The organism is Vagococcus fluvialis (genome assembly GCF_048815235.1).
GTDB lineage: Bacteria > Bacillota > Bacilli > Lactobacillales > Vagococcaceae > Vagococcus.
Map to the genome: position 1 here is coordinate 1 of NZ_JBMEAO010000002.1, position 57,671 is coordinate 57,671.

General features: G+C 32.6%; 44 protein-coding genes, 1 tRNA gene and 1 pseudogene (1 of these 46 running past the window's edge). 33 read left to right on the forward strand and 13 right to left on the reverse strand.

All coding sequences use genetic code 11. The annotated features are described in order from the left end of the window. Positions 1-180: 180 nt before the first annotated feature. From ACODH8_RS01285 to ACODH8_RS01295, 3 genes are read right to left on the reverse strand one after another with little or no spacing between them, the layout of a single operon-like run. Positions 181-912 carry a hypothetical protein gene (locus ACODH8_RS01285; RefSeq protein ID WP_332525851.1) on the reverse strand — a complete coding sequence of 244 codons (732 nt, stop codon included), beginning with the start codon at positions 910-912 and terminating at the stop codon, positions 181-183. Between the two features lie 9 nt (positions 913-921). After that, the gene (locus ACODH8_RS01290; protein WP_420517459.1) at positions 922-1,770 is read right to left on the reverse strand and encodes an ATP-binding cassette domain-containing protein; all 849 of its coding nucleotides are present in this window, start codon (positions 1,768-1,770) and stop codon (positions 922-924) included. Beyond that, the gene (locus tag ACODH8_RS01295) at positions 1,767-2,135 is read right to left on the reverse strand and encodes a GntR family transcriptional regulator (protein ID WP_332525853.1); all 369 of its coding nucleotides are present in this window, start codon (positions 2,133-2,135) and stop codon (positions 1,767-1,769) included. The genes ACODH8_RS01290 and ACODH8_RS01295 overlap by 4 nt, the downstream gene beginning before the upstream one ends. Positions 2,136-2,281: 146 nt before the next feature. On the opposite strand from ACODH8_RS01295, the gene rapZ reads away from it, so the two are divergent. The 8 genes from rapZ to ACODH8_RS01335 all read left to right on the forward strand — a co-directional run bounded on the left by rapZ (position 2,282) and on the right by ACODH8_RS01335 (position 11,814). Continuing rightward, a complete protein-coding gene (rapZ, locus tag ACODH8_RS01300; protein WP_332525854.1) occupies positions 2,282-3,178 on the forward strand; it encodes an RNase adapter RapZ in 897 nt (298 codons plus the stop codon). Then, a complete protein-coding gene (locus ACODH8_RS01305; protein WP_332525855.1) occupies positions 3,175-4,167 on the forward strand; it encodes a YvcK family protein in 993 nt (330 codons plus the stop codon). Before rapZ ends, ACODH8_RS01305 begins: the two co-directional genes overlap by 4 nt. A gap of 18 nt (positions 4,168-4,185) precedes the next feature. After that, a complete protein-coding gene (gene whiA / locus ACODH8_RS01310) occupies positions 4,186-5,106 on the forward strand; it encodes a DNA-binding protein WhiA (RefSeq protein WP_332525856.1) in 921 nt (306 codons plus the stop codon). Positions 5,107-5,245: 139 nt separating this feature from the next. Beyond that, complete coding sequence (locus tag ACODH8_RS01315; RefSeq protein ID WP_332525857.1) at positions 5,246-7,030, forward strand: sigma-54-dependent Fis family transcriptional regulator; 1,785 nt, start codon at positions 5,246-5,248, stop codon at positions 7,028-7,030. Positions 7,031-7,230: 200 nt separating this feature from the next. Continuing rightward, the gene (lpdA, locus tag ACODH8_RS01320; RefSeq protein ID WP_420504413.1) at positions 7,231-8,568 is read left to right on the forward strand and encodes a dihydrolipoyl dehydrogenase; all 1,338 of its coding nucleotides are present in this window, start codon (positions 7,231-7,233) and stop codon (positions 8,566-8,568) included. Between the two features lie 13 nt (positions 8,569-8,581). Further along, on the forward strand, positions 8,582-9,547 hold the full coding sequence (locus ACODH8_RS01325) for a thiamine pyrophosphate-dependent dehydrogenase E1 component subunit alpha (protein WP_420504412.1): 966 nt from the start codon (positions 8,582-8,584) through the stop codon (positions 9,545-9,547). A gap of 28 nt (positions 9,548-9,575) precedes the next feature. Continuing rightward, positions 9,576-10,598, forward strand: coding sequence for an alpha-ketoacid dehydrogenase subunit beta (locus ACODH8_RS01330; RefSeq protein WP_420517460.1), 1,023 nt, complete (start codon positions 9,576-9,578; stop codon positions 10,596-10,598). Positions 10,599-10,614: 16 nt separating this feature from the next. Beyond that, positions 10,615-11,814, forward strand: coding sequence for a dihydrolipoamide acetyltransferase family protein (locus tag ACODH8_RS01335; protein WP_420517461.1), 1,200 nt, complete (start codon positions 10,615-10,617; stop codon positions 11,812-11,814). Positions 11,815-11,921: 107 nt separating this feature from the next. Here ACODH8_RS01335 and ACODH8_RS01340 read toward each other — a convergent pair whose 3' ends face one another. The 3 genes from ACODH8_RS01340 to ACODH8_RS01350 all read right to left on the reverse strand — a co-directional run bounded on the left by ACODH8_RS01340 (position 11,922) and on the right by ACODH8_RS01350 (position 13,330). Beyond that, entirely contained in the window at positions 11,922-12,437 is a 516-nt protein-coding gene (locus ACODH8_RS01340) for a thioredoxin domain-containing protein (protein WP_332525862.1), read from the reverse strand. Positions 12,438-12,449: 12 nt separating this feature from the next. Further along, positions 12,450-13,043 carry an ATP-dependent Clp endopeptidase proteolytic subunit ClpP gene (gene clpP / locus ACODH8_RS01345; RefSeq protein WP_332525863.1) on the reverse strand — a complete coding sequence of 198 codons (594 nt, stop codon included), beginning with the start codon at positions 13,041-13,043 and terminating at the stop codon, positions 12,450-12,452. 215 nt (positions 13,044-13,258) lie between these two features. Further along, positions 13,259-13,330, reverse strand: a tRNA-Arg gene (locus tag ACODH8_RS01350). Positions 13,331-13,398: 68 nt separating this feature from the next. Between ACODH8_RS01350 and rpoN the strand changes: the two genes are divergently transcribed. The 10 genes from rpoN (at position 13,399) to ACODH8_RS01400 (ending at position 28,630) form a co-directional block, all read left to right on the forward strand. Further along, the gene (gene rpoN / locus ACODH8_RS01355) at positions 13,399-14,733 is read left to right on the forward strand and encodes an RNA polymerase factor sigma-54 (protein WP_332525864.1); all 1,335 of its coding nucleotides are present in this window, start codon (positions 13,399-13,401) and stop codon (positions 14,731-14,733) included. Positions 14,734-14,914: 181 nt separating this feature from the next. Next, positions 14,915-15,952, forward strand: a complete 1,038-nt coding sequence (locus tag ACODH8_RS01360; RefSeq protein WP_332525865.1) for a sugar-binding transcriptional regulator — start codon at positions 14,915-14,917, stop codon at positions 15,950-15,952. A gap of 44 nt (positions 15,953-15,996) precedes the next feature. Beyond that, entirely contained in the window at positions 15,997-17,001 is a 1,005-nt protein-coding gene (gene gap / locus ACODH8_RS01365) for a type I glyceraldehyde-3-phosphate dehydrogenase (protein WP_332525866.1), read from the forward strand. 87 nt (positions 17,002-17,088) lie between these two features. Further along, positions 17,089-18,276 carry a phosphoglycerate kinase gene (locus ACODH8_RS01370; RefSeq protein WP_332525867.1) on the forward strand — a complete coding sequence of 396 codons (1,188 nt, stop codon included), beginning with the start codon at positions 17,089-17,091 and terminating at the stop codon, positions 18,274-18,276. A gap of 20 nt (positions 18,277-18,296) precedes the next feature. Then, complete coding sequence (gene tpiA, locus ACODH8_RS01375; protein WP_332525868.1) at positions 18,297-19,052, forward strand: triose-phosphate isomerase; 756 nt, start codon at positions 18,297-18,299, stop codon at positions 19,050-19,052. Position 19,053: 1 nt separating this feature from the next. Continuing rightward, positions 19,054-20,580, forward strand: a complete 1,527-nt coding sequence (gene gpmI / locus ACODH8_RS01380) for a 2,3-bisphosphoglycerate-independent phosphoglycerate mutase (protein WP_332525869.1) — start codon at positions 19,054-19,056, stop codon at positions 20,578-20,580. A gap of 101 nt (positions 20,581-20,681) precedes the next feature. After that, positions 20,682-21,977, forward strand: a complete 1,296-nt coding sequence (gene eno / locus ACODH8_RS01385; RefSeq protein ID WP_420517462.1) for a phosphopyruvate hydratase — start codon at positions 20,682-20,684, stop codon at positions 21,975-21,977. 223 nt (positions 21,978-22,200) lie between these two features. Next, the gene (locus ACODH8_RS01390) at positions 22,201-23,136 is read left to right on the forward strand and encodes a tyrosine-type recombinase/integrase (RefSeq protein ID WP_406718787.1); all 936 of its coding nucleotides are present in this window, start codon (positions 22,201-22,203) and stop codon (positions 23,134-23,136) included. Between the two features lie 83 nt (positions 23,137-23,219). After that, positions 23,220-27,881 (forward strand): DEAD/DEAH box helicase, encoded by a 4,662-nt coding sequence (locus tag ACODH8_RS01395; RefSeq protein WP_420517463.1) that lies wholly within the window; start codon positions 23,220-23,222, stop codon positions 27,879-27,881. A 176-nt stretch (positions 27,882-28,057) separates the two neighbouring features. After that, positions 28,058-28,630, forward strand: coding sequence for a tyrosine-type recombinase/integrase (locus ACODH8_RS01400; protein ID WP_420517464.1), 573 nt, complete (start codon positions 28,058-28,060; stop codon positions 28,628-28,630). 51 nt (positions 28,631-28,681) lie between these two features. On the opposite strand, the gene ACODH8_RS01405 is transcribed toward ACODH8_RS01400, so the two are convergent. Then, positions 28,682-29,590: a hypothetical protein gene (locus tag ACODH8_RS01405; RefSeq protein ID WP_420517465.1), complete on the reverse strand. Its 909-nt coding sequence runs from the start codon at positions 29,588-29,590 to the stop codon at positions 28,682-28,684. Positions 29,591-30,007: 417 nt separating this feature from the next. Here ACODH8_RS01405 and ACODH8_RS01410 point away from each other — a divergent pair, with 417 nt between their 5' ends. The 3 genes from ACODH8_RS01410 (at position 30,008) to ACODH8_RS01420 (ending at position 33,517) form a co-directional block, all read left to right on the forward strand. After that, on the forward strand, positions 30,008-30,580 hold the full coding sequence (locus tag ACODH8_RS01410) for a recombinase family protein (protein ID WP_406718803.1): 573 nt from the start codon (positions 30,008-30,010) through the stop codon (positions 30,578-30,580). A 211-nt stretch (positions 30,581-30,791) separates the two neighbouring features. Beyond that, positions 30,792-31,010, forward strand: a complete 219-nt coding sequence (locus tag ACODH8_RS01415; protein ID WP_406718804.1) for a preprotein translocase, SecE subunit domain protein — start codon at positions 30,792-30,794, stop codon at positions 31,008-31,010. 26 nt (positions 31,011-31,036) lie between these two features. Next, a complete protein-coding gene (locus tag ACODH8_RS01420; protein ID WP_406718806.1) occupies positions 31,037-33,517 on the forward strand; it encodes a MucBP domain-containing protein in 2,481 nt (826 codons plus the stop codon). 279 nt (positions 33,518-33,796) lie between these two features. On the opposite strand, the gene ACODH8_RS01425 is transcribed toward ACODH8_RS01420, so the two are convergent. Beyond that, complete coding sequence (locus ACODH8_RS01425) at positions 33,797-34,336, reverse strand: hypothetical protein (protein ID WP_406718807.1); 540 nt, start codon at positions 34,334-34,336, stop codon at positions 33,797-33,799. Between the two features lie 944 nt (positions 34,337-35,280). Between ACODH8_RS01425 and ACODH8_RS01430 the strand changes: the two genes are divergently transcribed. From ACODH8_RS01430 to ACODH8_RS01480, 11 genes and pseudogenes are all read left to right on the forward strand, one after another. After that, a complete protein-coding gene (locus ACODH8_RS01430; RefSeq protein ID WP_406718809.1) occupies positions 35,281-37,188 on the forward strand; it encodes a hypothetical protein in 1,908 nt (635 codons plus the stop codon). 336 nt (positions 37,189-37,524) lie between these two features. Continuing rightward, positions 37,525-37,884 carry a hypothetical protein gene (locus ACODH8_RS01435; RefSeq protein ID WP_406718810.1) on the forward strand — a complete coding sequence of 120 codons (360 nt, stop codon included), beginning with the start codon at positions 37,525-37,527 and terminating at the stop codon, positions 37,882-37,884. 272 nt (positions 37,885-38,156) lie between these two features. Continuing rightward, positions 38,157-38,279: pseudogene (locus tag ACODH8_RS01440) on the forward strand (hypothetical protein); the annotation flags it as partial. Positions 38,280-38,799: 520 nt separating this feature from the next. Then, entirely contained in the window at positions 38,800-43,698 is a 4,899-nt protein-coding gene (locus tag ACODH8_RS01445) for an LPXTG cell wall anchor domain-containing protein (RefSeq protein WP_420517466.1), read from the forward strand. A 178-nt stretch (positions 43,699-43,876) separates the two neighbouring features. Next, positions 43,877-44,527: a carbonic anhydrase family protein gene (locus ACODH8_RS01450; RefSeq protein ID WP_332465597.1), complete on the forward strand. Its 651-nt coding sequence runs from the start codon at positions 43,877-43,879 to the stop codon at positions 44,525-44,527. A gap of 126 nt (positions 44,528-44,653) precedes the next feature. Then, the gene (locus ACODH8_RS01455) at positions 44,654-45,847 is read left to right on the forward strand and encodes an acetate kinase (RefSeq protein WP_332465596.1); all 1,194 of its coding nucleotides are present in this window, start codon (positions 44,654-44,656) and stop codon (positions 45,845-45,847) included. A gap of 164 nt (positions 45,848-46,011) precedes the next feature. After that, the gene (locus ACODH8_RS01460) at positions 46,012-47,565 is read left to right on the forward strand and encodes a PTS transporter subunit EIIC (protein WP_332465595.1); all 1,554 of its coding nucleotides are present in this window, start codon (positions 46,012-46,014) and stop codon (positions 47,563-47,565) included. 32 nt (positions 47,566-47,597) lie between these two features. Then, complete coding sequence (locus ACODH8_RS01465; protein WP_332465594.1) at positions 47,598-48,968, forward strand: adenylosuccinate lyase family protein; 1,371 nt, start codon at positions 47,598-47,600, stop codon at positions 48,966-48,968. Between the two features lie 78 nt (positions 48,969-49,046). Then, positions 49,047-49,790, forward strand: a complete 744-nt coding sequence (locus ACODH8_RS01470; protein WP_332465593.1) for a MurR/RpiR family transcriptional regulator — start codon at positions 49,047-49,049, stop codon at positions 49,788-49,790. Positions 49,791-49,812: 22 nt separating this feature from the next. Beyond that, positions 49,813-50,304, forward strand: coding sequence for a PTS glucose transporter subunit IIA (locus ACODH8_RS01475; protein ID WP_332465592.1), 492 nt, complete (start codon positions 49,813-49,815; stop codon positions 50,302-50,304). Positions 50,305-50,431: 127 nt separating this feature from the next. Continuing rightward, on the forward strand, positions 50,432-51,433 hold the full coding sequence (locus ACODH8_RS01480) for a LacI family DNA-binding transcriptional regulator (protein ID WP_332465591.1): 1,002 nt from the start codon (positions 50,432-50,434) through the stop codon (positions 51,431-51,433). A gap of 40 nt (positions 51,434-51,473) precedes the next feature. Here ACODH8_RS01480 and ACODH8_RS01485 read toward each other — a convergent pair whose 3' ends face one another. The 3 genes from ACODH8_RS01485 to ACODH8_RS01495 all read right to left on the reverse strand — a co-directional run bounded on the left by ACODH8_RS01485 (position 51,474) and on the right by ACODH8_RS01495 (position 55,002). Then, the gene (locus ACODH8_RS01485) at positions 51,474-52,052 is read right to left on the reverse strand and encodes a hypothetical protein (RefSeq protein ID WP_332465590.1); all 579 of its coding nucleotides are present in this window, start codon (positions 52,050-52,052) and stop codon (positions 51,474-51,476) included. 75 nt (positions 52,053-52,127) lie between these two features. Then, positions 52,128-53,468: a M20 family metallopeptidase gene (locus tag ACODH8_RS01490; RefSeq protein WP_332465589.1), complete on the reverse strand. Its 1,341-nt coding sequence runs from the start codon at positions 53,466-53,468 to the stop codon at positions 52,128-52,130. 25 nt (positions 53,469-53,493) lie between these two features. After that, a complete protein-coding gene (locus ACODH8_RS01495) occupies positions 53,494-55,002 on the reverse strand; it encodes a YfcC family protein (RefSeq protein ID WP_420504382.1) in 1,509 nt (502 codons plus the stop codon). A gap of 313 nt (positions 55,003-55,315) precedes the next feature. On the opposite strand from ACODH8_RS01495, the gene ACODH8_RS01500 reads away from it, so the two are divergent. Next, positions 55,316-56,434 carry an ankyrin repeat domain-containing protein gene (locus ACODH8_RS01500; RefSeq protein WP_332465588.1) on the forward strand — a complete coding sequence of 373 codons (1,119 nt, stop codon included), beginning with the start codon at positions 55,316-55,318 and terminating at the stop codon, positions 56,432-56,434. A 30-nt stretch (positions 56,435-56,464) separates the two neighbouring features. Here the strand turns inward: ACODH8_RS01500 and ACODH8_RS01505 are convergent, their stop codons facing one another. Then, positions 56,465-56,821: a potassium channel family protein gene (locus ACODH8_RS01505; RefSeq protein ID WP_332465587.1), complete on the reverse strand. Its 357-nt coding sequence runs from the start codon at positions 56,819-56,821 to the stop codon at positions 56,465-56,467. Between the two features lie 90 nt (positions 56,822-56,911). After that, a protein-coding gene (locus tag ACODH8_RS01510; RefSeq protein WP_332465586.1) for an alpha/beta hydrolase crosses the window boundary here: on the reverse strand, positions 56,912-57,671 show its 3' portion. It continues 74 nt past the right edge of the window; 760 of the gene's 834 nt are visible here — the last part of the coding sequence; the start codon falls outside the window, past its right edge; it ends in the stop codon at positions 56,912-56,914.

The window sequence follows — 57,671 nt, forward strand, 5'->3', positions numbered from 1 at the left end:
AGGAATAACTAACATCACTATTTAGATATTCTCGGACAACTTTATGCTTAAATTTATAGTTATACTTTGTCATAAAAATACACCCCTAAAGTTAGATTTTTTGGTCTAACTTTAGGGGTGCACTACAATTAGTATTGTTAACTGTAAAAGTTAACAATACCTATATATCAGTCTTTTTAATTAGTCATTGATTCGTCTAATTTCTCGTTTGTGATTCATTAAGAATGTAATGATAGATAAAGTAAGAATTGAGATTGTTAAGGTTAAAGAAATAGGTAAAATGTTAAAACCTTCAGAAGTGATACCAAGAATGGTTTTAAAGAAATTAAGAACACTTATTCTAAAAGAATTACCGCCTAACTGAAGTATCAATCCAAAAATAATTGGAATAATAACAAGAGTAGCAAGTATTACCATTTTTTTATAACCAGTAACACGATCATTAAAGATTCCAACAACTGAAGCTAAGGAAGCTGCAAAAAAGAAAAATAGAAAAAGAAAAAGAAAACCACTCCAGTAATTATTACCACTATAAAGATCAGATAGAAATAATGTGATTCTGAAATTTTGTGTCAACAGATTATTAGTGATTAGTTTAAAAACAATTAATATACCTGCTAAGAGCGCTGAAATAGTGGCATTAGATATAAGGTAACTTAAATAAATATTATTTCGGGACATACCATTTTGAATAAACAATTTGAAATCCGAACCAACTCCAAACAAGGCGATGATAAAGATAAACACAAAAGAAGCAAATAAAGCATCTGAATTTACTTGTGTGTTTGTTCCTGCTATTAGCATACCAACTAAGGGAAAAACTATTGCAAATAGACAGAAATAGCCAAAGAAAAAGCCAAGTGATTTAAATTGATATTTTAATCGATACGTAAAAGCTGTTGATAGTTTCATAAGAATGACCTACTTTCTTTTTGTTAATTGAACAAAATAATTTTGTAAATTTAAATGATTGATAGATATAGTGTCAGGTATATCAGTAGGAAGCTCACCAGAAACATAAAGAGTGATATAATCACCAAGTTCATCACATCCTAAAATATTTAAGTTACTTGAAAAAGTGTTGATAATTCCTTTTGGCCCTGATATAACAAAGTTTTTTTGAAGTAAAGACTCTGTATCACTAGCTATTTTAACTTGGCCTTTGTCAATAATGATAATTTCTTCAAGTAACGTAGTAATCTCTTCAATTAAATGAGTAGAAATAATGAAAGAACGTGGGCGATCTTCGTATGCTTGAATTAAAAAAGTGTAAAATAAATCTCTATGAGTAGCATCTAGTCCTAGCACAGGTTCATCTAAAAAGACATAATCACAAGGAACACAAAGAGCAACGATTAATTTTGCGATACTACGATAACCAGTAGATAATTTTTTGAAAGTTTGCTTTAAATTAAGCTCAAACTCTACTGACATCTTGTTTGCCAATTCCCAATCAAAAGACCCATAAAAGCTTTCTGAGATATGAAACATCTCTTTAATTTTCATGTTTGATGGAAATAAATTATCTTCACTCATTAAATAAACATGTGTTAATAACGATTCATTATCTAAAATAGACTCACCACCAAAAGTTACTTTTCCAGAAGTAGGAATACTACGATTATTAATAATATTTAGTAAAGTACTTTTACCAGCACCGTTTCGTCCAAGTAAACCATAAATCTTATTAGGTTCAAAAATCAGATTGATATTGTTTAAGGCATTTTTATCTTTATATGTTTTAGTCAGTTGATTAATTTCTAAGTTCATGCTTGATACCCTCTTTCTAAAATTTCTTTTAGTTCTTCCAAGTTTATCTCTAATTTTTTTGCTTCTTCTATTAGTTGATTAACATCTTTGTTTAAAAATTCTTCTTTTCTAATCATTCGAACTTTCTCCTTTGCTCCTTTTAAAACAAACATCCCAATTCCTCTTTTTTTCTCAATCAATTCTTGATCAACTAAAAGATTCATTCCTTTTAAAACTGTAGCAGGGTTTATTTGATAACTTTTAGATATTTCAGTTGTAGAGGGGATTTGCATTTCTTCTTGATAGGCTCCGTTTAAAATACCTAAAGAAATTTGATCTGCCACTTGCTGAAATAGTGGTTTGTCACCTGTATAATTAAATTCCATGAATTCACCTCATTGCTTAATCGGTTAGTTACTTGTGTAACTAACTATATAATGATAGTTGTCAAAAGTCAAATAATATTTTATTGCTATCAAATGATACGCCAGGTATGTTATAATGTAAGAATTGAGAATAGGGAGTGAAGAAAATGAGTGAAAAACAAATAGATAGTCTTCAATTAGTTGTGATTACAGGAATGAGTGGGGCAGGGAAGACTGTTGCTGTTCAAAGTTTTGAGGATATGGGCTTTTTCTGTATCGATAACTTACCTCCAACATTAATCCCTAAGTTTTGGGAATTAATTAAAGAATCTGGAAAAATTACTAAAATTGCCCTTGTAATTGACTTACGATCACGTGCATTTTTTGAAGAGATTCAGAGTATGTTAGTTGAAATTGAAAATACTAATTTAGTAGATACAACAGTCATGTTTTTAGAAGCATCAGATAAAGAACTTGTATCTCGCTACAAAGAAACAAGAAGAACTCATCCTTTAGCAATGGATGGACTAGTTACAGAAGGTATTATTAAAGAGAGAGCTCTATTAAATGAATTAAAAGCTGAAGCTCAATTAGTCATTGATACAACTAATCTTGCGCCTAGAGAATTAAGAGAAAAAATTATGGCTAACTTTAAAACAAATGAAACATCAACGTTTAGAGTAGAAATGGTTTCTTTTGGTTTTAAATATGGCTTGCCAATTGATGCAGATGTTGTTATGGACGTTAGATTCTTACCTAATCCACATTATGTTCAAGAATTACGACCAATGACAGGAAGAGATAAACCTGTTTATGACTACGTGATGGCCAGTGAAATGACTGAAGATTTTTATACACAATATGAAGCGTTAATGTTAAGTATTTTACCTGGATATATTAAAGAAGGTAAGATGAGTTTAACGATTGCTATTGGTTGTACAGGTGGACAACACCGTTCTGTAGCTTTAACAGAGCGTTTAGGTAAACGTATTGCTGAAGAATACAAAACTAATATTACTCATCGTGATATCAGCAAAAGAAAGGAAACAGTGAACCGTTCATGAAAACCTACCGAATAAGAAGACCTAAGATAGTGGTCATCGGTGGTGGAACAGGGTTACCTGTAATCCTTAAAGGCTTGAGATATCAAAGTGCTGATATTACAGCTATTGTTACTGTTGCTGATGACGGTGGAAGTAGTGGTCAATTAAGACAAAGTGTCGATATGTCTCCACCAGGGGACTTAAGAAATGTACTAGTAGCTTTGTCTGATATGCCACAAATGTATGAAAAGATATTTCAATATCGATTTAAAAAAGAGGATGATTTTTTAGCCAATCATACAATAGGTAATCTAATCATTGCAGCATTATCTGAAATGAGAGAAAGTACTTATGACGCTATTCAATTATTAACCAAATTTATGCATGTAGATGGGCATATTTATCCAGCATCTGAAAAGTCTCTAACTTTACATGCGAAATTTAAAGATGGAACAGAAGTTGCTGGCGAATCTAAAATTGCTTGTGATAGAAAAACAATTGATTATGTATATGTGACTAATACTTGTGATGATGAAAAGCCAAAAGCCGCTCGAAAAGTAGTATCAGCTATTAAAGAAGCGGATATGATTGTTTTAGGACCTGGAAGCCTCTATACTAGTATTTTACCGAATTTGATGATTGAGGACTTAGGTCAAGCAATTGTTGACTCTGAAGCAGAAGTTGTTTATATCTGTAACATCATGACTCAAAAAGGTGAAACGGAACATTTTTCTGATGCAGAGCATGTTCAAGTATTACATAATCACCTCGGAGCTAAGTTTATAGATACGGTGTTAGTAAATACTGAACCAATACCTGATAATTATATGGATTATGAAGTATATGACGAATACCTTGTACAAGTGAAACATGATTTTCAAACGCTTAGGGATGAAGAGTGTCGTGTGATATCTGCAGACTTTTTAGAGTTGAGAGATGGCGGTGTTTTTCATGATGGTAATAAAGTTGTTGAAGAGCTATTTCGTTTGGTACTAGGAACAAAATATTAGATAAAGGGGTGAGTCAGGATGTCTTTTGCATCTGATGTAAAAAAAGAACTGACCACATTGGAAGTTCATAAAGAACACGCGAAAGCGGAACTAGCGGCACTCATTCGTATGAATGGGGCCGTTACTTTAGTCAATCGCCAGTTTGTTTTAAATGTACAAACTGAAAATGCTGCGATTGCACGTAGAATATATACTTTGTTAAAAGACCATTATAGTGTTAATAGTGAGTTATTAGTTCGTCGTAAGATGAAATTAAAAAAGAACAATGTTTATATTGTACGCTTAAAGCAAGAAACTCAAACGATTTTAAATGATTTAGAAATCATGGAAGGTTTCATGTTTAACACTCGTGTCTCTACATCAATCATGGGCAATGAACAAAAAATGCGCTCTTATTTACGAGGAGCCTTTTTAGCTGGTGGCTCTGTTAATAATCCTGAGACAAGTCGTTATCATTTAGAGATTTACTCCATGTATGAAGAACAGTGTATTGATATTTGTGATATGATGAAGTTTTATGGATTTAATGGACGAGTAACAGAAAGACGCAATGGTTATATTACTTATTTAAAAGGTGCTGAGGAAATAGCAGACTTTTTAATTCTAGTTGGTGCAACGAATGCCATGCTTAAGTTTGAAGATGTCCGTATTGTGCGTGATTTGAGAAACTCTGTCAATCGTCTGATGAACTGTGAAAATGCTAATATGAATAAAACAGCTGATGCTGCCAAAAAACAAATTGAAAATATTGAGTTGATTTCGAGTAGAGTGGGACTGGATGCCTTACCTGAAAAGTTACGTGAAGTAGCCGAAATGAGACTAGAAAATCCTGAGATTAGCTTGAAAGAATTAGGTGAGATTTTACCTAGTGGAGCCATAACTAAATCAGGTATTAATCACCGAATTAGAAAGATTAACGAGTTCGCTGAAAAATTATAAAGGATGAGTCTAGAAGCTTCCTGAAAAGGATAGCTTCTTTTTTATTTGCGATAAATGGAATGAAAACCCTGAAAAATTGATATAAAAGCTTGTGAAAAGGTGCTATACTATCAGTGATAAAGAAGGGTGAGTGGAGCGATTGAAAACAAAAGATTTATGGTGCTCATATGTCCAGTCCAATGAACTCAATGAAAAGCTACTGCCTGAATATATAGCAGAATCATGGGAATACTGTATGAAACATTCTGTGAATCCATATTCAAAACAGGGGATTGAAAGAATATCTGAGTTTGATTTACAAATTAAAAAAGATGAATTGTCCTTTTTAATTCGTACTGTACAAAATGAAATAAGGCGTTTGAATGAATTTTTTTACATAAAAAAACCTTTGTTTATTTTGACAGATAATAAAGGTGTTGTTTTATGGCGTGAAGGACATCATGAAACCAGACATTTAGCAAATGATATTCATTTTTCTGAAGGAAGTGTTTGGACTGAAAAGGCTGTTGGAACAAATGCGATAGGGATTGCTTTAAGGACTTTAGAAAGCGTTACCGTGGAGAAATTTCAACATTTTTCAGAAGCATCTCACCCATTTACTTGTTCATCAACACCTATTCTAGACGGTAATAATCAAGTGATTGCCTGTTTAAATGTATCAACAATGGAAAGTTTTAGTGAAACGAATTATACACTGTTTGCATTAAAAATGATTGCGAAAAATGTACAACATAAAATAGCTGAAAAACAATTAATTGAAAAAAAAGAACAATTTTTAGAAGTACTTAATCAACCTTTTGAACAATCGGTTTTAGTCGGACTGGATGGGAAAATTTTATCAGTTTCAGATGATTATTCATTGTTAGAAGATGACTGTGAAGGGCAATTGGTGACTGAGGTCTTAAAAGGGAAATTAAACTTATTTGATAAAACGAATATTTATCAAGAAAATGAGTTAATCGGATTTTGTTATCAATTAGAACAAAAAAGAATAGAGCCTTCATTTGTAACATTTGGTATTACGTCTCATAATAAAGAATATCAAAAGTTTCTTAATCAATTATCTCAAGCAGCAAAATCGGAACTACCAATCCATATTTACGGAGAAACTGGAAGTGGAAAAGAAGTCTCTGCTAAGACAATCCATTATAATAGTAAACAGCAATTTGGTGAATTAGTGGCAGTCAATTGTGGTGCATTAAGTGAATCATTATTAGAAAGTGAGCTATTTGGCTATGTTTCTGGTGCTTTTACAGGAGCAAGTTCCGCAGGTTATCAAGGGAAGATTCAGCAAGCTCATAAAGGAACCTTATTTTTGGATGAAATAGATAGTATGTCCACCCGAATGCAAGTAGCACTTTTACGAGCTTTAGAAGAAAAAAAAATAACTCCTCTAGGTAGTGATAAAGAAATAGCCGTCGATTTTAGATTAGTAACAGCGAGTAATAAAGATTTAAAAGAATTAGTTAATAGGGAAGAGTTCAGAGAAGACTTATTTTATCGTCTCTATGTGATTCCATTAATGCTACCTTCGTTACGTGAAAGACAAGAAGATTTTACGACATTAGTTGATGTCTTTTGTCAGAAAAAAAACTGGCACCCTAAATGGAAAAATGAAATTAGTGAAATAGCAAAAGAATTTGAATGGCAAGGTAATATCCGCGAATTTCAAAACTTTTTAGAGAGGTTATGCTTGTATTTTCCTAAAGAGGAACCAAGTAAAAAGGAAATCATTGAGTTAATAACAATAGGATCTGTTAAGAAGTTAGTTCAAGAGGAAGCTTCCTTAGATGAACGAAATCAAATTATGAATGTTCTTCAAGAAACGAACTTTCATTTAACTCAAACGGCTGAGAGATTGAACATGGCTCGAAGTACGTTATACCGTAAAATAGATAAATATCAAATTCAGTTACATAAATAATATCAGCTCCAACCTAACAACACTTATTAAGTGATGTTAGGTTGGAGTTTTTTATTATGGTCAATTGTCGCAACAAGAATGCAACAAAATTGTCCGATTTCACAAAAATAAAAACAAAAAGGTTTTATTTGAAGCGTTTTCAAAGTTGGCACGCTTATTGCTAATAGTAAGATGTACCATATTAAAAGGAAGGTGATGTTATGAGAAAGTACAATCTGATTGTGATTGGTGCAGGTCCTGGTGGTTATGTTGCAGCAATTGAAGCAGCGAAACTTGGGAAAAAAGTAGCAGTCATTGAGAAAGAAAAAATCGGAGGTACTTGTTTAAATGTTGGATGTATTCCATCAAAAGCGTATCTGAAACATGCTAGTTGGGTAACAGAGCTAGAGGAGGCCAATCGCTTTGGTGTTTACAATCAATTAACAGACATTGACTACACAAAACTTGTAGAACGTAAAAATGGTGTTGTTAGTCAGTTGCAACAAGGGATTCATTATCTATTTAATCAACATAAAATTGATTATATTGAAGGTGAAGCAAGTCTTAAAAATTCTCATGAAGTAATAGTAAATGACCAGTTATTTGAAACGGATAATGTTTTGTTGGCCACTGGTAGTAAACCTTTTGTGCCTCCAATTCCAGGTATTGAATCTGTTGATTATCTAACAACTGATACCTTTTTTAACTTAAATAAACTGCCTAAAAAATTAGTCATCATTGGTGGTGGCGTTATTGGTATCGAATTGGCATTTGCAATGGCACCTTTAGGAACGGAAGTAACGGTTGTAGAAGTAGCGCCTAGTATTTTAATGACTGAAGACAAAGAAGCGATACTTTTAATCAAAGCTCAACTTAAAAAAATGGGTGTGAGAGTTATTGAAGGCGCACAGATAAATAAAGTTAATCCTAAACAAGTTGAGTTGATCAACGATAAGTTACCTTTTGATGAATTACTTGTCGTAACTGGTCGAAAAGGAAACTTAAAAGTAGCTGAAAGTTTAGGTTTATCAAAAATAGAAAATCAAAAATTTGTAGAGGTGAATCGTTTTTATCAAACTTCTAACTCTAATATTTATGCGGTTGGAGATATTGTTGATGGCTATATGTTAGCTCATGCAGCAAGTAAAGAAGGTATTAAAGCAGTTAGACATATGTTTGGTAAAAAAGAAGCACCATTAAAAAATGAACAAGTACCTCGTTGTGTCTACACTCATCCTGAAATTGCTAGTTTTGGTCTTAATGAAGAAGAAGCTAAAGAAAAAGGTTATCAAGTATTAGTTTCTAAAACATCTTATTCAGCTAATGGGCGAGCAATTGCAGGTAATGAAACGACAGGATTTATTAAAATCATCTCTGAAAAAGAGAACCACGAAATTTTAGGTGGTGTCATTGTTGGAGCGAACGCAACAGAGATGATTCATACTCTATTAGCCGTTAAAGAGTCAGAAGGACGACTAGAAGAAATTGAAAAAATGACATTTGCACATCCAACCCTTTCAGAAATGATTGGTGAATTGGGTAGTGAAATGATTTTCTAAGGAGGAATTAAAAATGGAAAAAATGAGTAAAGAAAAAGCAGAGTGGATTTACAAAATAATGAATGACATTCGAAATTTTGAGGATGAGGTTCATCGCATTTTTACAACAGGACAAATTCCTGGTTTCGTTCACTTATATGCTGGAGAAGAAGCAGTAGCAACGGGCGTTTGTGCTCATTTAACAGATTCAGATTACATTACAAGTACTCACCGTGGTCATGGTCATTGTATCGCTAAAGGTTGTGATTTAAACGGTATGATGGCAGAAATCTATGGTAAGAAAACTGGACTTTGTAAAGGTAAGGGCGGATCAATGCATATTGCCGACATTGATAAAGGAATGTTAGGTGCTAATGGAATGGTTGGAGGAGGTTTCCCAATCGCTGTTGGTGCTGGTCTAAGAAATAAATACCTTAAAACAGATGATGTAGCAGTTTGTTTCTTCGGGGATGGAGCTTCTAATGAAGGGACTTTCCATGAAAGTATTAATATGGCAGCTATTTGGAAATTACCAGTAGTTTTTGTTTGTGAGAATAATGCTTTTGGAGAAGCTTCGGCTGTGGAGTATGCATCAAGTTCTAAAACAATTGCAGAAAGAAGTGCCGCTTACAATATTCCAGGAGTTCGAGTAGATGGAAAAGATTTAATGGCTGTCTATGAAGCAGCTGGAGAAGCGATTGATCGAGCGAGAAACGGGGAAGGCCCAACTATCTTAGAATGTGTGACTTATAGAAATTATGGACACTTTGAAGGAGACGAACAAAAATATAAATCAAAAGAAGGTAAAGAAAAAGAATTTGCTGATATTGATAATATTCCAGTATTCAAGGAAGTAGCTATTAAAAATAAATGGTTAACTACTAAAGTAGCACAAGGAATTGAAGAACAATCAGTAAGTGATGTTGAAGCAGCTGTTGTATTCGCAAGAGAAAGTGACTTACCAGATCCAGAAGCTTTATACGAAGATGTCACTATTTAAACTGAGAATAAGATAAGGAGTGAAGAAAATGAGTAGAAGAATAACATTTATGCAAGCAATTAATGAAGGTCTAGATATTTCAATGAATAGAGATGACCGTGTTTTTATTATGGGAGAAGATTTAGCAGGTGGTACTGGCATTGAACACTTAAATGGAGAAGGCGCTTTTGGTGGTGTTTTTGGTGTCACAAAAGGTTTAGTTGAAAAACATGGATATGAGCGAGTTATTGATACGCCGATTTCTGAAATGGGGTATATGGGAGCAGCTGTTGGAGCAGCAGCAACTGGATTACGCCCAGTTCCAGAATTAATGTTTAATGACTTTTTAGGATTTTGTTTTGATACATTATTAGGTCAAGGTTCAAAAATGCGTTATATGTTCGGTGGTAAGGCGACTATTCCAATGACTGTTAGAACATGTCACGGGGCAGGAGCTTCTGCAGCTGCACAGCATTCAGGTTCTTATTACGGAATGTTTGGTTCGATTCCTGGAATGAAAGTCGTTGTACCATCAAATCCTTATGATGCGAAAGGGTTATTAATTTCGGCTATTGAAGATGATAATATTGTTATTTTCTCTGAAGATAAAACTTTATATGGTATCAAAGATGAAGTGCCAGAAGAGTACTACAAAGTTGAAATAGGTAAAGCTAAAGTGAAGCGTGAAGGTGAAGATTTAACGATTGTTACAATTGGAAAAATGCTTTACGTTGCTTTAGAAGTAGTAGAAGAACTTGAAAAATCAGGAGTATCTGTAGAAGTTATTGACTTAATTACAGTAGCGCCTTGGGATCAAGAAACAATTATTGATTCAGTCAAGAAAACAGGACGTCTAATTGTTATTGACGAAGCCAATCCTCATAACAATACGGCAACAGATATTGCCTCAGTGATTGGAGATAAAGCCTTTGATTATCTAGATGGACCAATTAAATGCGTGTGTGCACCAAATACACCGGTACCATTTGCAAGTAATTTAGAAGCACTTTATTTACCTGATAAAGAAAAAGTATTAAAACAAGCAGAAGAATTAATCAAAGACTTAAAATAAAGGGTAGGTGAAAAAAATGGCTGAAACATTATTAATGCCAACATTAGGATTAACTATGACAGAAGGAACTGTTGATCAATGGTATAAAGAAGTTGGAGATACTATTTCAAAAGGAGAGGCAGTTGTTTCTATTAGTTCTGAGAAATTAACTCATGATGTTGAGTCACCAATAGATGGTGTCTTGTTGAGTATTGTTGTTGAGAATGGCGGAGAAGCAGTTTGCCAAGGAATTATAGGTTATGTTGGAGCTGAGGGCGAAGAAGTACCAACTGAAGAAGTAATGATTGAAGAAGTAACTGAAAACAAAGAAGAAAAAACAATTGATTCAACAGCACCGATAGCACAATCAGTTACTAGAACAGAAGGTGAGAGAATATTTGCAACACCTTTAGCACGTAAAATAGCTACTGACAAAGGATATGATTTAGCGGATATCACGGGTTCTGGTGGTAATGGAAGAATCACTCGAAGAGACGTGGACCGACATATCCCACAAATTAAAACAGTTGGATCTAGCCCTGTCGTTACTGGTGAAGGATTAGATGGTATGCGAAAAGTGATTGCTCAAAGAATGCATCAAAGTTTACAGCAATCAGCTCAGTTAACACTCCATCGCAAAGCAAATATTACAAATTTATTAGCTTTTAGAAAAGATTTAAAAGCTAAAGCAGGAGATAATTTAAGTCGAAGTGCTTTAAGCATTAATACTTTATTAATTAAAGCGGTTAGTTTGGCATTAAAAGACAAACCAGAAATGAATGCATCTTATAATGGAGTGGAACATATGACCCATGAGTCTGTTCATATGGGAGTAGCGGTAGCAGTTGATGATGGTTTAGTAGTTCCTGTTGTTAAAGATGTTGATACGAAATCACTATCGCAAATTGGTGCTGACTTTGTGGCAGTGACATCTCAAGCTATTGATGGAACACTTTCTGGAGAATCATATAGTGGTTCAACATTTACGATTACTAATTTAGGTAGCGCAGGAATTGAGTACTTTACCCCAATCCTAAATACACCAGAATTAGGTATTCTAGGTGTTGGTGGAACAAGCTCTAAATTAGTATTTAATGATGAGAAAGAAATTGTTGAAATAAGTGAATTACCATTAAGTTTAACATTTGATCACCAAGTAATTGATGGCTCACCAGCAGCAGAATTCTTAGCACAAATTGTTTATTATTTAGAAAATCCATATCTTTTAGTTGTTTAATTAAAAAATAAATACTTTTTTGTTCACACTCTAAAAAACTAAAAGTATAGATACAACTAAATAAAAAAGGGGGCTAACCAGATAAAACTGGTTAGCCTCCTTTTAATTTAAGCATCAAGTAATGCTTTTAATTCGTCATTCGTAATTTTTTGGTCAAATACTTCATTGCCAATAATAACCGTTGGAATGAAAAAGACGTTTGCTTCTTGTGTTTCTTCAATAATCGCTTCGTACATTGTTTCATCTTCTTGTAGAGATAATCCAAGTGTATTTTGAGCATACATCGCGATTTCTGTATGGTCTTCTAGATCACCCCAAATATCTTGAGTATCGTAAATTGCTTTAATAGCGCTCATTGCTGAAGCGTCGTTTGGTATATGATGATGCATAATATTTCCTTTTGCTAAAGCAGGTTTTTCTTTATCGAAAAGTTTAATAATACGTTCAATTTTACCAGCATTTACATATTCTTGAAGTAAATCATTTTTTTCATCAAACCATTGTTTACAGTAAGGACATCTAATATTAATAAATTCGATTACTTTAATTGGTGCATCAGCATCTCCAATTTTGATGCCTACTTCTGTTGATAATTTTTCTACATTAACATCTGTCATTCCCATATCAGTCACGTCCTATTTTAAATTCGAGCTATTAACCATAACTTCATCAATTAAGCCGTATTCTTTTGCTTCTTCAGCTGACATAAAGTTATCACGATCTGTATCTTTTTCAATGATTTCAATTGGTTGACCAGTATTAGCTGCTAAGATTTTATTTAATCTATCACGTGTGTTTAAAATATGACGAGCAGCAATTTCGATTTCTGTTGCTTGGCCTTGAGCACCACCTAGTGGTTGATGAATCATTATTTCAGCGTTAGGTAAAGCAAAACGTTTACCTTTAGTTCCAGCTGATAATAAGAAACTTCCCATAGAAGCAGCCATACCTAAAACGATTGTTTGAACGTCAGCTTTAATGAAGTTCATTGTGTCATAGATAGCAAGACCTGCTGAAACACTTCCTCCAGGAGAGTTGATGTAAATAAAGATATCTTTCTCAGGATCTTGTGCATCTAAGAATAATAATTGGGCAATTACTGAGTTTGCTACGTTGTCGTCAATTGGACCGCTTAACATAATAATTCTGTCTTTTAAAAGTCTTGAGTAAATATCATAAGCTCTTTCTCCGCGAGAAGATTGCTCGATTACTGTTGGTATTAAGTTCATAAAAATTCCTCCTAAGATAAAGCTTCAATAGCTATATTTTAACATAGTTTAAATCATCTACCTAGAATAAAGTGTACCCATTTGGTCAATAAAGGTCAAAAGAAAAGCTTAAGACAAATATTGACAAAAAATACTGTGGCTTCTAATATAGGAGAAGTTTAAACGTGGTATAATAAAAAAGAAAGCAAAGAGAAAAATCTCATTGCTTTACTAGACACGCCCTAAGGGAATCGAACCCCTGTCTCAAGAACCGGAATCTTGCGTGATATCCACTACACTAAGGGCGCAAGTCCATCATTAATTTTATCAAAAACCAAAGAAATAGCAAGATAAATAAAAGTAAGGAGCTGATTGTGTGAAGTTTGAACAACATATAAAACAATCACAACAACAAACTCAAAAACTTGCCATGACACAAGAGTTGCAACAGTCAATTCAAATGTTGCAATACAATACAGATGAATTATTGTCATTTTTAGAAGGTAAGGTATTAGAAAATCCTTTAATAGAAGTTAAAGTTCAAACCGATGAAAACCTATTTCAAACAAAAGATAGAATTAGAAAGCAAAATGATGATACTAAAACAGAATGGATGGAACAGTTACCAGATACTCGTTTATCTCTTTTTGAGCACTTGATTAATCAAGTGCATTTGAATTATCGTGATACGTATTTAAGAAAACTAGTTCTGTTTCTAATTGAGCATGTTGATTCTAATGGCTATTTAGGAACTCCACTAGAAGAGATACGACAAAAAACAGAAGCAACTGAAATTGAAATGCTCGATGCTGTAACGCTTCTGCAAATGTTAGAACCAGTTGGAGTAGGAGCAAGAAGTTTAAAAGAGTGTTTAATGCTTCAAGTTGAAAAAGATGAGAGTGCCCCTAATTTAGCCTATATCATTTTGGAAGAACATTTCGAAGATTTGGCCAATCGAAAATGGGAAAAAATTCAAAAAGCCTATTCAATTGATATTTACGATGTTCAAGAAATTTTTGACTATATTCAAAAGTTACAGCCGTATCCAGGAGCAGGTTTTTCATCAGAAGATGAATCTTTTATTATTCCAGATATAATTGTCGCAATTGATAAGGATAAATTAGAGGTTACTAGTACTAAAAGAAGTACGCCAGATTTGATTTTTCAACAACGGTATTTTGATAAGATGAGCCAAGAGAAGGATAAAGATGTTCAAGAGTTTTTAAAAACTAGAAAAAGTGAGTTTGAATGGTTAAAACGGGGAGTTGTTCAGAGAGGGAATACTATTTTAAGAGTGGCAGAAGAAATTGTTAAGCGCCAGTATAACTTCTTTTTTGACGCTAATAGACCATTGAATCCACTGCAACTTAAAGAGATTGCCCAAAGTTTAGATATTCATGAATCGACAGTTAGTCGTAGCGTGAATGGTAAGTATCTTCAAACTAATTTTGGCGTATTTGAGTTAAGATCTTTTTTTACAGTTGGAATTTCACAAGATAATTCAGATGAAAGTTTATCAACTGACACGATAAAAAAAGAAATATTAAAGCTTGTTAATGATGAAAATAAAAGAAAACCATTATCTGATCAAAAGATTGTAGAAGAGCTTTTGACAAAAGAAATACAGATTTCAAGACGTACGGTTGCTAAGTATCGTGATGAACTGGATATTCCATCTTCGTCCAAAAGAAAACGTTTTGATAGAGAGTAAATACAAATTTTTCAAAACTGACTTGAATAATTTGTGATTAACTGTTAGAATAATTTATGTAAGGTTGAGCAAAGCAAAAAATAAGTTTTTTGATTTTGATTCAGCCTGTTTTTTTAAATACTATGGGTCGCGGTAAGTCTACGTTGGACAAAAAACGACCTACAAGAAGGAGTCCAACTCGATGATTCAAGATTTAGAGATGATTGAGAGAATTGCTCCGGACATGATGCAAACCGTTGGAAGTAGGTATCGTATTCTTAGAACCATCTATTGGATGCAACCAGTTGGAAGAAGAACATTGGCGCAAAAAATGGATATTTCAGAAAGAACTTTACGTACAGAGACGGATCTTCTAAAGCACTTAAATCTAATCAACGCAAATAAAAGTGGTATGTCGTTAACTTCTGAAGGATTCGAAGTCTACGAAGGCCTAGAGAAATTTATGGCTGTGTATTCTGGAAATCGTGTGAAGGAAAGAGAGCTAGCTACTAAGCTAGGAATCGCTCGTTGTATCATTGTTGCAGGAGATAGTGAACAAGAAGAAAAAGTTTTAGAAAGATTTGGCCCGATAGTGTCAGATATTTTAGCAGCTAAGTTACCTGATGGCGATAATACGATTGCCGTTATGGGTGGTACGACAATGGGAACTGTTGCTAAAACAATGGAAAAAGTAGAAACAGACTCACGCCATGTATTATTCGTTCCTGCAAGAGGTGGCGTTGGCGAGACTATCAACATTCAAGCTAATTCAATTAGTGGAATGATGGCTGAGAAAACAGGTGGAGATTTCAAACCCTTGTATGTTCCAGAACAAGTAAGTCCTGAAACGTACGAGTATCTATTACATGAGCCTTCTGTTCAAAATGTTCTTAAATTAATCGAAAATGCTAATTGTGTGATTCACAGTATTGGTGAAGCAATGCATATGGCAAAAAGACGCTCTATGAGTGATGAAGATTTAAGTATGTTACATGAGAAAAAAGCTGTAGGAGAATCCTTTGGTTATTTCTTTAACGAACAAGGTGAAGTGGTTCATAAAATCCCACGCATAGGTCTTCAATTAAAAGATCTTAAATCGATTCCGTATGTCATAGCTGTTGCTGGTGGCGAAAGTAAAGCCAAAGTAATAGAAGCATACATCAAAAATGCACCAGAACAAACTTGGTTAATAACCGATGAAGGTGCTGCTAATCAGATTTTAAAAGAGGAAACTCTTTAAAAATAAAAAAATTTTTTTCGATTTTCTAAAGGAGGAAATCTCGCATGACAGTAAAAGTAGGTATTAATGGTTTTGGACGTATTGGACGTTTAGCATTCCGTCGTATTCAAGAAGTAGCAGGATTAGAAGTAGTAGCAATCAATGACTTAACAGATGCAAAAATGTTAGCTCATTTATTAAAATATGATACTACACAAGGACGTTTCAATGGTGACGTTGAAGTTCATGATGGTTTCTTCAAAGTTAACGGCAAAGAAGTTAAAGTTTTAGCTAACCGTAATCCTGAAGAATTACCATGGGGAGAATTAGGAGTAGACATCGTATTAGAATGTACTGGCTTCTTTACTTCTAAAGAAAAAGCTGAATTACACTTAAAAGGTGGAGCGAAACGTGTTGTTATCTCTGCACCAGGTGGAAATGACGTTCCAACAATCGTTTATAACACTAACCACGATATCTTAACAGGTAAAGAAACAGTTATCTCAGGTGCTTCATGTACTACTAACTGTTTAGCACCTATGGCAGATGCTTTAAACAAAAACTTTGGTATTGTTGAAGGATTAATGACAACTATCCATGGTTACACTGGAGACCAAATGACATTAGATGGTCCTCACCCAGGTGGAGATTTCCGTCGTGCACGTGCTGCTGCAGAAAACATCGTACCTAATACAACTGGTGCTGCTAAAGCAATCGGTTTAGTTATTCCTGAATTAAACGGAAAATTAGACGGAGCTGCTCAACGTGTTCCTGTTGCAACTGGTTCATTAACAGAATTAGTAACTGTTTTAGATAAAAAAGTTACTGTTGAAGAAGTTAATGCTGTAATGGAAGCTGCTGCAAACGAATCTTACGGATATACAACTGATCAAATCGTATCATCTGATATCGTAGGTATGACTTACGGATCATTATTTGATGCAACTCAAACTAAAGTAATGACTGTTGGTGAAAACCAATTAGTTAAAACTGTATCTTGGTATGATAACGAAATGTCATACACAGCTCAATTAGTTCGTACTTTAGAATATTTTGCAAACTTAGCTTAATTAAAGTTTAAAAATTTCATTTGAAGCGGGGAAGCTGACACGCTTCCTCGCTTTTTAATTAACCATTAACGGGAGGCTTTACTCATCATGGCGAAAAAAACTGTAGAAGATTTAGAGTTAAAAGATAAAAAAGTACTTGTACGTGTAGACTTTAACGTTCCTTTAAAAGACGGAGAAATTACAAACGACAATCGTATTGTTGCGGCATTACCAACAATTAAATACATCACAGCTCAAGGTGGAGCAGCTATTTTATTCTCTCACTTAGGTCGTGTGAAAACAGAAGAAGACAAAGCAGGAAAATCTTTAAAACCTGTTGCAGAACGTCTTTCTGAATTATTAGGTAGACCAGTTAACTTTGTAGCTGAAACTCGCGGCGAAGCAGTTGAATCAGCAGTAGCAAAATTAGCAGCTGGGGATATCTTAGTTATCGAAAACACTCGTTTTGAAGACATCGATGGCAAAAAAGAAAGCAAAAACGATCCAGAATTAGGTAAATACTGGGCATCATTAGGTGATGTATTCGTAAATGACGCTTTTGGTACTGCTCACCGTGCTCATGCTTCAAACGTGGGAATCGCATCTAACTTACCATCAGCAGCTGGATACTTAATGGAAAAAGAAATCAAATTTATCGGTGGCGCAGTTGATGAGCCAAAACGTCCTTTCGTAGCTATCTTAGGTGGTGCAAAAGTATCTGATAAAATTGGTGTTATTGAAAACTTAATCGACAAAGCTGATAAAATCCTTATCGGTGGTGGAATGACTTATACATTCAACAAAGCTTTAGGTCGTGAAATTGGTAAATCAATTGTTGAATTAGATAAAGTTGATTTAGCTAAATCTTTATTAGAAAAAGCTGGAGACAAAATTATCTTACCAGTAGACACTGTATGTGCTGCTGACTTTGATAACGATGCACCAACTGAAATTCATGAAGCTAACATTCCTGCTGATTTAGAAGGTTTAGACATTGGTCCTAAATCAATCGAGTTATTTACTAAAGAATTACAAGGTGCTAAAACAGTTGTATGGAATGGTCCTATGGGCGTATTCGAATTACCAACATTTGCTAAAGGAACAATTGGTGTTTGTGAAGCCATTGCTAATTTAGAAGACGCAACAACTATCATCGGTGGTGGAGATTCTGCAGCAGCAGCTATTCAATTAGGTTATGCTGAGAAATTCACTCACATTTCAACTGGTGGCGGAGCTTCATTAGAGTACTTAGAAGGTAAAAAATTACCAGGTGTAGAATCAATTTCAGACAAATAATCTAAAAGGGGTAAACAAATATGCGTAAACCTATTATTGCAGGTAACTGGAAAATGAATAAAACTGTTGCAGAAGCAAATGCTTTCGCTGAAGCAGTAAAATCAAGTGTTCCATCAAATGATAAAGTAGATTCAGTTATTGGATCACCAGCTTTATTCTTAACTGACTTAGTAAACATTGCTAAAGGAACTGACTTAAAAATTTCAGCTCAAAACTGTTACTTTGAAAACAGTGGAGCTTTCACAGGTGAAACATCACCTGCAGCTTTAGCTGACTTAGGTGTTGACTATGTCATCATTGGTCACTCTGAGCGTCGTGAATACTTCGGAGAAACTGACGAAGATATCAACAAAAAAGCAAAAGCAATCATTGCTAACAACATGACTCCAATTCTTTGTTGTGGTGAGTCTTTAGAAACTTATGAAGCAGGACAAACTGCTGAGTGGATTGAAGGACAAATCACTGGAGGATTAAAAGATTTAACAGATGAGCAAGTATCTAATTTAGTTATTGCTTACGAACCAATCTGGGCTATTGGAACTGGTAAATCAGCTGACGCTAACATTGCAGACGAAATCTGTGGCGTAGTTCGTAGTACTGTTGCAAAACTTTACAACGATACTGTAGCAAGCAAAGTTCGTATCCAATATGGTGGATCAGTTAAACCTGAAAACATTGCTGAATACATGAGCAAAGAAAACGTTGATGGTGCATTAGTTGGAGGAGCTTCATTAGAGGTTGATTCATTCTTAGCACTATTGGAGGCTGTAAAATAGTATGACAAAAGCACCTATAGCTATGATTATCCTTGATGGATATGGAAAACGCGATGAAGTAACAGGTAATGCTGTTCTTCAAGCAAATACACCTAACTTTGACCGTTACTGGAATGAGTTTCCTCATAACCAATTAAAAGCTTCAGGGCTTGATGTTGGTCTTCCAGAAGGACAAATGGGTAATTCAGAAGTAGGGCATACAAACATTGGAGCAGGACGTATTGTCTACCAAAGTTTAACTCGTATTGATAAAGCTATCACTGATGGTGAATTCCAAACCAATGAAGCTTTAAACAACGGGATTGCTCATGCTTTAGAAAATGACTCAGACTTACATTTATTTGGTTTATTATCAGATGGTGGAGTACATAGTCATCAAAATCACCTTTACGCTTTGTTAGAAATGGCAAAAGAAAAAGGGGTTAAACACACTTACGTTCACGCTTTCTTAGATGGTCGTGACGTATCTCCAACTTCAGGTAAAGGATACATGGAAGAATTAGTTAAATTCATGGATGAACTTGGATACGGAGAAGTAGCAACTGTTTCAGGTCGATTCTACGCAATGGACCGTGACAAACGCTGGGAGCGTGTTGAAAAAGCTTATAACGTATTAGTAAACGGTGAAGGAAACAAAGCGTCTAACCCAGTTGAAGCAATTGAAACTTCTTATGCTGATGGTAAAAATGATGAGTTTGTTCTTCCAACTGTTATTGAAAAAGACGGACAACCTGTAGGAAGCGTTAAGAGTAACGATGCCGTTATCTTCTTTAACTTCCGTCCAGACCGTGCGATTCAATTATCTAATGCTTTCACTGATGTTGAGTGGGAATTCTTTGCAAGAAAAAATCATCCTACAAATGTTAAATTTGTAACGATGACATTATACAACCCAAGCATTGTTGCTGAAGTTGCTTACCCACCAATTGAAATGAAAAATGTGATTGGTGAAGTCCTTTCTAATAAAGGTCTTAAACAATTACGTATTGCTGAAACTGAAAAATACCCACACGTTACTTTCTTTATGAATGGTGGACGTAATGAGGAATTTGAAGGTGAAAGCCGTATTTTAATCAACTCACCAAAAGTTGAAACTTATGATTTGAAACCTGAAATGAGTGCTTATGAAGTAACTGAAGCTTTAGTAGCAGACATTGAAGCAGACAAACATGATGCGATTCTTTTAAACTTTGCTAATCCAGATATGGTAGGCCATTCTGGTATCTTAGAAGCTGCGATTAAAGCAATCGAAGCAGTGGATGAGTGTTTAGGTAAAGTAGTTGACGCGATTCACGCTAAAGGTGGTCATGCAATCATTTTTGCCGATCATGGTAACTCTGAAACAATGACAACTCCAGAAGGCGAACCACATACAGCTCATACAACAGTACCAGTACCAGTTATTGTAACTAAAGCTGGAGTTGAACTTAGAGACGGTGGTCGCTTGGCAGATATCGCACCAACAATGTTAGATTTACTAGGCGTGGACAAACCTAGCGAAATGACTGGTGAGTCATTAATTAAATAGTCCGGTTTTTGATTGTAAAATACACAAAAACCTATTAAAATGAAACTATGGGAATAATCCCTTAGCTATAAAACAATAATCCTAAAGGAGAGAAAAAAACAATGTCAATTATTACTGATGTTTATGCTCGCGAAGTCCTAGACTCACGTGGAAACCCAACAATCGAGGTAGAAGTTTATACTGAAAGTGGTGCTTTTGGTCGTGGAATGGTTCCTTCAGGAGCTTCAACTGGTGAATACGAAGCAGTTGAATTACGTGATGGAGATAAATCTCGTTATTTAGGTAAAGGTGTTTTAAAAGCTGTTGATAATGTAAACAACATTATCGCTGAAGAAATCATTGGTTACGATGTTCGTGATCAAATGGCTATCGACAAAAAAATGATCGAATTAGACGGTACTCCAAATAAAGGTAAATTAGGAGCTAACGCTATCTTAGGTGTGTCTATTGCTGCTGCTCGTGCTGCTGCTGACTACTTAGAAGTTCCTTTATACCATTACTTAGGTGGATTCAACACTAAAGTATTACCAACTCCAATGATGAACATCATCAACGGTGGATCACATGCTGACAACAGCGTTGACTTCCAAGAGTTCATGATTATGCCTGTTGGTGCTTCAACATTTAAAGAAGCTATCCGTATGGGTACTGAAGTATTCCATAACTTAGCAGCTGTATTAAAATCAAAAGGTTTAAACACTGCTGTAGGTGACGAAGGTGGATTCGCTCCTGACTTAGGTTCAAACGAAGAAGCTTTAGAAGTAATTATCGAAGCTATCGAAAAAGCTGGATACGTTCCAGGTAAAGATATCCGTTTAGCAATGGACGTTGCATCATCAGAATTCTACAACAAAGAAACTGGTATGTACGACTTAACTTCAGAAGGACGTTCTTTAACTTCTGAGCAAATGGTTGCTTTATATGAAGAATTATGTGCTAAATACCCAATCATCTCTATTGAAGATGGATTAGACGAAAACGACTGGGATGGATTCAAACACTTAACAGAAGTTTTAGGTGAAAAAGTACAATTAGTTGGTGACGACTTATTCGTAACAAACACTGAAAAATTAGCTCGTGGTATCGAAGAAGGAATCTCAAACTCAATCTTAATTAAAGTTAACCAAATTGGTACTTTAACTGAAACTTTCGAAGCTATTGAAATGGCTAAACAAGCTGGTTACACTGCGGTTATCTCTCACCGTTCTGGTGAAACTGAAGATGCAACTATCGCTGATATCGCTGTTGCAACTAACGCTGGTCAAATCAAAACTGGTTCTGCTAGTCGTACTGACCGTATTGCTAAATACAACCAATTATTACGTATTGAAGACCAATTAGGTGAAGTTGCTGAATACAAAGGTTTAGCTTCATTCTACAACTTAAAAAACAAATAATTAAAGTTTAAATAAAGCTTATTCTAATAGGAATTAAAACTGTTCGGACGTAACACTCTCTAGGTGACTAGGGGGTGTTTTTTTGTTTAGGTTGAGGTAGACCAAATTACAAATTTTTTGAAAAATATGAAATTTTGAGAAAAAACTGATTTTGTTTAGCTGTACTAATAGTATTGCTACGTACAAACTCTCTATGCTAAAAATAACAGAGAGAGGTATTATTATGGATTATGAAAGATTATTGAAGGAGTTTTTACTGGAACTAAAACTACAGAACTATTCTAAGAGAACCATCGAAACATACCAGCTACACCATAAAAAGTTTTTAACGTTTTATAAGAAAGAATTTGGTTCACCGATTATAATATCAAATGTTTTAAAAATTCATTATAAGATGTTCATAGGTGAGTTACTCGATTTAGAATTGAAAACGACCTATATCAACGCTATATTAAAATCACACAAAACATTTTGGAGTTATCTACTTAGAGAGCAAGTGGTTGAAGAGAACCCATTAGAAACAATAAAATTATTAAAAGAAGACAGAAAAGTATTAACAACATTTAATGATGGTGAAGTTAGGAGGATGTTAGATTATTGGAGATTTGATAATTACATATCGGCAAGAAATAAATGTATCATTGCAGTTTTACTAGACACAGGTATGAGAGTATCTGAATTGATAAATATTAAAGACGATAACGTGACGGAAAAATATATTAAGGTATTAGGTAAAGGGAACAAGTGGAGGATAGTTGCTATCTCAAATGAGTTGAGTTATTTTCTGACTCGTTACAAAAGGATAAGAGACATTTATTTTTATAATATTAGAAATAGGTATGGAAAGAGGAGAATAGTAGATGAACACCTTTTTTTAGGCAAAACAGGTCAAAGATTGGAATCGGTGGCTACGATTCAACTGATGATTTCTAAAACAGGGAAGGAAGTTGGTGTAAGGGATATTGTTAGATGTAGTCCACATACATTTAGGCATTATTGGACTATTAAAAATTTGGAGAATGGTCAGGATTTGTTTACCATAAGTAAATTATTAGGACATTCAAAATTAGATACAACTAAAATTTATATCAATAGCATTACAAGTGAACAGTTAGTTGAAAAAGCTATTAAAACGAATCCTCTGAGTAGTATTCTATAAGATTAAATAATTATTTATCAACTATCAAAAAGGTATGTCTAATTGTATAATTGAAGTATAAGAAAAAATAAAGGAGTTTTGAAATGACTTTTGATGAACTTATCCAAATAGCAAGAAAAGAATCAAATGAGATACAAAGAGATAAAGGTACAACATTTGAAAAAATAGTAAAGATTTATTTAAAAAATGAACCAGTATATAAAAATTTGTACTCTGATGTGTGGCTGTTACATGAAGTACCAGAAGAGTACAATATACCTAAAAAAGATACAGGTGTTGATTTAGTAGCTAGGAATGTAGCTACAGGAGAATTAACGGCAATCCAAGCCAAGTTTTATGATAGTAAAATTTATAAAAGACATATTGATTCATTTTTAGCAGAACTTGGTAAAAATTATTATACTGATGGAATGATTGTTTATTCTTTGGATTCGCTAAGTGTAAATGCAGATGAAGCGATTAATGAATTATCTAAACCTGTTTCTCAAATAGGATTGAGTGATTTAAGAAATAGTAAGATTGATTGGCAAAGTGTTATACCTGATTCATCAGAAGAGGTAAAGGTAATTGAAGCAAAATCTACTAGACCATATCAACAACAAGCTATTAGTTTAGCAGTTGAATATTTCGAAAAAAATGACCGAGGACAATTGATAATGGCGCCTGGTACAGGAAAAACCTTTACAAGTCTAAGATTAGTAGAAACGATGGCAAAGAATAGCGGGAAAACAACTTTTAATGTTTTGTATTTAGTTCCTAGTATACAATTATTGAGTCAGACACTCATTGGTTGGAACAATGATGCAAAAATGAGTATGCATTCTTTCGCTGTTACCAGTGATAGAAATGCCTCAAAGAAAAAAAATAGTGATGAATTAATGGCCAAAGATATTGGTTTCCCAGCAACAACTGACTCAAAAAAATTAATTTCTAATTTTAATAAAATAAAAGAAAATGTGCGAGACTTAACTGTAGTATATTCAACTTATCAATCAATTGAAGTATTATACGAAGCCCAGCAAAAAGGATTTCCTGAATTTGATATTATTATCTGTGATGAAGCACATAGAACTACTGGTGCGAAAGCATTAGGAGAAGAAGCAAGTGTGTTTACGCGAGTACATAGTAATGATTATATAAAATCAAAGAAAAGATTATATCAAACAGCAACTCCAAAAATCTTTGGACTAGATGCTAAACAGAAAGCTGAAGATGCAAGTGTTGTGTTATCTTCAATGGATAATAAAGATTTGTATGGTGAAGAAATTTTCCGTTTAGGATTTGGACAAGCTGTGACCAACGAAATATTAACGGATTATAAAGTAATGGTTCTAGCAGTGGATGAAAGAATTATTCAAAAAGATATGCAAAAATCAATAGCTGATGACAATGGATTACAGATTGGAGATATTTCTAAAATTATTGGAGTTTGGAATGGATTAATGAAGCGAAGTAGCATAGAAAGTGATGCTGTTTTTGAAGGAAAGCCAATGCAAAGAGCAATTTCATTTATTAATACAATCGAAAACTCAAAAAAAATTTCTAATCAGTTTAATGAAATAGTGAATGAATATCTAGAGGAAAATGAGTCAATTAATCAATCAGTAAATGTTCGTCACGTAGATGGAATGATGAACACTTTGGAAAAGAAAGAAGCACTGGATTGGTTATCAGAAGATTTTTCGGATAATGAGACTCGTGTTCTTTCTAATGTTAAATTCTTAACAGAAGGAATTGATGTGCCCAATCTAGATGCAGTAATATTCATGGCACCAAAAAAATCACAAGTAGATATTGTCCAAGCTGTAGGACGTATCATGCGAAAATTTAGAGATAAAGAATATGGATACATTATTTTACCCATTGTTATACCAGAAGGAACTACCCCAGAAGAAATATTAGATAACAACAAAAAATATGAAGCAGTGTGGCAAATATTGAATGCTTTACGTTCAGTAGATGAGCGTTTTTCTGCTATGATTAATAAACTAGAACTAAATAAAAAGAAACCGGAAAATATGGATATTATTGGTATTGGTGGTGCCCCATCTATTGAAGATATGGATAACATTCCAAAAAATAATGATAATCAACCAAAATCGTATCAACCAACAATAGATGGTTGGGACTGGGAAGAAATCGAAAAGGCTATTTATGCTAAAATTGTAAAAAAAGTTGGAGATAGAAGGTATCTTGAAGATTGGTCAGAAGATGTAGCTAAAATTGCACAACGTCACATTGAACAAATTTCTATTATGATTAATGACCAAAACTCCCAAACTGGAATTGAATTTGGAAAATTTCTAATGAGTTTACAACATAATATCAATGAAAGTATTGATGAAAATCAAGCAATTGAAATGTTAGCTCAACATTTAATTACCGCTCCTATTTTTGAAGCCCTTTTTGGAGAATATAGTTTTATTAATAATAATCCGGTTTCAGAAGCAATGGATAGAATTGTTGAAGAATTATCTGTTTTTGGAGGATTTAATAAGGAACAGGATGAATTAAAAGAGTTTTATGATTCTGTTAAGCTACGAGCAGAAGGAATAGATAACGCAGAAGCAAAACAAAGAATTATTACAACATTATATGAAAAATTCTTTAAGAAAGGATTCAATGAAACAACAAAGAAGATGGGCATAGTGTTTACACCAGTTGAAATTGTTGATTTTATTATTAAATCTGTTGATGTTTTATTAAATAAACATTTCGGAAAAACAATTTCGGATGAAGGAGTGCATATACTAGACCCGTTTACTGGAACGGGTACTTTTTTAGTGAGAGTGTTACATTATCTGAAAAATAAACTAGAAACGGGTGAAATAAGCCTAGCAGATATTACTAGGAAATATACTCAGGAACTTCATGCAAATGAGATGATACTTTTAAGTTATTATATTGCAGCTATTAATATAGAAGCTACTTTTGCAGAAATTAATAATAAAAATTATCAACCATTTGATGGAATTGTTTTAACAGATACTTTTGAGACGACAGAGCAAGAGGATACACTAGATGACACTTTTTTTGGAACTAATGACGAAAGACTGAAGCGTCAAAAAGAAGTACCGATTACAGTTATAATTGGGAATCCACCGTATTCATCAAAACAAGATAATGAAGACGAAAATTTTTCAAGAATTAATTATCCTATCTTAGATAGTTCACTTAGAGAATTATGGATAGAAACTTCTACAGCTACTAATAAAAATGGTCTTTTTGATTCTTATATACGTGCTTTAAGATGGTCAGCTAATCAATTGAAAGACAATGGAATAATCGGTTTTATAACTAACAGCTCATTTATTGATGGAAATGCTATGGATGGTATGAGAAAAGAGTTGCAGAATGAATTTTCTAGCATTTACGTAATTGATTTAAAAGGACAAATTAGAAGACGAAGTAAAGAACAAGCTAAAATTGAAGGTGGAAATGTTTTTGACATAATGACAGGAGTGGCTATAACATTCTTGGTTAAAGATGAAAAGAATACAGGTGAAAATAAAATAAAGTATATAAATATAGGCGATAAATTAACAAAATTGGAGAAAATTTCTAAACTAGTTGATTGGGATAGTATATCTAATGTTTTTGAATTATTTGAGGATATTAAACCTAATGTAAAAGGGGATTGGATTAATCAAAGGGATTCTAATTTCGATGAATTAATAGAAATAGGTAATAAGAAATCAAATGAAACACTACTTTTAGATTATACAGGTGGAATAAAAACAGGTCGAGATGCATGGTCTTGGGATTTTAGTAAAGAGAACGTTAGAAATAAAATTATAAAAAGTATTGATTACTATAATAATAATTTAGGAAATACTGATATTTATGATACTCAGACCAGTAATATTTCATGGACGAGTTCTCTAAAAAAACAATTTGAAAAAAAACAAAAAATAACTTTTGAGAGGGACAGAATTTTTATTGGAATGTACCGACCTTTTACAAAAAAATACGTTTACTTTTCAAAAGAATTAGTCGATAGACAATACCAAATGCCTAAGGTATTTCCGAATAATAGTGCAAAAAATTCGATGATTTCTATATCAAATAAAACAGAAGGAAAGGAATTTACTTCTTTATTTATTGATGTACTTCCTGATGTTAATTTATTTGCAGGTGGTTCTCAAAATTTACCAATATTTTTATATGATAATATAGGAGAATATTCTTCTATCAGAACTAGCATACTTGAAACAATGACCGAACTATCTGAATCAGAGTTATTTTATTATATGTATGGGGTTTTCCATTCGAAAGATTATAAAGAGAAATATCACGATGATTTATCCAAAGCTTTTCCTAAACTTCCTAATATTCGTGATAAATCGAAGTTTATAGAAATAGGAAAGAAACTAGCTGATTTACATTTAAACTATGAAAGTATACCACAGTTTGAAGGAGTAGATGTTATATTCAAAACCGATACTCCTTGTTTTAAGGTGAAAAGAATGAAGCATCCAAAACGAGGTCAATTGGATACTATTATCTATAATGAAGATATAGTTATAGAGAATATTCCTGAGAGAGCGTATGAATATGTTATTAATGGAAAATCAGCGATTGAATGGATTATTGACCAATATCGAATTAAGAAAAGAGATTCTGGTATTGATGATGACCCCAATAATTTTTCTGAAGACCCTAAATATATTTTAAATCTATTGTTATCGATAATAAACCTTTCGTTACAAACACTAGATTTAGTAGAAATGCTCCCTTCGCTGTAATTAAAATATTTAAATTTGAATTTATTAATTTTTCTTGCTATAAGTAAATTATGGATACTTTTTAAATTAGTATCCCTCTGAAATGTTGATTTAACAATGTTTAGAAAATTAAAAATAGCAAGATGGATACTTTTATCAAAAAATGTGGTAGAAGTATCCATCGAGGAGGAAGGAAGATGACCAAAAAAATAATAAATGTAAAACCGATTAAAAATAAACAAGTGCTAAATGAGTTCGCAGAAGAAATTTCTAAGACCAAGCACGGTCAGAGAAACCTATTAATTTTGAAAATAGGGATTTTAACTGGACTTAGAATCAGTGATATTCTGAACCTTAAAGTTTCTGATGTTAAAAACAAAGTTACGACGGATATAATTGAAATTAAAACAGGTAAGAAGCGACAACTCGTTTTAAAACAATTGACTAGTGACATCATCTTGTATCTAGAGAACTATCATGATGGTGTGAGCGAATGGCTATTTTATGCACCTAAAGACAATTCTAGACAGTTGTCGAAGCATCAATATTATAAGATACTTGTTAAAGTGGCAGACCAGTTAGAGTTAGATTATGTTGGTACTCATACTTTGAGAAAGACATTTGCTTATCATTATTATCAAAAGACACGTAATTTAACAACGCTTATGAAAATACTAAATCATTCGAGCCAAAGTGTAACTTTGAGATATATTGATATTGAACAGGAAGAAATCAACGCCACGCTTGATAATTTCAATCCTTTGATGTGAGCAACTAATAAAAGAGAATGGGAAGATCTTCCCATTCTCTTATTTAATTTGCTATCTTAAACTTAAGGTGTTGAATTTTTGTTTGTTTAAATAGCTCTTTTCATATAAGTGATTCAAACTATCCTTGTCTGTAATACTATTTGAGGTAAAAACATGCGTGTACCACGTTAATGACACTAGATATAATAGGTCAATCGCATTTTCAATCTCAACTTCTTTATAGCCATACGTTCCCAAGGTCGATTCATCTACTTCAAACCTTAGAAGAACATCATCATCTTCTATGTAAATTAAAATCGTATCTCTTATGAACTTTTGTTTTTCGACAAAATCATCAAAATAGATATAAGAATCAAGCCTAGCTTTGACTTCACCTAATTGGGCTCTTGTGCTAATGGCTAATACCTCAAGGGTTTCAAAGTCATCATTTGTATAATTTAGAATTGAGTACTCATCAACTGAAGAAAATTTTATTTTAAACTTACTAATGAACGAAAAGCATAACTCGTAAAAGAAATCTTTCAACGCATCATATTCGATGTTGTCATAATAAGATTGAAAAATATGTTTGAATTCAGTTTTCTCAATCATTAAACTTTTAGGGAATGTATAAAATGTTGTGAATAATTGTTTTTCATTTCTTATGTTAGTTGTTACTTTGATATCGCTAATATTGAATAGCATTTTTGACACACATTGAACTGCATTTGTTTGAAGTTCTAAGTCTTTAATGTTTTTAACATTGTAATCACTTGTGTAAAAGAAATATTTTCCTAACTTGTTTCTTGAAATCAACTGATTATCCAACATTGTTTTTAACTTTGAGTGTAGCGTTATTTTATTACACTGTAAAAGATTGACTAAAGTACTCTCATAAATCCCGTTGGATTCGCTAATAATCTGCAATAATTCTTCGTTATCAATCGCTCTTACATTCGTTCTGTATGTTCTATTTGTCATAAATGTCCTCCTTTCTAAAGTATCCATTTGTGTTTTTTTATTTTTGAATAAATTAGATGTGTTTTATTTTTTTAACTGGAGGTTTCCTATCGAAAAATGGGAAAAGGGGAGGCTTTTTAAAAAGTTGTCAAACAGTTATCCAAAAAGTTATCACCTGAGTTATACATTAAAAGTATCCCTTTTTAAAGATAGTATCCCTCCAATCTATAATTTTATTATAACAACAATGAACTTGTAATCCAAATTTGAAGGACACGATTGATTTGCTCGACAGACCTTAGAAATCGTGGGATAATTTAATTGTGAATACTTTTATACCAATGTTTTTAAATTTAATGATAAAAGTATGAAATAGATAATAGTTTATTAGATATTTTCTATTTTAGATAATTAAATAACAACGAAAGGGGTGGTTATATGTCAGAAGAAAAAATAATAGCATATGCTAGAACAAGTACAAATTCACAAGAGTTAGGTCTAGAAGTTCAAAAGGAAGCATTCTCTAGGTATGAGCCAACAGAAATATTTTGGGAGCAAGAAAGTGGTAGGAAGGAAAATAGACAGGAGTTGAATAAAGCGTTAAATAGTTTGAATAGTGGAGATACCCTATTAATCTATAATTTGTCAAGACTGGGAAGGTCATCAAAACAATTGGTAACAATAATGAGTGAGTTGAATCAAAAAGAGATTCACTTGAAATCCGTTCAAGAGAACATTGACACCAGTACAGCAAGTGGTCGTTTGTTTTATACAATGTTAGCTGCAATAAGTGAGTTCGAAGCAGAAAGCATATCTCAGAGAACAAAAGAAGCCCTTGCTAAAACAGATAAGAAGCTAGGTAGACCAAAAATTGATAAGAAAACAGAGCAAAGAATACTTAGGATGTATGCTAAAAAAGAACTAAGACTAAAGGACATAGCAATGAGATGTCAAGTATCAGAAAAAACGGTCTACAACATCGCGAAGAAGCACAATTTAACTAGAAAATGATGTTGAAAGAGGGTTTTGAATTTGTTACAATGTAGAATGTATAACAAACGAAAATGTAATAAATGTTCATTTTTTACCGATTGGAAATTTAAAAAAATAACAACCTATAGATGCCTTGTTTTCAATGAATCAGTTTATTGAAAGCAAGGTTTTTTTTGTGCAGAAAAATGCGAACATTAAATACGGATAGAAAGTTGAAAAGGAGTTGGAAATGTTGGCACTTAAGCCTGGTAAAATATATCAAGAAATGATTGAGGTTCCAGACCCAGAAGAAGGCGGTTGTGGTGGTTGTATTCTGTGGATTATAGGAATAGCCTTAGTAGTTTGGTTAGGGTCTAAAGCATTGAATGTTATGTCTGAACATACATTTGCTAGCTTTGTACTAATTGTGGTTCTAATTGTTGCATATTTTAAATTTAGAAAAAGATAATAAGACAATACAAGGAGGATTTCAAAATGAAATCAAAAACATTAAAGACAAAATTATTTACAGGTATGTTAGCAACTATGCTAATCGCACCAACCGTATTAGGAGCAACACCATTATTAGACGGAACTGCTTTTGCACCAGTTGTAGCATATGCTGACCAAATGGGAGCAAATTTTAATTGGACTATCAATAAAGATACTGGAAATCATGGTTCTGAATTATCAGCTAAAACACAAATTGTCCAAACAACTGATGGTAAGAGTATTACTCTTTACTTATATGAGCAATCCATTGGAACATTAACATTACGTTGGGGAGAAACAGGAAGTATTTCAACATTTAATGGTGGACAAGTTCCTACAACAGTTGGAAACCACAATATCCTTATCGGAGATTTAGGTGAAGTTGGTAGTACTGATACAATTTCAGTAAATATTGCAGTTGATGAATACGTTGCTCCAATTGAAAAACCATTAGCTCCAACAAATGTAGTCATTTCACAAGATGGTTCTTACATTTCGGCAGTTGTTCCACAAAATTCATATGCTATCGTTTTAGATGCAAGTGGTAATGAAATTGGATTTTCTGCAAATGCTAACTATATTGAATTAGACCGTAAATTAAAACCAAATGAAACAGTAAGTGTTATTTCACAAGATATGAGTACTTTACTTAAAAGTGACCCAACATATGTAACATACTTACAAGCAGCTCAAGAAATCACTATGGAAGTTTGGTATGTTGATATTGATACAACTAAACCGATTGCTCCAATGGGAACAGTAACGGGACAAGAAAACACACAAGTACAAGTAGATGCTATTTCAGTTGATGGATATGAATTAGTAACACAAACTCCACAATATGTTATTGCACAAGACGGAACACAAGTAGTTTTCCAATACAAGAAAAAAGATGTTAAGCCAGTTGAAACTTACGCTACATTAACAACTAAATTTGTAGATGAACAAGGTACTGAAATTTCTAAAGCTACTACACAAGATTTCTTAGTTGGTGGTACTTATACTGCAACTGCTAAAACAGTAGATGGTTATACATTAGTAGGACAATCTCAAAAAACTGGAACAATGACTAAAGATGGGGCTACTGAAACATTTACTTATAAGAAAAATGAAGTAAAACCACCAGTAGAACAAAAAGCAACATTAACAACTAAGTTTGTTGATGAAAAAGGTCAAGAAATAGCTAACTCAGTAATGGAAGAAGTCGTTGTCGGTAAAGGATACACAACACAAGCTAAAGAAATTGAGGGATACAAAGTAAAAGGAACTGGGACTATCCAAGGTGTTATGAGTTCGGAAGGTAAAACAGAAACATTTGTCTATGAGAGTTTAGATGATCCGTTCCCGGGGGAACGGATACTAACTGTACGATATTTGGATAAAGACACGATGAAAGAAATCAAGCAAAGTAAGGTAGAAACACATGAACAAGGTTCTAAAATCACTGTTCAAGCAGAGAAGATTGAAGGATATACAGCTCTAGTCAATGAACAAACAGTGACATTAACTGACGACCAAACAGTAACGTTCTTGTACTCTAAAGATAGCATTATTGACCCAATCGAAAAACCTGAGAATGCTAAAAACGTAAAATTTATTGAGGGAACAAAAGGTACAGAGATTACTGCTGATATTCCTAGTGGATTGACTATGAAAGTGGAATACAAGGGAGAAATCGTTGCTGAAAGCAACAAATCAGGTAACATTAAACTTTCTAAGGCTATAGCAACAGGTCAAAGCATTAGTTATTACACTGTTAATTCAGATAATGTGAAATCAGATGTAGCCACTTTAGTTAGAACAGATATAGATGAAGTTGATGCAGTAGATTTCTCAGAGCTAGAAAAATTAGTGGCTGAAGCTAAGAAGATTGATTTAGATGATTATACAGATGAAACAGCACAAGCATTAAGAGTAGAATTAATCAATGCAGAAAAAGTATTAGCTAATGGCTTAGCTACTCAAGACCAAGTTGATACAGCATATTTTAGCTTATTAGATGCATTAAACAATTTAGAGATAAAAGATGATGGGGCTGTTGAGGTAGATTTCAGTAAACTTGAACAACTAGTAGATGGAACTCATGGGATTGATTTAACTAAGTACACAGATGAATCAACAGATGCAGTATATTTCTATTTGATAGAAGCAGAAGCAGTATTAGCTAATGAGAATGCAACACAAACAGAAGTCGATACAGCATATGATAACTTAGCTAAAGCGTTGAGTGGTTTAGTTTTAAAAGATGAAACACCAGTCGAACCGACTAATCCAGTTGACCCGACAAAACCAACAGAGGAAGGTCAACAAGAGGTTGTTGATAAAGAGCAAGCAAAAGCAAAAGAATCAAATACTAAAAAATCTGAGAATAAATCAGACAAAGAGTTACCTAAAACAGGGGAAAACAAAGGCTTGTTTGGTATTTTAACAGGCTCAACATTATTAGCATCAGCCTTATTTGTTTCAAGATTTAGAAAAAGATAATAAGAACAAAACATAACAACTTTAGATGAATTTCTAGAGTTGTTTTTTTGTCTATTTTACTGATAACTTTATAAATCTATTTGGTAACAATACATAAATAATCTTCTGTATATGTACCAAACAGGTAGTGAATACTGCTAGTTGATTGTTGGTAGTTTGTTATAAATGAATTGAAAAAAAGAATTATAAATGAAGATAGTTTATTATTACCAATTGATAAAATAAACTGAGGCTGACCTAATATAAGACATTTTAGTTCAGCCTCAGCTGGCTCAAGCATTAATTATGCTCAACTTCTGATAGCATTTTAAGATTTTTAAACGTATCTATAGTGATATCGTCTAGATGCTCAATTATTGGTTCTGAGTATTGCGTATAGAATTTAATTTGGAGTATTGGAATCGAATCGTGTGTCCAGATTTCAAACGCATCATCAGCAATTGAGATTTCATAACTGTGAAAGAAGTCAGAATAGTCGTTAATCTTAGAGAGTTGTTCTTCGATTTGTTTAGCATCAGAAAGTAGACTTTTAAAAGTTGTACCAATAAAGTCAATATAAGACATATCTATTTTATCGTTCTCAATAAAATACTCGTCATAAAAATAATTGTCTCGTTGTTCAGATGAATCAATAATATAATTGTCAAGATATAATTTATAGTTGAAACAAAGTCTGTTATAAAAATGTCTATCTTCATCATTACTTTCTTCTAGCCAAGCTTCGAATGTTAAATTTGTTTCGTTTGTTTTTTGAATTTCTTCAATAGTTGTTTGTAGCTTATCCTTAAATAAGTTGTAATCAGTTTCTTGGAATAGCATGGTTAAATCTCCTTTTAAATTTTTTTATTAGTAACTTATTTGTATTATAGAACATAAAAGTGAATAAAACAACACTTAATTTTACATATTTTGGTAATGTGTTGACTAAAAAATTTTATTGGTATACGGTTTGTATACTAATAAATATGAAAATGTTGATATGACAGTCTTTTGATAAAATTAAATTTTTTACTAAGTTCATAAAAAAATTCTTAAAGGGGACTTAATGTAACCAATAATAATGTTTGAAGACCTTATTCCTAAAATTTTTATGCGGGTTACAATTACAATCTAACTAAATTAAGACAGCTATTAGAACAAGAGACAAGGCAGCTTGATTCACTGGTCTACAGAATAGCTCAATAGTTGAATTGGTAACAATATATTATAATCCTCTATATAGGTACCAATCGGGTAGTAATTATTAACAATTGATTCAAAGAGTCTTTAGATAGCTAAGAGCTAATATTTTTTTATCAGATAATTTTCTTAATGTTACCAAATGGAATGAGTAGGGTTAGAATGCCATGACCATTCTAGAAAATATCTAAGGTCATAAAAAAATGATTTTAATTATCTGCAATTTTTGAAAAAAATGAGTTAAAAATGGCTATCAAAATTCATTGGATTTTCAATGAATTATCTTGTTGACAAAATTAATTGATTATCACATTTTAAAGGAGTTTTTTGTTATTTTATTCAAAAAACACTCGACGTTTGCAAGTTAGAAATTTTTGTGGGTGATTGACCATTACATTTTAATCCTGAGTGGTTTTTAGAATAATTATCTAATGGATAATGGTCATTTAGGTTGAATTATCAACGTTTTGATAGAGAATAAGAATAAAGGGAATATTGTATATAAACGGTATACCAAACTTTTTAATGTGTCAATTAAATATACATAATAAGACATATTTAATAAAAAAGTATTGACGATTGTTTTGGTACATGTTATATTATTATTATCAACAAGGTCTTTTCGTACAAAAAATAACAAGGAAGGGATTAACATAAAGTTACACGTAAGTAAATTAGATTTTAAAAGAAAACCACAAGAAAAACAAATCTCAAGAATCTCTGCGACTATACTAAATGAAGTTACTACTATAGATATAGAAGAGTTAGCTCAAGAAATATCAGAAAAAGGAAAGACAGTCGTTTTAGCAGAATTCAAAGGTCAAAGATTGTCAGATGCTCAGTTCGTAGGTCAAGAGTTAGTCATGTTAGACTTTGATAATAACGATATTAGTAAGCAGTACACTATTGAAGACCTTGAACAAGACGAATTTATGAATGATTATGCTTGCTTTTTCTATAGAACCTTTAGTGATGCGAAATCTAAGTTGGACAAGTTTAGAGTAGTTTTCAAGCTTGATAACGTAGTACATGATTCAGCCCAAATATCCAAAATATATCAAGAGCTTTTTAAAAAATATCCTCAAGCAGATACAAGTGTAGGTCAACCTAGTAGATTGTTTTTTGGTGGAAATCAAAGTTATGAAGTCATTGACCTTGATAATGTATTAGTACCTAATGAATTATTTGAAAATTCAGACGATTTTAGCGATACGATAGAAGATAGCAATAATCGTCTAGCTAATTATCTACTATTACGAGATGGCAAGTATGATGTTGTTCAATCAAAATTATGTAATGGCTATGCAGAAACGTTTAGTGATGAATACTCAGCGTATCAATATTTTAAAACACTAGACATACGAGAGTTGTTAGAGTTACCTGTTGAGAATCCGTTCTTAGATATCTTACATGAAGAGAGTAATCCTAGTGCTAGTGTTTATTATGAAAAAAAGCAAGACATCTATTTCTACAAGTGTTTTAGCCAAAATTCTAATGACTTCACAGGTGATATTGTGAAATTATTAGTAAATTATTTAGGTCTAAGGTCGAACGCAGAAGCGATAAAGTTACTAGTAATGTTAACTGGTTCTGAGATAACTTACGACAGTGAAATAGGCATAGAAGAATGTGCTAGAAATGAGTTCATAGAAAGACTAGAAAACGGAATGATTCAACAACTTCACAAAGAAATGTATTACTATTTAAAATACTACAAGAATGAGATAGTAGTGCTTTTAGAACAATTTTATGATTTTTCGTTTGAAAAAGATAATCAAAGGAGATTCCTAAACTATCAAAAAATAAAACGACTGTCTACAAATATAAAAAAGGTGACGCACAAGCAAATTTCAGATTCTAAAATGTTCAATATTATCAACGTATTAACCGCTTTAGAGCTAATAAAAAAAGTGAATGATAACTTACCTTTAGAAATTAACAACGTCATTGAAGAGCAAAAGAATTCTGAACAAATCAGAACCAGTAATGTGTATGAGCCAGTCTGTTTAACTAGAGAGGCAATTGAACATAGTAGTCACATAGCTAAGAAACTTCGTGAAAATCAAGTGACTGTATCGAGTTTAAGCTATGAAACGATATATAGATTATTTGGTGAAACAAAAGCTAAACAAGATTTCCCACAAGCCTATGAACCTTTGGTAGAAAGTGGTTTAATACGAATGAGTTCATCAGATGCTAATTTAACAAGTAAGAGCATCGTATTTGAACAACAAGCAATTAAGCTAATATTCAAACACATTGATAAAAATGGATACGTATTTGAAAGTGACCTGTTCAATGAATTAGCTCTTAAAAATCATGTGTCTCACGAAGCTATAAAAAAGAGATTCGCGAAGGTCAGAAGTAGTATATTAAATGACTATGATTTAAAAAGAATGAGATTAACTGATAAACTTCATAAACAATATAAAATGAAAATAAGGTATACAGCTAAGAACATTATTTTCAGAAGTGAGGAACTGTCTAAGTAATTTTGATTAGGTAATATTAGATAATAAATCTTCTTTAATGGTACCAAAGGGACTGGATTAATCATCAGTAAAATAGACTAGAATTATTAGTTGCGTGATTGAACAAGTTTAAAAAGGAAATATTTCTTATATTTACCAAATGACTATGTTAAAGAGTGGTTACCTTTAAAATCCTCTTAGCTCCTAGGTTCTCTGTTTAGAATAGGAATTAATCCTGAGTTAGCAGGATTTGGGTCTAAGAGGATTTTAAGAGAGTGAAGGTATATTACTATAGAAGTAAACAGAACTCTTTAGAAGTTAAACAGCAAGTAAAATAAATTATGGAGAGGATGATAAGTGTCAAACATAACACTAAGAGAACTAGACGAAGTATCAAAAAAGTTAAAAGAATTAGGAATAGATGTAGATGACTTTAGATTAGAAGGAAAGATTGATTTGGTTCAACTAAACAAGGAATATGATTTGAATCAGAGGAAAAGTTGTAAGGTCATGACCTTTTTGGAATATGTGAAAATTAATTATGCAGATGGGATTGATTTGATTATGAAATTAGAAGGTGTGAGGACAAGTTGTTTTGACAGATTTCTGAATATTAATGAAGACCGATTTATTATTAGAAATTCTAAAGGTCATGTCGTCACGCAAGCTCAAAATTTTATCTATTTTATATTAAAAACAGTAGCAATAAAAAGGTAATAAAATAACTGCTAAAATTTCTGGTTTTACAAGTATTGCTAAATATAACCAGTAATTTTAGTGGTTTTGTTTGACTATACTGGTGGAAGTAAACAAAATATGTTACGCTGATTTTAGCATAGAGATAACCAGTTTATAATCTAAAAGAAGAGTTTTCATTTAAGTTGAAACGTCTATATATCAATGTTTAATAGTGTTTTTTTGGTTCGCTGTTGGCAAAAACGCTGGCTTAAATCAAAGAGGGTAATGACGCGAAGTAGAATTACCCATAAGGTTCTGCTAGCCGTACTGACCGTATTGCTAAATACAACCAATTATTACGTATTGAAGACCAATTAGGTGAAGTAGCTGAATATAAAGGTTTAGCTTCATTCTACAACTTAAAAAACAAATAATTAAAGTGTAAATAAAGCTTATTCTAATAGGAATTAAAACTGTTCGGACGTAACACTCTCTAGGTGACTAGAGGGTGTTTTTTTGTTTTTAATTATAAAAATCTATATCAAATAGCAGCAAAAAATCTTTTTAAACTTAATATGAATAAATTAATATTTGATGAAAAGGGTTTTATGAATGTTTACAAAAGTATAATTAACGGATATTAATAAAACGAAATAAGATGATTTGTTTACTATATCTGTTATAAGATGTTAAAATGATTAAAATAGATTATTTTCTATATTAAAATGATTATTTTAGAAGAAAAGGGGAGCTGTTTTATGAAAAAGAACAATTGGTTAACAGGTAGTGTGGTAACAATTACATTATTAAACGCTGTATTTCCTGCAATGAGTATTTCAGCTGAGATGAATTTGGATAGTGATGTGTGATAGTGATGTGTTAAATGAAACAAAGTCAGCAACTAAAAAAAATTCACTCAATTTAAAAAGTGAAACCTATTTAAACAAGCTAAAAATGTATAATGAAAAAAAAATAAAATACGAAGAAAAAATAGCTGATATAGAGAATAAGAAGAGTTCTCTTGATGAAAAGAAAGCAACATATGAAGAAATGATCTCAGAATATAATCAACAATTAGGAGATTATAAAAATGATTTAATTAAGTATAAAGAAAGTAGTGCTGATGAATATGATGAGATTTCTAAAGAATTACAACCTAAGATAGATGAATATGAAAAAGAAATTGAATTGTATAAAGATAAATTAACGAACTATGAAACGATGTTAAGTGATTATCAAGAGATGATTTCAACTTATAGTGAAGAATCGATTGAATATGAAGAAGCTTTGGCAGAGTATCATTTACTGTTGGATCATTATGAAATTGCTAAGACCAACTATCAGGCCATTTCAACCGAATACGACAAACTATTAGCTTCCTACAATGATGATTTAGAAACTTATAAGAATGATGCTGAAGAGTTAGAAAAAGAAATAGAGCGCTACGAAAATGAAATTGTAAAAAAATATGAAGAAGACCTACAAAAGTATGGAGAAGAATTAGCACGTTACGAAGAAAAGTTAGCAAGGTTCTCAGAAAGTTTGAAGAAATATGAAGATGATTTAACAAAACTTGAAAAGCCATTATTAACTTATCAAGAAAACCTAGCAGCGTATGAAGAATTGTTAAGTAATCAGAAAAAAGAGCTAGATGAGAATGAAATTAAGATAATTTCTTATCAAGATGACTTAAAATTATATGAGGAACAAGCGGCAGCTTATAACGAAGAGTTAAATATTTATAATGTAGAAAAGATAGCTTATGAAAAAGAACGATCGGCTATTGAAATATTTATTGAAGAAGCACTGGATAAAACAGAAAAATTTGATCAAGAAAAGTCTAACTATAATTCTCGTTTGGTTAATTATGAAAAGGATATAGTAGATTATCAGAAATTAGCAGAAAGCTATAATAAAGAAAAGTTACCTTACGAAGAACAATTGATACTTTATGAAAAGGATTTAGAGTTCTATAACGAACTAAAAGACCAAAGTGACCAAAGAATTTTAGAATTCAATCAAAGTAAGAATAGCTATGAGAAACAACTAGCTGAGTATGAAATATTATTAGATGAGTATAAAGACTCTGATCAATCAAAATATGAAGAAGTATTAGCTGAGTACATTCTGGTAAAAAATAATTATGACGAGTTAAATTTACTTTATGAAAGTGAAGTAGAAAAATTAAAAGAATTAGAACTCCAAGTAACAACGTTAGAAACTAAATACGATGATTTAGAGGAACTTTATTTACCACTCTTAGAAAAATATGAAGAAGCTAATGCTATATACGAAACAAAGAAAAGTGAATACGATGCTCTATTAGAGGAATTCAACTCGTTAAGTAGTGATTACGAAGAATTGAAAAAGGAAGTAGCTGAAGGGCAAAATCAAATTAGTATTTTAGAGACTAAATATAATGAAGTAGCTAAATTATTTGATGAAACAAAACAGCGTTCAGATAATTTATTAATTGAAAAAGAAAATGTAATGAATCTCTATAATGAGTTAAAAAAAGAAAATAATAAATTAAAAGTTAGACATGAACAATTAGCTAAAGAATATGATGGATTGCTAAATGATTACACAGAGTTAAAAGAAGTTATCGATAATCTTAAAAATGTATACGATGAAGTGGATCAAGAACAGAAAGCGATTTTAGCTGAATATGACGGATTAAACATTACATATAGTCAAACAAAAGAGCAATATAATCAAACAAAAGAAGAACAAAAGAAATTAATCCTCAAAATGGAAAACATGGGCAAAGAGGCTAGTGAGATAAAAGAAAAATCTAGTCTGTTAAAAAGTGAAAAGGAAAAAACAACACTAGAATATAACGATGTACACAATGAATACTTGAAAACAAAGGATGCTTTTACTGTAACAGAGGCAGCACTAAAAGAGAATAAACGTAAAAATGAAGAGATTCAATCTCAATATCTGAAAACATCAGAAGAATATAAGACAGTAAATGAAACTTATGAAACAACCAAAACAATGTATGATGACATAATTGAAAAATACCGTGAAGCTATTGAAAAATATGAGACTTTAACAGAGGAATATGAGATTGTAAAATTATCATATGATAATAGTCTACGAGAGTATAAACGCTTAGAGTTAGAGAGCGCAAATCTTAATGAAGAAATCAAAAAACTTTCAAAAGAATTAGTCATACTTAAAAAAGATTACTATGTCATGATGATTAATTATAATCTACTATTAAATGATTATAATAAACTGGAAAAATCCTTTGATAGTGAAATGGGACTATACGAAGAAGCTAAAGCTAATAAAACCAAAGTAGAAGAAGATATACTTCTAGTAAGTCAATCTTATGAAAAAACAAAAGCAATTATTGAAGAAAAGTTAAATACAATCAATGAATTAGAAACACTATCTAAGGTATTTCCAATTGAAGAGAGTAAAATTTCTGTTGAAACGACAGCCGAATTAGATGAGTTTTCTAGAAAATGGGAGAGTCAATTTACTTTAGCGAAAGATGCTAGAGACGCTATTATTAGTGCCATTGATGATTATCAAAAAGCGTTAGATGTATTTAATGCTTCAAATAGTCAAGATGAAGGCTCACCTACCGAAGCGATAAAAAGTCCTTTTTCAAAAGAACAATTTGAAGAGAGCTTTGAACAATATGATTTATGGTACCAAGCCTCCTTAGAATCATATATGATTAATAAAGGTCTAGCAGCTGCTTATGGTGATCTAGATAAATCATATAAGGAATTAAATAGTGTTGTAAATAATATTATTGATATAACTGAAGCAGATAGTTGGGTAACAACTATTGAATTAGAAACTCTTGCAGATAATCCAAGTAAAATATTTACGAAATATAAAAAACGTCCATTTTACCTTTATGAGCATGATGAAATAGCTGATATAGTTGGGAAATACCGTGATAATCGAGCCCAAATTGAAGAAACTCTTAATTATAGATTGCCTAAAGATTCAGAATCACTTAGCAATAATTTAGTAATTATTGAAGAAAAAGTTGATGAGACTAATGAGGTTATTCGAAATCTAAATAGTTTGATATTGGATTCTAATGATCAAATAGAAGAGATAAATTTAGATGATCAAACATCCAGAAACGCAATAGTAAAAGCATATTATGAATTTAAAAAATATTTGAATATAAGTATCAATATCAATTCAAAGGATAGTGATTCTTTTGTAGAAAACTTTATGGATACAGCGAATAAAAATCACGAAATTTATGTTAAGGTTGAAAGAGATGCCAATAACATGACAGATGAAAGGTTTATTTTCTTATATGAGGAAGATATGGTAGATGATGATCGCAGTGTAAGGGAAAAAGGGGACTTTACACACGAAGATAAACTTTATCAAGAAATCATGTTTGCAACAAAAGTATTTAGTGAAACGCATCCAGGTCAGTTTGGGGCTGCTTATACAGCAATAAAAGTGAAAAATAAAAACTATCAAGATATTGGAGAAGTTGCAACAGTCGATATAGATATCCAGGAAGCCAAAGGAAAGGACGTTATCATTCCTGAGTTACCTATTTGGCCAATTGATGTGGTAAAACCAGATCCAGTATCAACTTTTGATGTTAGCTTCGCTAAAGTAACTACTCCTGAAAAACCAGAGGAACCATTAATTGGAGATGCTTTAACTTCAATAGAAGAAGTATTTGCCCCTGATGATGTTGAGAAAATAGAGGAGTTTGTAGATAATATTGTAGAGCCAAGTGATATACTTGATGTTCTGTCACCAAAAGAATTTGAAGAAATTTATTGGACTTTTGAGGATAATTTAGTATTACCTGATGAGGTTGAAAAACCTAATACAGTCCCTTCAGGAAAAGATATAGAAGGACCTTCCAAAGTGACTGAAAAACCAAAAGATATTAATGAAGTTATTGATCAACCTAGTGATTTTTTTGAACCTAAAGAACCTAAATTACCAGACTTAGGAATTGATTGGCCAATTGATAACAATAGTGAAAAACCAAAAGAAATAGAGCCGATATTCCCAATTATTGTTCCAATTAAACCAGTAAAACCAGGTAATATCGATAATGTTGAAGAACCTGAAGAGCCAGTGAAACCAAGCGAAACAAGTGATTCAACAGATACGAGTGAAACAAGTGACTCAACGGACACAAGTGATTCGACGGACACAAGCGAAACAAGTGATTCGACAGATACGAGTGAGACAAGTGATTCGACAGATACGAGTGAGACAAGTGACTCAACGGACACAAGTGATTCGACGGACACAAGCGAAACAAGTGATTCGACGGGTACAAGCGAAACAAGTGATTCGACAGATACGAGTGAGACAAGTGATTCGACAGATACGAGTGAGACAAGTGACTCAACGGACACAAGTGAAACAAGTGATTCGACAGATACGAGTGAGACAAGTGATTCGACAGATACGAGTGAGACAAGTGACTCAACGGACACAAGTGAAACAAGTGATTCGACAGATACGAGTGAGACAAGTGACTCAACGGACACAAGTGAAACAAGTGATTCGACAGATACGAGTGAGACAAGTGATTCGACGGATACAAGCGAAACAACAGATTCAAGTGTGTCCACAGGAAGTAGTGGTTCAACCGATTCTGGTGAAACAGGAGAACCAGATGACACATCAGATTCAAAGAATCGCTCAGGTAGTAATAATAATGGATCTAACAATACTAATATATCCATTAATACCAATATAAATAAAGTAGAAAAACCAATCGTTCATGGCATGTTGCCTAAAACAGGGGAAGCTTCAAGAATTGTTACGACATTATCAGGTATTTTAACAATGGTTGGTGGGCTTTGGATATTTGGTAGGAATAAGCGTTAGGTAGTATTTTATCATTGAAAGTTGATAAAAATAGAGTGGACAAAAGAGTATCTAGGAATAATTATTTTCTAGATACTTTTTTTTGTTTAGATCTGATTACGATGAAACAATACTTTAATTGTTTATTAGTTTTAAATTAAGTATAATTAATATAGGATATATGAAAGGGGTGTTTAAGATGGAAAGTGATATTAAGTTAACTGGATGGAGTTATGATAACAAAGATAATTGGATAAAACCTTTACCTAAAGCGCAATCCCCAATCAATATCGTTACAAGGGAAGCAGAACCTATGATAGGCGAGGGAAGAATAATACTTAATTACGGACACCAAGTTCAATCTTTATCAAATTCAGAAATGTATATCGAAGGGACATTAAAAGGTCTTGCCTCAATTAATGGAAGGCCATTCTTTCTTAATCAATTTCATTTTCATGCTTCAGGAGAACACACAATTGATGGTGAGTATTTCCCGTTAGAACTCCACATTGTCCACGAATCACAAGTTGGTATGTTAGCTGTAATTGCAGTACTATTTGAGTTCGGAGAAGAAAACCAAACATTTAATGAGTTACTAGAATTTATGAATAAAACAGATGAGGATAATCATATTAATCTAATGAATTTAATGCCTTCTAGTTTTGATTATTATCATTATTTAGGTTCATTAACAACGCCACCATTAACTGAAAATGTTGAGTGGTATATTCTGATGGATCGAATGACTTTATCTGAGGAACAATGGAAAAAAATAACTAGTTACCATAATCATAATTTCAGAGAAGCTCAGGATTTAAATAATCGTAAGGTATTGAAAAAGATATTTTGAAATTTTATTATTTGTTTTCAATTAGCACCTTATTTAGCAAATTGATTGTTTTTAGTTTATTAAAGATGCCATAGAGACATCTTTTATGATAGTATAGCTTTATTGTAAAAATCGGAGGGTATAACTGTGCAAACTAAAATTATGGCAATTAACTCTGGAAGTTCATCATTAAAATTTCAATTATTTGTGATGCCAGAAGAAGATTTAATCGTTAAAGGTTTATTTGAAAGAATTGGATCAGCTGAAGGGATTTCATTTTCTTATACATTAGCTGGTGAAAAAAAAGCTTTTACAATTGAGGGAACAACTCATGAAGAAGCAGTAGCATTTCTAATTGATTTTCTATTGAAAGAAAAAGTAATTGAGTCTTTAGAAGAAATTACAGGTGTTGGTCACCGAGTAGCTCATGGTGGGGAATATTTCAGTTCATCTAGTTTAGTTGAAGAAAAAGAAGAGGAAATGATTCGCGAACTATCTAAATTGGCGCCACTTCATAATCCTGTCAACTTAGCAGGAATTGAAGCCTTTAAACAGGCTTTACCAGAGGCTTCACAAGTAGCAGTGTTTGATACATCATTCCATCAAACTTTACCAAAATCTCAATACTTGTACCCAATTCCAATGTCATATTATCGTGAAGACAAAATTAGAAAATATGGTTTCCATGGAACAAGCCACCAGTTTGTTGCTCAAGAAGCAGCTAATATAATGGAAAAACCACTTGAAGATCTAAAACTAATTACTTGTCATTTAGGTAATGGAGCGAGTATTTGTGGTATTAAGAATGGTCAATCTCAAATCACTTCAATGGGATTCACACCAATTGCAGGACTTATGATGGGAACTCGTAGTGGTGACTTAGATCCTTCTGTTGTGACATTTATTCAAGAAGAAAAAGGATTATCAGCTTCTGAGATGAATCAAGTATTAAATAATGAGTCAGGATTATTAGGTGTTTCTGAGCTTAGTAATGACTTTAGAGATGTGATTGCTTCAGCAGAAGACAATGTTGAACAATCAGTTGTAGCTTTAGACATTTTTACTAGTAAAGTAAAACAAACAATTGGTGCCTATGCAGCTGAACTAGGTGGTGTTGATGGTATCATCTTTACAGCTGGAATTGGAGAAAATTCAGCTTGGGTACGTGAAAAATGTTGTGAAGGACTAGAATTTTTAGGTGCTAAAATCGACAAAGAATTAAACAAAACAAGCGAAGAAATTATTAGTACAACAGACAGTTCAACAACTGTATTAGTTGTCCCAACGAATGAAGAATTAATGATTGCTAAAGAAACAATGGCGATTATTTCAAGTAAATAAATGAGTAAAGCATTCCTTTAATGGAATGCTTTTTTAGTTAAAAATAATAAAATGACTTATGTCATTTTATCTGACCTGTTTCACAAAGAATAACTTCTAGAGTCTGTTTAACCAAAAATGAAAATGCTATCATAAGGTCAACTTTAAAAAAAGGGGAGTAGAAAATGTCAAAAAGAAAAAAGTTTGGTGAGTCGATTCAACGCTTTGGTAGAACACTTCTTTTACCAATCGGAGTTTTAGCGCCAGTTGGGATGATTTTGGGGATTAGTGGGGCTTTTGTTCAACCGTATATGATTGAACGTTTTGCCTTTTTAGGAAATGAAACAGTGAATTCGCTGTTAGTAAGTATTAGAACTATTGCAAGTGTCATATTTGATAATATCCCGCTATTATTTGCTTTAGGTGTTGCTTATGGTATGAGCAAAAAAGATAAAGGAATTGCCGTTTTTGCAGCAGTAACAGGTTACTTAACATTAATTGTAACTGCCAATGTGTGGTTAACTTTAACAGGTCGTTTGGCAGAGCCAGATGTCATGACACAACTTGGTCAGATTAATGTTTTAGGTATTCAAACGATGAACTTTAGTGCCGCAGGAGGAATTATTACAGGATTAGTGGCAGCCTGGGCGACAGATAAATTCTATAACTTAGAATTACCAACAGCCTTTGCCTTTTTCTCAGGTAAAAAATCAGTACCAATTATCACAATTGGTGTCATGGTAGCGATTGGTGCAACATTACCATTTATTTGGGAATTATTTGTCATGGCATTAACTAAATTGTCAGTCGTAATTTTAAGTCCAGTAGGTCCATTCTTTACTGCTGGTGGTGAGCGTTTATTTATCCCATTTGGACTTCACCATGTATGGAATGCATTATTTAGATTTACAGAAGCTGGTGGGTCTTATGTTATTGATGGTGAAACTTTTGTTGGGGTTGTTCCTGCAATGAACGAGGTGTTGTTCAATCAAGGTCCAACAAGTGAATATTGGTCAATGATGCCAAGTTTAACTCGATTTATGGCTCAGCAACAAATGTTAGTTACTTTATTCTTATTCCCGTCAATTGCTTTAGCTATGTATAAAACAGCTCGAGTTGAAAACCGTCCAGAAGTTAAATCAATGTTAATTACACTTTGTTTAACTGCGATGTTAGGAAATGTAACGGAGCCTTTAGAATTTACCTTTGTGTTTATCGCACCGTTCCTTTATTTAATTTATGCAGCCATTGTAGGTGTTGGAGCTGTGCTACTGTCCTTAGCGGGAGTGGCGATAGGATATATTAGAGGAACTGTCTTTGACTTTGCAATATTTGGTTTATTATATGAAAAAACCAATTGGATATTCTTGGTTATTATTGGAGTAGGATTGGGAATATTAACTTTCTTTATTTTCAAATGGGCTATTCTAAAATATGATATTAAAACACCAGGTCGTGAAGAAGCACAAAACTTAAATAATACATTAATCAAAGAAAAACGTTATGGCGAGATTGCTGAAATTGTTGTAGCAGCCTTAGGTGGTAAAGAAAATATTGATAGTGTCGAAAACTGTATCACACGTCTTAGAATTGATGTAAAAGATATTAATGCCATCGATAAAGGCATGTTAGAAAAATCAGGTTGTACAGGGTTCTTTTTCCCAGCTCCTAAACATATTCATATTGTATATGGTCCCCAAGTGGAGTTTGTAAGAAATGCTGTAGACGACGCATTATAGTAATTAGCTGAATAAATTAAGGAGAGAGTAAGATGAGAGCATTATACGATTCAAAAAGCAAAACAATGAATGATCGAGGCATTAAAGAGTTATTATCAAATGAGGCAAAGTATAAAACGTGGTTACTATTTGAAGCAGCTCTTGCAAAAGCTCAAGCAGAAGCAGGTTTTATTCCTGAACAAGCAGCGAAGGATATTAAAGAGGCCGCTAAAATAGAAAATATTGATTTTGAAGAAATGGATAGAATTTATCGCAAAATTGGTCATGGATTTGTGCCATTTTTAAAAGTTTTAGTGAGTGCTTGTCCAGAAGATAGTGGTAAATATATTCATTACGGTATTACAACTCAAAATATTCAACAAAGTTCTCAGCTTTATATGATGAAGACTGTTCACGATAAGTTTATGATTCTTTTAGGAGAGATATTAGCTAATTTAAGTGAGTTAGCTGAAAAGTCTAAAGACATGGTTATGACAGGTAGAACTCATGGAAGACACGCAACGCCTATTACGTATGGTTACAAAGTGTCTGTTTGGATTAGTGATTTTATTGATGCTTATGAACGTATGAAGGAATCTGAAAAAAGAGTCTTTAAAATTATGATGGGTGGGGCTGTAGGTACATTTAGCTCAATGCCTGAAGTTGGAATAGATGTCCAAAAACGAGTAGCTGAGTTAACAGGAATGTATTACATGGAAGTGCCATCAAGAAATATTAGTACCCATAAGTTAGAATACATGATGAATTTATCATTACTGGCTAACATTTGTCATAAAATTGGTGAAGAAGTTTATAGTACAACTCTTGAAGAAATAGCTGAAGTATCAGAAGGATTTACTAAAGGAACAGTTGGTAGTAGTACGATGCCTCATAAAATTAATCCAAAATTAGCTAAAGGTATTATTGCTAACTCTCAAAAACTTTATTCGCTACCATCAGTAGGTTCTTATTCTGCAGTGAGACCTTATGAAGGTGATAGTAGTTCATATATGCTATTTGATGGATTGGTAGAAGAATCATTAGAATTAATGACAGAAATCTTATTACGTACAGAAGAATTAACTCGAACAATGACACCAAACGAAGATCGTTTATTGTACAATGTGATGAGAAATAAAGGATTAGACAATACAGAGTATGTCATGATGAAGATGGCTGAAAAGCTTGGTAAAGACGAATCTCATTCTCTTTTATATGATATCGCGATTAAAACAGCAGCTGATGGCGAAGATTTTTATAATAACTTGATTAACAATGAAGTGATTATGACTAGTTTTAATACGGATGAGATTAAAGAGATGTTAGATCCAAGAAATTACACAGGATTGTCTAGAGAGTTAGCTGAAAAAGAAGCTAGCCGAGGAAGAGAAACATCAAATCAAATTTTTAAGGAGTATCATTAAATAATCCTTGTATTTAAGTAAAAGGAAGAGTTTTCAGACTAAATATGCTATGCTAGTACTGGAAAGGGTTGGTATAGTATGTTTAGTTTTTTAGAGGTTTACGAAGAGTTAACAACTAGTGAGAAAAAAGCGTTAAAATATATAATTGATAATCCTGAGGAAATACCTCATCTTCATATTGAAGAATTAGCCAAAAAAGTATTTACTTCTAAAACCGTGATAATCAACCTATCAAAGAAGCTAGGATTTAGTGGCTTTAAAGAATTAAAATATCACATTAGCAATCAATTATTATTAAAAGTTCGACAAGAAACTGAGACTAATGAATCTGTCAAGCAAACATTAGAACAGAGTATTGCTAAAAGTATGGATTTAATTGTTGAAAAGGATATTGAAGAATCAGCCAATACCTTAAAAAAAGCTAAGAATATTTTTATTATGGCTCGAGGCACTAGTAAACCAGTTGGCTATTATTTAGAACATTTACTTTTCTCTTTAGGAATGCATTGTTTTTTTATCAATGATTACAATTTATCTGAAACATTTACTCGCTTAGTTGGTGAAGAAGATGTGGTTATTTTAATATCTCTTTCTGGAAATACCAAAAAGATTATTGAAACAGCCAAACAAGTACATTTTAATGATGCAAAGATTATTAGTATGACAGGTTTTCAAACAAATCCTTTGAGTAATTACGCAGATTTTAGTTTGTTTTGTTATACAGATACTATGGATACAAGAAAAGATGATTCAGTTTCAAGAATTGGCTTTTTCATCTTAGTCGATTTATTAATCAACACACTTAAAAAGAATAACAACTAAAAAATTAAAAGGAATGGTAAATATGTTTAAAATGTTTGGCAAGAAAAAGGCAAAAGGTATGGAAGTTCATGCCGTTGCAACAGGTAAAGTTATTCCCATCACAGAAGTAAGTGACCCTGTTTTTTCTCAAAAAATGATGGGTGATGGTTATGCTGTTATTCCAACAAATGGTGAGGTTTTTGCACCGCTTTCTGGAAAAGTACTATCGGTTTTCCCTACTAAACATGCTATTGCTTTTGAGGGAGATAACGGCCTGGAGTTTTTAGTTCATATGGGAATTGATACAGTGGATTTAAAGGGTGGCCCATTTGAAGTTCATGTAACTGAAGGAGAAATGGTGACTTCTGCAACTAAAATAGCTACTGTTAATTTAGAAGCGTTAGCAAAAGCAGGAAAAAAAAGTGATTTAATTACTGTTTTTACTAATTTTTCTGATATTGCTGAGAATTTAAAGTTATCAAGTTCAGGTCAAGTAAATCAACAAGAAGTTGTTGGAGAAATTAATTTAAAATAATTTAATTTAAGTGTTTAACTAGAATGGAATTTTTTCTATTCTAGTTTTTTGTTTTTCTCAGTAACTGATTTTCTTTTTAATGGTAAGATAGAGATGATCAAAGATGGATAACGAAAAGAGGATAAGTATGGCTAAGTTAACAATACGGGAAATAGCTGATTTAGCAGGTGTTTCTACCACAACAGTTTCCCATATCTTAAATGATAAAGGTCAAAGATTTAGTGATGAAACGAGACAACGAGTTTTAAAAGTTGTTGAAGAAAATCATTTTACCCCTAATTATTTTGCTTCAAATATTATAAAAAATGAGTCTAAATTAATTGGTATTATTGTACCCTTAATTACAGAACCTTTTGCAGCGACGTTGATAAACTTAATTCAGAAACAGCTAAATCAATTAGGTTATCATTTAATGACGAGTGAATCAGCAAATAATGTTGAAGAGGAAATAGCTTTATTTGAACGTTATCGTCAAATGGCTGTAGAGGGAATCGTTTGTTTTACTTCAACTTCTTTTTCTAAAAAAATGATAGTTAACAGTCGGTATTTTGGGATTCCTGTGGTTTTTGTAGATAGAGGAATCAATGAGAGCATTTATGGGAATGTCTATTTTAATGAGTATGAAACAGTTTTTAAAGCAATCGAATTACTGATTGAAAGAGGTCATCGTAAAATTGGTTTGATTACAGATAATAATGAACAGTATTCTTTTCCAGACCGCTCTCAAGCTTATTTTGATGCCTTAAAAACGAATCAAATTGACATTGATGATAAGAGAATTGTAGAAGCTCATTTTTCTGTAGAAGAGGGATACAAGGCTACTCAAAAAATATTAGAAGAAAGTGATGTAACTGCTATTTTTTGTTGTGACGATAATTTAGCATTAGGATGCTATCAAGCAGTATTTGATTCTGGTAGACAGGTGAATGAAGACATAAAAATAGTCGGTTTTGATGGGGTAGAGATGTTAAAAAATATTAGACCACAAATAAAAACATTGGAGTTACCCTTTAAGGAATTTGGCTATATCTTATCAGATAAGCTAATTAAAGCGATCGAAAGACCTTTAGATAAACAGTCAGATGATTATTTAAAAATGATTTTTGAAGAAAGTGTCACAGAAGAATAGTAATTTAAAAGAGGTAAAAGCTTTTAAGCTTTCGCCTCTTTTATTTTTCTGCTTCAATTGTCCAAATAATTGCTTTTTCATCAGAGTTCATAGATTTAATAGCATTCATTGTGGAGTCAAAAAATATATTTGCTGATGGAAGTGTATTTGATTCTTCAGATGTTTTCCAATTAGCTGCAAAAATTGGCATCTCATCCTCAGAGGTTTGGGTCTCATTAGCAGCCCAGCTTATCATTGAAGTGTAAGGATACTCTTTTCCTATACCTCCAGTAGCACCTTCTGAAAGAGGAATGTTGATAGTTACGGTAAGGTTTTCTTCAAATGTTTCAGCAGATAGACTAAGTTCACCTTGTTTTTCTGTAGGGGTGAACGCATGAATGACTTGTTCCGATAGTAACTCTTTATTTTCATATTCTTTTTCTCTAATAATTAGTTTTTTGGGTATTTTTTCAAAATTATAAGTGAAAATATACGTTTCAAAATCTTCAGAATTTGTTGATTTATAAGCAAACGTAGTATTACTAGATTCGGAGTTAGAGCTGGATTCAGTTTGATTGTTTTTTTGACACCCCATTAGAAATAAGGTTGATAATAATATGATAGGAACTAATTTTTTCATCTATTTTATCCTCCCATTTTTTTGATAAAAAAACACTAACTAAGAAAAGATAAGACTTAGTTAGTGTTTCTGTTACTAATTTTGGTTACTACATAAACGGTAGATAGCTTCAGCGTAAATCTCCATCGTTTTTTCCATCTCGTCTAATTGCCAAACTTCATTTGCTTGGTGCATAGTGTCTTTAGTATTTTCAAACATAGCACCAAAAGCAACACAGTTAGTCATTGTACGAGCATACGTCGCACCACCTGATATTTGTGGTTCACTCATGTCACCCGTGATATCTCGGTAAGTATTTAAGAGTGTTGTAACCAGTTCTGAATCAACTGGTACATAAAGAGAATCAAGGAAATCAAATTCAGTATAAGTTAGTTGGTATTCTGAAGCTTTGTCCGTTAAGATTTTAGCTAAATCATCTTTTTCAAAAGTAACAGGAATTCTAATATCAATACCAATTTTAGTTTCTTGTTCGTTAATAGAAACAGTGGCAGCATTAAATGTTAGTTTACCAGAAGCTTCATCTTCAATATTACCTAAAACACTAGAACCATTAGCATCAGCTTTTACTAATTTACCTAAGAAGTTCAAACCATCATGATTGTAAACTGTGCACATAGCTTCAGCTAATCGAGTGTTAGCATTAATACCTTCAGGTGCATCTTTAGAGTGAATTGATTTTCCTTTAACACTAATTTCTTGGCCATTTTGTGTGAATTCATAACCTAATTTGCTTAATGCTGCTGCTACTTCATCAGCTTTATCGCCAGAATAGACAGCTGTATCAGGAACCACATTTAAAGCAGAACCACCAGTTAGTGAAAAATCAGTTGTTCCTTCGCCTGTTAGATAAACTTGAAGTAAACCTTTTTCAGCATAAATGACCGGGAAGTTAGCATCAGGGGCAATTCCCATATCAACGCCTTTTTCTTTTTTATGATATTGTTCCATACAACGCCATAAGTTTTCTTCATCTGTTCCAAAAATAAAACGAATTTTTTTATTAAATGTTACACCAGCTTCTTGAACGGCTTTAACAGCGTAAAGAGCAGCAACAGAAGGACCTTTATCATCTTGAACACCGCGACCGTAAATAGCTCCATCTTTAATGGTACCTTCAAAAGCAGGTGTGTTCCATAAGGTTAAGTCTCCAGCCGGCACAACATCCATGTGACAGAGAATACCAAAAATTTCCTCACCTTCACCAATTTCAGCGTAACCATAATAACCATCAGGATCAATAAATGTAGAGAAACCTTCCTCTTCAAAAAGAGTTAAACATTCCTTTAAGGCATCTAAAACATCTTGTCCAAAAGGAGCTCCTGGTACTTCATCTTGTAAATATGAAGGAACCTTGACTAATCGTTGTAGAGCAGCAATAGCGTCTTTCTTATGTGTTTCTGTAATAAATGTTTTCATTTAATCACCTTTCCTTTATCTATTATTATAATACCGCTAATATACCTAAATAAACAGCGGTAACAATAAATAATATTGCCATTAGTTTTCCAACAAATTTAAACCAAACGCGTAAGTCTGTGTGAGCAATCGTAACAGCTCCCATAACGATGGCTGATGTTGGTGTAATTAAGTTTGCCCAACCTGAAGCTGATTGGTAGGCTGTAATAATAACGTCTTTTGAAACTCCAGCAAACTCACCCATTGGTCCAATAATTCCCATAGTAGCAGCGGCTAAACCAGAAGTTGATGGAATTAGGAATGACATTGGAATATAGAAAATATAAGCTAAAATAGCAAACATACTAGAAGAAACATTTTCTAATCCCATTTCTCCCCAGTGTAAGATAGTAGCAGTAATAGCTCCATCATTCATGACAACTTGAATCCCTTTAGCAACCGCAACAACGATAGCTACTCCAACAAATTCAGCAGCTCCACCTAAGAATGTACTAACAAATTCTTTTTCACTCATCCCGTAGAAAAAGGCGATAACAATTGCCATAACAAGCATTAACATAGTAATTTCAGAGAAGTACCATGTACCAAAAGGAGCCATGTCTTGTCCAAATACTGTTCCTAGTACTGGAATATTTGTAAACCATTCAGTAATAGTCTCAAAAATAGTCCAATTAGGATTGATTGTTGACCATGGTACAAGACCTAAAATTAAAATAGCGAAAGTTAATACGAAAAGTGATAGAACTTGTTTTTGTTTTTTTGAAATATCTTCAATATCATCCATGTTAATTTTGAAGCGTTCAAGGTCTTCAGCACGTTGTTCATATAAAAGTGAATTTTTCGGATCTTGTTCTACCTTACTTGCGTAATTATAAACATACCAAATACTAATAGCACTTAAAATAACTAATAAAATAATTCTAGAGAACAATCCTTCACCAGGGCTGATTCCCATCATCCCTGAAGCAACACCTGTTGAGAAGGGATTAACCGTAGAAGCTAAACAACCAATTTGAGAACCGATAAGTGGGATAGCTATAGCCACAACGGAGTCAAATCCAACAGCTAACATAACAGGAATTAGTAGAGGGAAGAAAGCTAATGTTTCTTCTGCTAATCCAAACGTTGTTCCTCCAATCGCAAAAATAATCATTAATATTGGAATAAGAGATTTTTCTTTTCCTTTACGACTTTTAATTACGGAAGCAACACCTGCGTCAAATGCTCCCGTTTTATTAACAATACCTAGGAGACCACCAATAAATAAAATAAATAATGAAATCTCAATTGCTCCACCAGTTGTGTCGTCTCCAATCATTCCTTTTACAGGAGCCATAAAGACATCCCAAAGTCCTTGTGGTTGGCTTTCTATTTGAGAATAACTACCTGCAATAAAATTACCAGTTTCTGAATCAATTTGGTATTCACCGGCTGGAATAATCCAAGTCAAGACAGCCACAGCCATAATAATTAAAAATAATACCGTGTAAGCTGTGGGCATCTCAAACTTTTTCTTTTCTTTTTCCTTTTTCATTTGTTCCACTCCAATCATATTATTTGCAATCCTTTTCACAACTCTATTTTACCTTAAATGTATGTTTAATGTGGAATAACTCACAATATTTAATTTTCTTCTTATAATGTGATTTTTAAATAGAAATTAACTCATATTTGTTTTGCATAAATGAATATATTGGTACAGTATTAATCTTTTATGAAGCTGTAATAAATCTTAAATATTGTATTTTAGTCAGATATATTGAATAATACTAAGTGAATATTCAGAAATATGTTTTTAAGAAAAAGATGAGTAAAATATAATCTAAAAGATAGGTGTTAAGCAAATAATGAAAAATTCAATTTTTGATTCTTTAAAAAATAATTCTATTCTCAAACTAACTGAAATAGAGTTGAATGCATTATCTGAAGTGAATGAAAATGGTCAGAGCCCGCTACATGTATCTGTTTCAAACAACAATCTAGAAACAACAGCAGTCTTACTTCAATTAGGATTTAGCCCTAATCAAAAAGATCAAAATGAACTATCTCCTTTAATAGCCTCTGCTGCAAATGGCTCACTTGAAATTTTTGAATTGTTACTGACTCAAAAACCTGATTTAACACAAGTCAATCGATTTGGAGGGACAGCGTTATTACCATCAAGCGAAAAAGGATACATTCAAGTTGTTAATAGTGCATTAAAAGCAGGTGTTCCAATTAATCATCAAAATAGATTGGGGTGGACAGCACTATTAGAAGCTGTCATCTTAGGAAATGATGGTTATCTATACCGAGATATTGTTGAATTATTAGTCAATGAAAAAGCTGATATCTTAGTAAGGGATTACGATCAGAAGAATGCTATTGATTATGCGAGAGAGGATAATAAAAACCAAATATTATCAGTGCTAGAAAATAAACAAGTTAATTCAGACTATAAAAAAGCGAAAGCAAAAATATGGAGAAAAGACTATTATGGTGCTTTAATTGAGGTACTTAATATGGAACGTTCGTCAGAACAGTTATATTATTTAGGCTTTATCTATGAGTGTTTATGTCAATACGATGCGGCAATTAATTACTATGAATTTGGTTTTGCATTAGACAATCAGTTTGCTTATTATTTAGCTAACATTTATAAAAAGATGGGCAATCAAGGAAAAGTATTAGACTATTTAAATAGAGGATCTCTTGAGTCAAAAGACAAGGCGTTTTTTGATTATCATCGTTCTAACTATTTACGCGAACTAGGCGAACATGAAGAAGCTATTGATGTAATGGATGCGTTGTTAAGTGAACAACCTAATAGAGCGGATTTTTTATTCCATAAAACAAATAGTTTAAGAAGTTTAGGTAGATACAATGAAGCTTATTCTAATATGGTTAAAGCTAGTCAATTACAACCTAATAATCCTTTGTTTCAGGAACAGGCTGATGAAATATTAGTTTTGATGAACCAAAAATAAAGAGAAATAAAAAATAACGAAATCGCTTCTTTAGTCGATTTCGTTATTTTTTTCTTTATCCTTATTAACTCGTGATTGAACAAGTTCCCTAGCAATAACCCCAACAGATAAACTAACTAATCCTAAACCTAAAATACCGTAAATCACAGTAAAAAGCTTACCTATTGTTGTCACAGGGGTTAAATCACCATAACCAATTGTAGCAAGGGTGACAAAACTAAAATAAAAGGAATCAATAAAGCTCATATCTTCCACACGATGATAAAAAATAGTTCCGATGAATAAGATAGTCATTGTAGCGGCAAGTAAGGCTTTTGTTTCTTCTTTCTTAAAGCAAAGTTTAAGGCATCGTCCTAAGCTTTTAAAACCTATAAAAAGGCTAATCATAATAAAAACCACCTAAATAAATTATTTCTCTCATAATGATAGCATAAAAGAAGAGCGACTAGATATCTTAGTCGCTCGTTTTTGTTTAAATTAATTGTGAATAAAATCTACTAAAGCGTTGTAATAGGCATTAGGTTCTTCCAACATTGGATTATGACCGCTTTTGTCGAACTTAATGACAGGGACATTATATGTTTGAGTAATAGAATCCCAAAGATTAGTAGGAGCGACTAAATAATCGTAATCACTTAGTAGCAGAATAATAGGTTTCTTCCAATTAGCAAAAAAGGCTTCTGTATCAAATTCAGCAAATGCTTCACCCCACAGATAATCTAACGCAGGCATATTATTTGGTAGACTATCCCAAAGGTACGCTCCGTCATAAGTAAAATCGTAGAAACTATGTGCTTGCATACGAATATTCATATAAGAAAATCGTTTACTAGGATTATCTTTAATATCTTGTTCTAACTTTGCGATTTCTGGATAAAAGAAAGCTTTTCTTTCAGGAGAAGCTGTTTCTTCAAAGTAATTGATACTTAACTCTTGCCTAGATTTCTGATTGGTAGGAGCTAAATTTGAGAGTATTGTACCTAAAACATATTGTGGGTATTTTTGGGCATAGGCCATAGCCATAAAGCCGTGTCCCGAATGTCCTAATAAATACATAGATGTAATATTTAGTTTTGCTCGTATTAATTCGATGTCATTTACCACATCATCCAAAGAGTGTGCGCTATTTTCAGGAGAAACTTCAGTAAAACCAATATGAGTTACAAAAATAAAATGTAGTTTTTTGTAAACAGGATCAGAAAATAGTTTTGGGTAATAAATACTACTCCCAATAATC

What these genes read in the sequence shown, in the direction of transcription:
- ACODH8_RS01285 (WP_332525851.1), bottom strand. Translation starts at nt 912, where the DNA reads ATGAAACTATCAACAGCTTTTACGTATCGATTAAAATATCAATTTAAA.
- ACODH8_RS01290 (WP_420517459.1), bottom strand. Translation starts at nt 1,770, where the DNA reads ATGAACTTAGAAATTAATCAACTGACTAAAACATATAAAGATAAAAAT.
- ACODH8_RS01295 (WP_332525853.1), bottom strand. Translation starts at nt 2,135, where the DNA reads ATGGAATTTAATTATACAGGTGACAAACCACTATTTCAGCAAGTGGCA.
- rapZ (WP_332525854.1), top strand. Translation starts at nt 2,282, where the DNA reads ATGAGTGAAAAACAAATAGATAGTCTTCAATTAGTTGTGATTACAGGA.
- ACODH8_RS01305 (WP_332525855.1), top strand. Translation starts at nt 3,175, where the DNA reads ATGAAAACCTACCGAATAAGAAGACCTAAGATAGTGGTCATCGGTGGT.
- whiA (WP_332525856.1), top strand. Translation starts at nt 4,186, where the DNA reads ATGTCTTTTGCATCTGATGTAAAAAAAGAACTGACCACATTGGAAGTT.
- lpdA (WP_420504413.1), top strand. Translation starts at nt 7,231, where the DNA reads ATGAGAAAGTACAATCTGATTGTGATTGGTGCAGGTCCTGGTGGTTAT.
- ACODH8_RS01325 (WP_420504412.1), top strand. Translation starts at nt 8,582, where the DNA reads ATGGAAAAAATGAGTAAAGAAAAAGCAGAGTGGATTTACAAAATAATG.
- ACODH8_RS01330 (WP_420517460.1), top strand. Translation starts at nt 9,576, where the DNA reads ATGAGTAGAAGAATAACATTTATGCAAGCAATTAATGAAGGTCTAGAT.
- ACODH8_RS01335 (WP_420517461.1), top strand. Translation starts at nt 10,615, where the DNA reads ATGGCTGAAACATTATTAATGCCAACATTAGGATTAACTATGACAGAA.
- ACODH8_RS01340 (WP_332525862.1), bottom strand. Translation starts at nt 12,437, where the DNA reads ATGGGAATGACAGATGTTAATGTAGAAAAATTATCAACAGAAGTAGGC.
- clpP (WP_332525863.1), bottom strand. Translation starts at nt 13,043, where the DNA reads ATGAACTTAATACCAACAGTAATCGAGCAATCTTCTCGCGGAGAAAGA.
- ACODH8_RS01360 (WP_332525865.1), top strand. Translation starts at nt 14,915, where the DNA reads ATGATTCAAGATTTAGAGATGATTGAGAGAATTGCTCCGGACATGATG.
- gap (WP_332525866.1), top strand. Translation starts at nt 15,997, where the DNA reads ATGACAGTAAAAGTAGGTATTAATGGTTTTGGACGTATTGGACGTTTA.
- ACODH8_RS01370 (WP_332525867.1), top strand. Translation starts at nt 17,089, where the DNA reads ATGGCGAAAAAAACTGTAGAAGATTTAGAGTTAAAAGATAAAAAAGTA.
- tpiA (WP_332525868.1), top strand. Translation starts at nt 18,297, where the DNA reads ATGCGTAAACCTATTATTGCAGGTAACTGGAAAATGAATAAAACTGTT.
- gpmI (WP_332525869.1), top strand. Translation starts at nt 19,054, where the DNA reads ATGACAAAAGCACCTATAGCTATGATTATCCTTGATGGATATGGAAAA.
- eno (WP_420517462.1), top strand. Translation starts at nt 20,682, where the DNA reads ATGTCAATTATTACTGATGTTTATGCTCGCGAAGTCCTAGACTCACGT.
- ACODH8_RS01390 (WP_406718787.1), top strand. Translation starts at nt 22,201, where the DNA reads ATGGATTATGAAAGATTATTGAAGGAGTTTTTACTGGAACTAAAACTA.
- ACODH8_RS01395 (WP_420517463.1), top strand. Translation starts at nt 23,220, where the DNA reads ATGACTTTTGATGAACTTATCCAAATAGCAAGAAAAGAATCAAATGAG.
- ACODH8_RS01400 (WP_420517464.1), top strand. Translation starts at nt 28,058, where the DNA reads ATGACCAAAAAAATAATAAATGTAAAACCGATTAAAAATAAACAAGTG.
- ACODH8_RS01405 (WP_420517465.1), bottom strand. Translation starts at nt 29,590, where the DNA reads ATGACAAATAGAACATACAGAACGAATGTAAGAGCGATTGATAACGAA.
- ACODH8_RS01410 (WP_406718803.1), top strand. Translation starts at nt 30,008, where the DNA reads ATGTCAGAAGAAAAAATAATAGCATATGCTAGAACAAGTACAAATTCA.
- ACODH8_RS01415 (WP_406718804.1), top strand. Translation starts at nt 30,792, where the DNA reads ATGTTGGCACTTAAGCCTGGTAAAATATATCAAGAAATGATTGAGGTT.
- ACODH8_RS01420 (WP_406718806.1), top strand. Translation starts at nt 31,037, where the DNA reads ATGAAATCAAAAACATTAAAGACAAAATTATTTACAGGTATGTTAGCA.
- ACODH8_RS01425 (WP_406718807.1), bottom strand. Translation starts at nt 34,336, where the DNA reads ATGCTATTCCAAGAAACTGATTACAACTTATTTAAGGATAAGCTACAA.
- ACODH8_RS01445 (WP_420517466.1), top strand. Translation starts at nt 38,800, where the DNA reads ATGTATAATGAAAAAAAAATAAAATACGAAGAAAAAATAGCTGATATA.
- ACODH8_RS01450 (WP_332465597.1), top strand. Translation starts at nt 43,877, where the DNA reads ATGGAAAGTGATATTAAGTTAACTGGATGGAGTTATGATAACAAAGAT.
- ACODH8_RS01460 (WP_332465595.1), top strand. Translation starts at nt 46,012, where the DNA reads ATGTCAAAAAGAAAAAAGTTTGGTGAGTCGATTCAACGCTTTGGTAGA.
- ACODH8_RS01465 (WP_332465594.1), top strand. Translation starts at nt 47,598, where the DNA reads ATGAGAGCATTATACGATTCAAAAAGCAAAACAATGAATGATCGAGGC.
- ACODH8_RS01470 (WP_332465593.1), top strand. Translation starts at nt 49,047, where the DNA reads ATGTTTAGTTTTTTAGAGGTTTACGAAGAGTTAACAACTAGTGAGAAA.
- ACODH8_RS01475 (WP_332465592.1), top strand. Translation starts at nt 49,813, where the DNA reads ATGTTTAAAATGTTTGGCAAGAAAAAGGCAAAAGGTATGGAAGTTCAT.
- ACODH8_RS01480 (WP_332465591.1), top strand. Translation starts at nt 50,432, where the DNA reads ATGGCTAAGTTAACAATACGGGAAATAGCTGATTTAGCAGGTGTTTCT.
- ACODH8_RS01485 (WP_332465590.1), bottom strand. Translation starts at nt 52,052, where the DNA reads ATGAAAAAATTAGTTCCTATCATATTATTATCAACCTTATTTCTAATG.
- ACODH8_RS01490 (WP_332465589.1), bottom strand. Translation starts at nt 53,468, where the DNA reads ATGAAAACATTTATTACAGAAACACATAAGAAAGACGCTATTGCTGCT.
- ACODH8_RS01495 (WP_420504382.1), bottom strand. Translation starts at nt 55,002, where the DNA reads ATGAAAAAGGAAAAAGAAAAGAAAAAGTTTGAGATGCCCACAGCTTAC.
- ACODH8_RS01500 (WP_332465588.1), top strand. Translation starts at nt 55,316, where the DNA reads ATGAAAAATTCAATTTTTGATTCTTTAAAAAATAATTCTATTCTCAAA.
- ACODH8_RS01505 (WP_332465587.1), bottom strand. Translation starts at nt 56,821, where the DNA reads ATGATTAGCCTTTTTATAGGTTTTAAAAGCTTAGGACGATGCCTTAAA.